Source organism: Streptomyces pratensis (assembly GCF_037137275.1).
Taxonomy (GTDB): domain Bacteria; phylum Actinomycetota; class Actinomycetes; order Streptomycetales; family Streptomycetaceae; genus Streptomyces; species Streptomyces pratensis_B.
In genome coordinates, this window is record NZ_JBBBEN010000098.1 from 63,047 (window position 1) to 119,327 (window position 56,281).

51 protein-coding genes, 1 tRNA gene and 1 pseudogene (1 of these 53 only partly in view) are annotated in these 56,281 nt (G+C 71.9%); 27 read left to right on the forward strand and 26 right to left on the reverse strand.

The features are described 5' to 3' along the window. Positions 1-144 precede the first annotated feature (144 nt). The gene (locus V9U70_RS24115; RefSeq protein ID WP_336678482.1) at positions 145-639 is read left to right on the forward strand and encodes an LURP-one-related/scramblase family protein; all 495 of its coding nucleotides are present in this window, start codon (positions 145-147) and stop codon (positions 637-639) included. A 183-nt stretch (positions 640-822) separates the two neighbouring features. Here V9U70_RS24115 and V9U70_RS24120 read toward each other — a convergent pair whose 3' ends face one another. Continuing rightward, the gene (locus tag V9U70_RS24120) at positions 823-1,614 is read right to left on the reverse strand and encodes a carbon-nitrogen family hydrolase (protein ID WP_336678483.1); all 792 of its coding nucleotides are present in this window, start codon (positions 1,612-1,614) and stop codon (positions 823-825) included. 200 nt (positions 1,615-1,814) lie between these two features. Between V9U70_RS24120 and V9U70_RS24125 the strand changes: the two genes are divergently transcribed. Then, a complete protein-coding gene (locus tag V9U70_RS24125; RefSeq protein ID WP_336678485.1) occupies positions 1,815-2,639 on the forward strand; it encodes a maleylpyruvate isomerase family mycothiol-dependent enzyme in 825 nt (274 codons plus the stop codon). 104 nt (positions 2,640-2,743) lie between these two features. Here the strand turns inward: V9U70_RS24125 and V9U70_RS24130 are convergent, their stop codons facing one another. Both V9U70_RS24130 and V9U70_RS24135 read right to left on the reverse strand, forming a co-directional pair. Beyond that, a complete protein-coding gene (locus V9U70_RS24130; protein ID WP_336678486.1) occupies positions 2,744-4,054 on the reverse strand; it encodes an MFS transporter in 1,311 nt (436 codons plus the stop codon). Then, entirely contained in the window at positions 4,051-4,734 is a 684-nt protein-coding gene (locus V9U70_RS24135) for a GntR family transcriptional regulator (protein ID WP_336678487.1), read from the reverse strand. Before V9U70_RS24135 ends, V9U70_RS24130 begins: the two co-directional genes overlap by 4 nt. Before the next feature lie 243 nt (positions 4,735-4,977). Here V9U70_RS24135 and V9U70_RS24140 point away from each other — a divergent pair, with 243 nt between their 5' ends. From V9U70_RS24140 to V9U70_RS24150, 3 genes are all read left to right on the forward strand, one after another. Continuing rightward, entirely contained in the window at positions 4,978-5,313 is a 336-nt protein-coding gene (locus V9U70_RS24140) for an ArsR/SmtB family transcription factor (RefSeq protein ID WP_336678488.1), read from the forward strand. After that, complete coding sequence (locus V9U70_RS24145) at positions 5,313-6,050, forward strand: cation efflux transmembrane domain-containing protein (RefSeq protein WP_336678489.1); 738 nt, start codon at positions 5,313-5,315, stop codon at positions 6,048-6,050. Before V9U70_RS24140 ends, V9U70_RS24145 begins: the two co-directional genes overlap by 1 nt. 156 nt (positions 6,051-6,206) lie before the next feature. Continuing rightward, positions 6,207-7,106 (forward strand): D-alanyl-D-alanine carboxypeptidase family protein, encoded by a 900-nt coding sequence (locus V9U70_RS24150; RefSeq protein ID WP_336678490.1) that lies wholly within the window; start codon positions 6,207-6,209, stop codon positions 7,104-7,106. A gap of 73 nt (positions 7,107-7,179) precedes the next feature. On the opposite strand, the gene V9U70_RS24155 is transcribed toward V9U70_RS24150, so the two are convergent. Beyond that, positions 7,180-7,371 (reverse strand): DUF397 domain-containing protein, encoded by a 192-nt coding sequence (locus V9U70_RS24155; RefSeq protein WP_336678492.1) that lies wholly within the window; start codon positions 7,369-7,371, stop codon positions 7,180-7,182. 5 nt (positions 7,372-7,376) lie between these two features. Then, the gene (locus tag V9U70_RS24160; RefSeq protein WP_336678494.1) at positions 7,377-8,216 is read right to left on the reverse strand and encodes a helix-turn-helix domain-containing protein; all 840 of its coding nucleotides are present in this window, start codon (positions 8,214-8,216) and stop codon (positions 7,377-7,379) included. A gap of 294 nt (positions 8,217-8,510) precedes the next feature. Between V9U70_RS24160 and V9U70_RS24165 the strand changes: the two genes are divergently transcribed. Next, entirely contained in the window at positions 8,511-8,939 is a 429-nt protein-coding gene (locus V9U70_RS24165) for an ATP-binding protein (RefSeq protein WP_336678495.1), read from the forward strand. Between the two features lie 59 nt (positions 8,940-8,998). Here V9U70_RS24165 and V9U70_RS24170 read toward each other — a convergent pair whose 3' ends face one another. The 3 genes from V9U70_RS24170 to pdhA (V9U70_RS24180) are packed head-to-tail and all read right to left on the reverse strand — an operon-like array spanning position 8,999 to position 12,587. Continuing rightward, positions 8,999-10,432: a dihydrolipoamide acetyltransferase family protein gene (locus V9U70_RS24170; RefSeq protein ID WP_336678496.1), complete on the reverse strand. Its 1,434-nt coding sequence runs from the start codon at positions 10,430-10,432 to the stop codon at positions 8,999-9,001. 11 nt (positions 10,433-10,443) lie between these two features. After that, on the reverse strand, positions 10,444-11,424 hold the full coding sequence (locus tag V9U70_RS24175) for an alpha-ketoacid dehydrogenase subunit beta (RefSeq protein WP_336678498.1): 981 nt from the start codon (positions 11,422-11,424) through the stop codon (positions 10,444-10,446). A gap of 2 nt (positions 11,425-11,426) precedes the next feature. After that, positions 11,427-12,587: a pyruvate dehydrogenase (acetyl-transferring) E1 component subunit alpha gene (gene pdhA / locus V9U70_RS24180; protein WP_336678500.1), complete on the reverse strand. Its 1,161-nt coding sequence runs from the start codon at positions 12,585-12,587 to the stop codon at positions 11,427-11,429. 348 nt (positions 12,588-12,935) lie between these two features. On the opposite strand from pdhA (V9U70_RS24180), the gene V9U70_RS24185 reads away from it, so the two are divergent. From V9U70_RS24185 to V9U70_RS24195, 3 genes are all read left to right on the forward strand, one after another. Then, the gene (locus tag V9U70_RS24185) at positions 12,936-13,595 is read left to right on the forward strand and encodes a response regulator transcription factor (protein ID WP_336678502.1); all 660 of its coding nucleotides are present in this window, start codon (positions 12,936-12,938) and stop codon (positions 13,593-13,595) included. 99 nt (positions 13,596-13,694) lie between these two features. Further along, complete coding sequence (locus tag V9U70_RS24190) at positions 13,695-14,168, forward strand: pyridoxamine 5'-phosphate oxidase family protein (protein ID WP_336678503.1); 474 nt, start codon at positions 13,695-13,697, stop codon at positions 14,166-14,168. Positions 14,169-14,231: 63 nt separating this feature from the next. Beyond that, positions 14,232-15,266 (forward strand): phosphotransferase, encoded by a 1,035-nt coding sequence (locus tag V9U70_RS24195; protein ID WP_336678792.1) that lies wholly within the window; start codon positions 14,232-14,234, stop codon positions 15,264-15,266. Positions 15,267-15,349: 83 nt separating this feature from the next. On the opposite strand, the gene V9U70_RS24200 is transcribed toward V9U70_RS24195, so the two are convergent. Continuing rightward, a complete protein-coding gene (locus V9U70_RS24200; RefSeq protein ID WP_336678504.1) occupies positions 15,350-16,981 on the reverse strand; it encodes a protein kinase domain-containing protein in 1,632 nt (543 codons plus the stop codon). Between the two features lie 304 nt (positions 16,982-17,285). On the opposite strand from V9U70_RS24200, the gene V9U70_RS24205 reads away from it, so the two are divergent. The 4 genes and pseudogenes from V9U70_RS24205 (at position 17,286) to V9U70_RS24220 (ending at position 21,404) form a co-directional block, all read left to right on the forward strand. After that, positions 17,286-18,920 (forward strand): protein kinase domain-containing protein, encoded by a 1,635-nt coding sequence (locus tag V9U70_RS24205; RefSeq protein ID WP_336678506.1) that lies wholly within the window; start codon positions 17,286-17,288, stop codon positions 18,918-18,920. 337 nt (positions 18,921-19,257) lie between these two features. Beyond that, entirely contained in the window at positions 19,258-20,064 is an 807-nt protein-coding gene (locus tag V9U70_RS24210) for a hypothetical protein (protein ID WP_336678508.1), read from the forward strand. A gap of 4 nt (positions 20,065-20,068) precedes the next feature. After that, a pseudogene (locus tag V9U70_RS24215) lies at positions 20,069-20,767 on the forward strand (ABC transporter permease family protein); the annotation flags it as partial. Between the two features lie 88 nt (positions 20,768-20,855). Then, the gene (locus V9U70_RS24220; RefSeq protein WP_336678510.1) at positions 20,856-21,404 is read left to right on the forward strand and encodes a bacterial proteasome activator family protein; all 549 of its coding nucleotides are present in this window, start codon (positions 20,856-20,858) and stop codon (positions 21,402-21,404) included. 319 nt (positions 21,405-21,723) lie between these two features. On the opposite strand, the gene V9U70_RS24225 is transcribed toward V9U70_RS24220, so the two are convergent. From V9U70_RS24225 to pdhA (V9U70_RS24255), 7 genes are all read right to left on the reverse strand, one after another. Continuing rightward, positions 21,724-22,713 carry an NAD(P)H-quinone oxidoreductase gene (locus V9U70_RS24225; RefSeq protein ID WP_336678511.1) on the reverse strand — a complete coding sequence of 330 codons (990 nt, stop codon included), beginning with the start codon at positions 22,711-22,713 and terminating at the stop codon, positions 21,724-21,726. A gap of 77 nt (positions 22,714-22,790) precedes the next feature. After that, entirely contained in the window at positions 22,791-23,930 is a 1,140-nt protein-coding gene (locus tag V9U70_RS24230) for a potassium channel family protein (RefSeq protein WP_336678513.1), read from the reverse strand. Beyond that, positions 23,888-25,570 (reverse strand): molybdopterin molybdotransferase MoeA, encoded by a 1,683-nt coding sequence (locus tag V9U70_RS24235; protein WP_336678514.1) that lies wholly within the window; start codon positions 25,568-25,570, stop codon positions 23,888-23,890. The genes V9U70_RS24230 and V9U70_RS24235 overlap by 43 nt, the downstream gene beginning before the upstream one ends. Continuing rightward, positions 25,567-26,574: an NTP transferase domain-containing protein gene (locus tag V9U70_RS24240; RefSeq protein ID WP_336678516.1), complete on the reverse strand. Its 1,008-nt coding sequence runs from the start codon at positions 26,572-26,574 to the stop codon at positions 25,567-25,569. The genes V9U70_RS24235 and V9U70_RS24240 overlap by 4 nt, the downstream gene beginning before the upstream one ends. Positions 26,575-26,712: 138 nt before the next feature. After that, positions 26,713-28,401 carry a dihydrolipoamide acetyltransferase family protein gene (locus V9U70_RS24245; protein WP_336678518.1) on the reverse strand — a complete coding sequence of 563 codons (1,689 nt, stop codon included), beginning with the start codon at positions 28,399-28,401 and terminating at the stop codon, positions 26,713-26,715. Next, complete coding sequence (locus V9U70_RS24250) at positions 28,401-29,432, reverse strand: alpha-ketoacid dehydrogenase subunit beta (RefSeq protein WP_336678520.1); 1,032 nt, start codon at positions 29,430-29,432, stop codon at positions 28,401-28,403. The genes V9U70_RS24245 and V9U70_RS24250 overlap by 1 nt, the downstream gene beginning before the upstream one ends. After that, complete coding sequence (gene pdhA / locus V9U70_RS24255; RefSeq protein ID WP_336678521.1) at positions 29,429-30,589, reverse strand: pyruvate dehydrogenase (acetyl-transferring) E1 component subunit alpha; 1,161 nt, start codon at positions 30,587-30,589, stop codon at positions 29,429-29,431. Before pdhA (V9U70_RS24255) ends, V9U70_RS24250 begins: the two co-directional genes overlap by 4 nt. Before the next feature lie 225 nt (positions 30,590-30,814). Between pdhA (V9U70_RS24255) and V9U70_RS24260 the strand changes: the two genes are divergently transcribed. After that, positions 30,815-31,441 carry an Lrp/AsnC family transcriptional regulator gene (locus tag V9U70_RS24260; RefSeq protein WP_336678794.1) on the forward strand — a complete coding sequence of 209 codons (627 nt, stop codon included), beginning with the start codon at positions 30,815-30,817 and terminating at the stop codon, positions 31,439-31,441. 96 nt (positions 31,442-31,537) lie between these two features. On the opposite strand, the gene V9U70_RS24265 is transcribed toward V9U70_RS24260, so the two are convergent. Further along, the gene (locus V9U70_RS24265) at positions 31,538-32,134 is read right to left on the reverse strand and encodes a TetR/AcrR family transcriptional regulator (RefSeq protein WP_336678522.1); all 597 of its coding nucleotides are present in this window, start codon (positions 32,132-32,134) and stop codon (positions 31,538-31,540) included. Between the two features lie 123 nt (positions 32,135-32,257). Here V9U70_RS24265 and paaN point away from each other — a divergent pair, with 123 nt between their 5' ends. Further along, positions 32,258-33,958: a phenylacetic acid degradation protein PaaN gene (paaN, locus tag V9U70_RS24270; protein ID WP_336678523.1), complete on the forward strand. Its 1,701-nt coding sequence runs from the start codon at positions 32,258-32,260 to the stop codon at positions 33,956-33,958. Between the two features lie 42 nt (positions 33,959-34,000). Here the strand turns inward: paaN and V9U70_RS24275 are convergent, their stop codons facing one another. The 3 genes from V9U70_RS24275 to V9U70_RS24285 all read right to left on the reverse strand — a co-directional run bounded on the left by V9U70_RS24275 (position 34,001) and on the right by V9U70_RS24285 (position 37,109). Next, a complete protein-coding gene (locus V9U70_RS24275; RefSeq protein WP_336678796.1) occupies positions 34,001-34,711 on the reverse strand; it encodes a TrmH family RNA methyltransferase in 711 nt (236 codons plus the stop codon). A gap of 140 nt (positions 34,712-34,851) precedes the next feature. Next, positions 34,852-36,246: an HTTM domain-containing protein gene (locus V9U70_RS24280; protein ID WP_419724020.1), complete on the reverse strand. Its 1,395-nt coding sequence runs from the start codon at positions 36,244-36,246 to the stop codon at positions 34,852-34,854. Further along, entirely contained in the window at positions 36,243-37,109 is an 867-nt protein-coding gene (locus V9U70_RS24285) for a DUF5819 family protein (protein ID WP_336678524.1), read from the reverse strand. The genes V9U70_RS24280 and V9U70_RS24285 overlap by 4 nt, the downstream gene beginning before the upstream one ends. Positions 37,110-37,224: 115 nt before the next feature. On the opposite strand from V9U70_RS24285, the gene paaA reads away from it, so the two are divergent. The 5 genes from paaA to V9U70_RS24310 are packed head-to-tail and all read left to right on the forward strand — an operon-like array spanning position 37,225 to position 40,929. Further along, positions 37,225-38,310, forward strand: a complete 1,086-nt coding sequence (gene paaA, locus V9U70_RS24290; RefSeq protein WP_336678526.1) for a 1,2-phenylacetyl-CoA epoxidase subunit PaaA — start codon at positions 37,225-37,227, stop codon at positions 38,308-38,310. Beyond that, a complete protein-coding gene (gene paaB, locus V9U70_RS24295) occupies positions 38,307-38,597 on the forward strand; it encodes a 1,2-phenylacetyl-CoA epoxidase subunit PaaB (protein WP_336678527.1) in 291 nt (96 codons plus the stop codon). Before paaA ends, paaB begins: the two co-directional genes overlap by 4 nt. Continuing rightward, entirely contained in the window at positions 38,594-39,364 is a 771-nt protein-coding gene (gene paaC / locus V9U70_RS24300) for a 1,2-phenylacetyl-CoA epoxidase subunit PaaC (RefSeq protein ID WP_336678528.1), read from the forward strand. Before paaB ends, paaC begins: the two co-directional genes overlap by 4 nt. Beyond that, positions 39,358-39,870 carry a 1,2-phenylacetyl-CoA epoxidase subunit PaaD gene (gene paaD, locus V9U70_RS24305; protein ID WP_336678529.1) on the forward strand — a complete coding sequence of 171 codons (513 nt, stop codon included), beginning with the start codon at positions 39,358-39,360 and terminating at the stop codon, positions 39,868-39,870. Before paaC ends, paaD begins: the two co-directional genes overlap by 7 nt. Further along, positions 39,871-40,929, forward strand: a complete 1,059-nt coding sequence (locus V9U70_RS24310; protein WP_336678531.1) for a 2Fe-2S iron-sulfur cluster-binding protein — start codon at positions 39,871-39,873, stop codon at positions 40,927-40,929. A gap of 354 nt (positions 40,930-41,283) precedes the next feature. Here V9U70_RS24310 and V9U70_RS24315 read toward each other — a convergent pair whose 3' ends face one another. The 4 genes from V9U70_RS24315 to V9U70_RS24330 form a co-directional block, all read right to left on the reverse strand. Continuing rightward, a complete protein-coding gene (locus tag V9U70_RS24315) occupies positions 41,284-41,628 on the reverse strand; it encodes a rhodanese-like domain-containing protein (protein ID WP_336678533.1) in 345 nt (114 codons plus the stop codon). Positions 41,629-41,675: 47 nt separating this feature from the next. Then, the gene (locus V9U70_RS24320; protein ID WP_336678535.1) at positions 41,676-42,707 is read right to left on the reverse strand and encodes a J domain-containing protein; all 1,032 of its coding nucleotides are present in this window, start codon (positions 42,705-42,707) and stop codon (positions 41,676-41,678) included. A gap of 79 nt (positions 42,708-42,786) precedes the next feature. After that, positions 42,787-44,223, reverse strand: a complete 1,437-nt coding sequence (locus tag V9U70_RS24325; RefSeq protein ID WP_419724021.1) for a DUF2252 domain-containing protein — start codon at positions 44,221-44,223, stop codon at positions 42,787-42,789. Between the two features lie 249 nt (positions 44,224-44,472). Further along, complete coding sequence (locus tag V9U70_RS24330) at positions 44,473-45,669, reverse strand: hypothetical protein (protein WP_336678536.1); 1,197 nt, start codon at positions 45,667-45,669, stop codon at positions 44,473-44,475. A gap of 79 nt (positions 45,670-45,748) precedes the next feature. On the opposite strand from V9U70_RS24330, the gene V9U70_RS24335 reads away from it, so the two are divergent. Further along, on the forward strand, positions 45,749-46,204 hold the full coding sequence (locus V9U70_RS24335; RefSeq protein WP_336678537.1) for a MarR family winged helix-turn-helix transcriptional regulator: 456 nt from the start codon (positions 45,749-45,751) through the stop codon (positions 46,202-46,204). A 442-nt stretch (positions 46,205-46,646) separates the two neighbouring features. Here V9U70_RS24335 and V9U70_RS24340 read toward each other — a convergent pair whose 3' ends face one another. Beyond that, entirely contained in the window at positions 46,647-47,477 is an 831-nt protein-coding gene (locus V9U70_RS24340; protein ID WP_336678539.1) for a ScbR family autoregulator-binding transcription factor, read from the reverse strand. Between the two features lie 473 nt (positions 47,478-47,950). Further along, a tRNA-Leu gene (locus V9U70_RS24345) sits at positions 47,951-48,033 on the reverse strand. A gap of 316 nt (positions 48,034-48,349) precedes the next feature. Here V9U70_RS24345 and V9U70_RS24350 point away from each other — a divergent pair. From V9U70_RS24350 to pknB, 6 genes are all read left to right on the forward strand, one after another. Then, a complete protein-coding gene (locus V9U70_RS24350) occupies positions 48,350-49,207 on the forward strand; it encodes a DUF3662 and FHA domain-containing protein (RefSeq protein ID WP_336678541.1) in 858 nt (285 codons plus the stop codon). A gap of 10 nt (positions 49,208-49,217) precedes the next feature. Further along, the gene (locus tag V9U70_RS24355; RefSeq protein ID WP_336678543.1) at positions 49,218-49,736 is read left to right on the forward strand and encodes an FHA domain-containing protein FhaB/FipA; all 519 of its coding nucleotides are present in this window, start codon (positions 49,218-49,220) and stop codon (positions 49,734-49,736) included. 129 nt (positions 49,737-49,865) lie between these two features. Beyond that, entirely contained in the window at positions 49,866-51,365 is a 1,500-nt protein-coding gene (locus tag V9U70_RS24360; RefSeq protein WP_336678801.1) for a PP2C family protein-serine/threonine phosphatase, read from the forward strand. A 22-nt stretch (positions 51,366-51,387) separates the two neighbouring features. Then, positions 51,388-52,788 (forward strand): FtsW/RodA/SpoVE family cell cycle protein, encoded by a 1,401-nt coding sequence (locus tag V9U70_RS24365; protein ID WP_336678545.1) that lies wholly within the window; start codon positions 51,388-51,390, stop codon positions 52,786-52,788. Further along, positions 52,785-54,242, forward strand: coding sequence for a peptidoglycan D,D-transpeptidase FtsI family protein (locus tag V9U70_RS24370; RefSeq protein ID WP_336678547.1), 1,458 nt, complete (start codon positions 52,785-52,787; stop codon positions 54,240-54,242). The genes V9U70_RS24365 and V9U70_RS24370 overlap by 4 nt, the downstream gene beginning before the upstream one ends. A 175-nt stretch (positions 54,243-54,417) precedes the next feature. Beyond that, positions 54,418-56,281 carry the 5' portion of a Stk1 family PASTA domain-containing Ser/Thr kinase gene (gene pknB / locus V9U70_RS24375; protein ID WP_336678549.1) on the forward strand. Its footprint extends 143 nt past the window's final position, so 1,864 of the gene's 2,007 nt are visible here — the first part of the coding sequence; the start codon lies at positions 54,418-54,420; its stop codon lies beyond the right edge, outside the window.

Genomic DNA, 56,281 nt, shown 5'->3' on the forward strand with positions numbered 1-56,281 from the left:
GGTGTACTGCTGGTCGCCTGTATTGAGCCAGCCGCCCTTGCCGATGAGTTCGGGGGCGCGGACGCGTGCACGAATTGCCATGTCACCAGTCAACACCGTGGTTGCCTGCGCGCATTCCGCCGGGCCCCGGGAGAGTCTGGGGGCATGAGACTTCTCGTGCGTGAGCGGCTTTTCGCCATCGGTGACGACTACTGGATCGAGGACACCGAGGGCCGCAAGGTCTTCCTCGTCGACGGCAAGGCGATGCGGCTGCGCGACACCTTCGAGCTGAAGGACGCCGACGGCAGGGTGGTGGTCGAGCTGCGCCAGAAGCTGATCAGCCTGCGCGACACGATGCTCGTCGAGCGGGGCGGCGAGGCGCTGGCCACGGTCCGGCGCAAGCGGCTGTCGCTGCTCCGCAACCACTACCGGGTGGCGCTGGCAGAGGGCACGGAGCTGGACGTCAGCGGGAAGATCCTGGATCGCGAGTTCGCCATCGAGTACGACGGCGAACTGCTGGCCCAGGTCTCGCGTCGATGGCTGACGATCCGCGACACGTACGGGATCGACGTCGTCCGGGACGACGCCGACACCGCGCTGCTCGTCGCCGTGGCGATGTGCGTGATCGTGCTGGCGGAGAAGGAGAGCACCGGGAGCTGAACGAGCGCCCCGACCGGTGCGCTCCCTTCACCCCGCTGATCAAGGGCATCGAGCCGGGAGACCGTTTCACGTGAAACGGGGGGGGCCGTTCCCTCGGGGCGTCGGGGCGTCGGGGCGTCGGGCGTTTCACGTGGAACCTGGGCCGGTGCGTGAGGGCGTGGGGCCGCCCCGGCACGGGCGTCCTCAGAGCGGCGGGGCGAGCCCCAGGCGTCGGTCCTTCAGCGCGGGGAACTGCTCCCGCGTCACCCGAACCTTCTGCGGGTCCAGTTCGACCGTCAGGACCTCCTCGTCCGCGCCCGCCTGGGCCAGAACCTCGCCCCAGGGGTCCACGACGATGCTGTGCCCGGCCTGCTGGATGTCCGCATGGGTGCCCGCCGTCCCGACCGCGAGGACGTACGCCTGGTTCTCCACGGCGCGGGCCTGCGCCAGGAGCGTCCAGTGGGAGCGCCTGCGCTCCGGCCAGCCCGCGGCGACGACGAGCATCTCGGCCCCCGCGTCGACGAGCCCCCGGAACTGCTCCGGGAAGCGCAGGTCGTAGCAGGTGGCGAGGCCCAGGGTCGTCTCCGGCAGGGCGACGGTCACCAACGCGTCCCCCGCGCCCATCATGACCGCCTCGCCCTGGTCGAAGCCGAAGCGGTGGATCTTGCGGTAGACGGCCGTGCGCTCGCCCTGGGGGGAGAAGACGAGCGTGGTGTTGTAGAGGACGCCGTCCTCGGCGCGCTCGACGAAGGAGCCGGCGTGCAGCCAGACGCCGGCCTCTGCGGCCGCCTTGGCCATCACGTCGTGAGTGGGACCCTCAAGCGGTTCGGCCTCGTCGGCGAAGGCCGTGTAGGCGAACGCTCCGACCGGCCATAGTTCGGGAAGGATCACCAGGTCGGCGTCCCGCTGGGCGGTGACCAGCGAAGCCGCTCGCTGCCGTCGGGACTCGACGGATTCGTCCGGGTCTACTGCGATCTGGATGAGGGAGGCGCGCACACTACCACCGTCCTGGCATTCGAGCCGTCAACACGGGCCTACGATCGTCACACGAAAGCACTGCCGGGGTGCCTGCTCGCAGCGTAACTTAGCCATCGAACCTCCCACGCAGCTCGCCGACAGCGCCGTCAGTGCCAGCCCGCCCGCCAGCACGTCCCGCTCTCCCAGCCCATGCTCCGCAGAACCGCACGAGGGGTCCCGTGACCGTCCATCCCAGCCTCCAGAACTACACCGACGCCGCGACCCACTCCATCGAGGCGATAGCCGAGCTGGTGAAGCCCCTCGCCGAGAGCGAGTGGAACCGCCGTACGCCCTGCCCGGGGTGGTCGGTGCGCGACATCGTGTCGCACGTCATCGGCATGGAGTGCGAGATGCTCGGCGATCCTCGGCCGATCCACAGCCTCCCGCGCGACCTCTACCACCTGCGGAGCGACTTCGCCCGGTACATGGAGATGCAGGTCGACGTCCGGCGCCACCACACCGCTCCGGAGATGACCTCCGAGCTGGAGTACGTCCTCATCCGGCGGGCCCGCCAGATCCGCAACGAGTCGCGCGCCCCGGAGACCACGGTCCGCGCCCCCCTGGGAGCGGAACAGACCCTCGAAACAGCGCTGCACCTGCGCGCCTTCGACGTCTGGGTGCACGAGCAGGACCTGCGGGCCGCGCTCGGGCAGCCCGGCAACCTGGACTCCGCCGGCGCGCTGGTCACCCGGGACACCCTCCTCGCGGCGCTGCCGAAGGTCGTCGCCAAGGACGCGGGCGCGCCCGCCTCCTCGGCGGTCGTGCTCGACGTGCACGGCCCGGTGGAGTTCCTGCGGACGGTGCGGGTCGACGCCGAGGGCCGGGGGTCGATAGACGGTGCGCCGTCGCTGGGCCCCGCCGTAACGCTGTCGCTGGACTGGGAGACGTACGTGCGTCTCGCCTGCGGCCGGGTCCGTCACGCGGCGGTCGCCGACCGGATCAAGATCGAAGGGGACCAGGAGTTCGCGGCCGCGATCCTGGACAACTTCGCCGTCACGCCGTAACCGCGCCCCGGCGGCGCCCGTCAAGGCCCACGGGCGACGGGCGCGCCGCCGCGTGCGGATACGCGCGGAGCCGCTGACAGACGCCCCCCCCTGCCAGGCGCGGGTCACGCGGGCACGTGCACGGCCTCGACGCGGCTGATCACCTGCTGATCGCGTTCCCTGAGGGCCGCCCGGCGGCGGAGCCGCAGTATCTGGGAAACGCCTAGTGCCTCCAGGACGAAGACCGAGGCGAACGCGACGCGGTAGTTGTCACCCGTCGCGTCCAGCAGCACTCCGACGGCCAGCAGCGTGGACATCGAGGCGATGAAGCCGCCCATGTTGACGATCCCCGACGCGGTGCCCTGGCGTTCGGGCGGGTTGGCCGGGCGGGCGAAGTCGAAACCGATCATCGAGGCGGGCCCGCAGGCTCCGAGGACCACGCACAGGACGACCAGCAACCACATCGGCGTGCGGTCGGCCGGGTAGAAGATCGCGGAAGCCCAGAGCAGAGCCGTGGTCGCCACCGTGGCCAGCGCGATGGGGGCCCGCGCCGCGTGGTGCCGGGCGATGACCTGCCCGTAGACGAGCCCCACCACCATGTTGGAGAGCACCACCAGGGTGAGCAGCGTGCCCGCCGTCCCCCGGCTCAGCCCCTGCGCCTCGACCAGGAACGGCATCCCCCACAGCAGCAGGAACACCATCGCCGGGAACTGCGTGGTGAAGTGCACCCACATGCCCAGCCGGGTCCCGGGCTCCCGCCAGGCGGCGGCGATCTGCCGGCGGACGTACGCGGCTCCGGCGTGCTCTGCGGGCGGGGGCGCGTGGCCCTCCGGGTGGTCCTTGAGGAACATCAGGAGCGGCACCAGCACCACCAGGCCCGCGGCGGCGCTGCCGACGAAGGTCGTGGTCCAGCCGTGACTGTGCAGCGCCCGGGCGATGAAGAGCGTCGACACGAGGTTGCCCGCCATCCCGAACAGCGCGGCGACCTGGCCGATCAGCGGGCCGCGCCGGGCCGGGAACCAGCGGCTGCCGAGCCTCAGCACGCTGATGAACGTCATCGCGTCACCGCAGCCGAGCAGCGCACGCGCCGCCAGCGCCATGCCGTACGAGGGGGAGAGAGCGAAGCCGAGCTGCCCGACGGTGAACAGGACGGCCCCGAGGGTGAGGACCTTCTTCGTGCCCAGCCGGTCGACCATCAGCCCGACGGGTATCTGCATGCCCGCATAGACGAGGAGTTGCAGGATGGAGAAGGTGGAGAGGGCGGAGGCGTTGACGTCGAACCGGTCGGCGGCGTCGAGTCCGGCCACGCCCAGGCTCGTACGGAAGATGATCGCGACGAAGTAGACGGAGACGCCGATGCCCCAGATCCACGCGGCACGCCGGCCTCCGGGCGGGTCGCCGGGCAGCGGCAGAGTGGGAGCGGCGGACGAGCTCACCGGTCCTCGCCCCTGACCAGCACCCGCACCCGGCCCACGTGGTGGCGCACGACCCGGGCGGCGCCCTCGGCGTCGCCGGCCCGGATGGCGTCCAACAGCTCGCCGTGCTCGGTGATGTTGGCCTCGATCCTGCCCGGGTGGGCCTCCATCACGGCGACGCCCATCCGCAGTTGGCGGTCGCGCAGCTGGTCGTAGAGGCGCGAGAGGATCTCGTTGCCCGCGTTCTTCACGATCTCGGCGTGGAAGCACCGGTCCTTGACGGCCACGGCCGCCAGGTCTCCGGCCTCAGCCAACTGCCGCTGCTCCTGGAGGAGCTGTTCGAGCCGCGCGATCAACTGCGCGGACGCGGGCACGGCCTTGCGCGCCGCGAACTCCTCCACCAGCAGACGGGTCTCCACCACGTCCTTGATCTCCTGCGCGGAGACGGCGAGAACCAGGGCGCCCTTCTTCGGATACAGCTTGATCAGCCCCTCGACCTCCAGCCGCAGCAGCGCCTCGCGCACCGGAGTCCGGGACACCCCGACCGCTTCGGCGAGGTCTCCCTCGGTGAGCAGCGTCCCGCCCTCGTAACGCCGGTCCAGGACCGCGTCCTTGATGTGCGTGTAGACGCGCTCCGCCGCGGGCGGCCGTTTGAGGGAGTGGTGGGGCGACCGGGCGGGGGCGGAGGGCGAAGCAGACATGCGCACAGCATAGATACAACATGTGCACATGTGGATCTCCGTCCGGATTCTGGACCACCGCACGGAAGCCCCGCGCGCCACCCCGGCGCCGCCGGGCGCACTCCAGGCGGGCGCACTCCAGGCGGGCGCACTTCGGCACCGGCGCACTCCGAGCGGGCGCGCCCGCCTCCCGGGCGCCCGACAGGAGCACCGCCCCCTTAGTTCACACTTTGCTGAATTCAGGATCGGCTGTACTGTCAGCCCATGCTGACTGTCGCCTCCGACATCGAGGTGCTCGCGCGGTTCGGCCGCGCGCTCGCCGACCCGATCCGCTGCCGCCTGCTGCTCGCGCTCCGCGAGGCCCCGGCCTACCCCTCCGACCTCGCCGACGCTCTGGGAATCTCCCGCACCCGGCTCTCCAACCACCTGGCCTGCCTGCGCGACTGCGGCCTGGTCGTCACCGTGCCGGACGGCCGCCGCACCCGCTACGAGCTGGCCGACGTACGCCTCGGCAGCGCGCTGGACGACCTGCGCGCGGCGGTGGTGGCCGTCGAGACGGACCGCACCTGCGCGGACGCCGAGACGAAGGGCTGCTGCTGATGGCCGCGTTCTCCTTCGGCCCCTCCCCGACCCGCCGCGACGCCCTGACCCGGCGCATACGGCTGCTGGTCGCGGCGACCATCGCCTACAACGCCGCCGAGGCGGTCGTCGCCCTCACGGCGGGGGCCCTGGCCTCCTCCACCGCGCTGATCGGCTTCGGTCTGGACTCCGTCATCGAGGTCTCCTCCGCCGCCGCGGTCGCCTGGCAGTTCTCCGCCCGTGAGCACGCCGTGCGGGAGGCCCGGGAGCGGACCGCGCTGCGGATCATCGCGGTGTCGTTCTTCGCGCTCGCCGCCTACGTCTCCCTCGACGCCGTCCGGTCCCTGGCGGGCACAGGCGAGGCCGAGAGCTCGTACCTCGGCATCGCGATAGCGGCCCTGTCGCTGGCGGTCATGCCCTTCCTGTCGGCCGCCCAGCGCCGGGCGGGCCGGGAGCTCGGCTCCGCCTCCGCCGTCGCGGACTCCCGGCAGACGCTGCTGTGCACGTACCTGTCCGCCGTCCTGCTCGTCGGCCTCGTCCTCAACGCCGCACTGGGCTGGTCATGGGCCGACCCGGCCGCCGCCCTCGTCATCGCCGTCATCGCCGTCAAGGAAGGCCGCGACGCCTGGCGGGGCAAGGGCTGCTGCGCCCCGGCGGCCCCGCCCTCCGGCGCCACCGCCCCCGCCGGCACGCCGGACACGTGCGGCTGCCACTCCGGGCGCACCTGCCACGCCCCGGCCGGACCCGCCGAACGCTGACCGCGGGCGCCCAGACGTCACCGTACGGCCGGCCCCCTGGTCAGGCGTGCGCGCATTCACCCGTTCGAGAACACATCCATTGCCCCGCCCCGGACGTCTCACTCTTCGAGCGGCACCCTTATGCGGCCGCGTTTCCGGGGCCTTTGGAGCGTTCAGTTGAAACTCGGCATCTTGCGCGACCACCGCGTCACCGTCACGGCCACCGTGACCCTCACGGCCGGGGCGGTGCTCGCGGGCAGCGCCTTCGCCTCCGCGGCGCACGCCGCCACACCGCCGACCCCGAAGATCGTCGCCAAGGGCGGCTTCGTGATGAACAGCGCCACCGGGAAGACCCTCTTCACCAAGTCCGCGGACACCCGCCGCCCGACCGGCTCCACCACCAAGATCATGACGGCCCTGGTGGTGCTGTCCCAGAAGAACGTCGACCTGAAGTCCAAGGTCACGATCCAGAAGGCCTACAGCGACTACATCGTCTCCAAGAACGCCTCGTCGGCCCGGCTCATCGTGGGTGACAAGGTCACCGTGGGCCAGCTCCTCTACGGCCTGATGCTCCCCTCCGGCTGCGACGCCGCCTATGCCCTGGCCGACAAGTTCGGCTCCGGCACGACCCGCGCGGCCCGCGTGAAGTCGTTCATCGGCAAGATGAACTCCACGGCGAAGAGCCTCAAGCTGACGAACACCCGGTTCGACTCGTTCGACGGCATAGGGAACGGGAACAACTACTCCACCCCCCGCGACCTGACGAAGATCGCCGGCAAGGCCATGAAGAACGCCACGTTCCGCTCGATCGTCAAGACCAAGTCGACGAAGCAGAAGGTCACCACGAAGAACGGCGGCTACCGCTACATGGCGTGGACCAACACCAACAAGATGCTCAGCAGCTACAGCGGCGCGCTCGGCGTCAAGACGGGCTCCGGCCCGACCGCCAAGTACTGCCTGGTCTTCGCCGCGACCCGTAAGGGCAAGACGGTCATCGGCACGGTGCTCACGTCGTCCTCGGAGGCGAACCGCACGGCCGACGCGAAGAAGCTGATGGACTACGGGTTCCAGAGGTAACCGGCCCGCGTTGTACGGAGGGGGGCCCGGCCCGCACGNGGTGCGGGCCGGGCCCCTCCTCCGTCGCTGCGCCCTACGGCCGCCGGCGGCGCAGGTCGGCCGCGAAGGCGCCCCAGGCGGCGGGGGTGACGGTGAGGACGGGGCCGTCGAGACGCTTGGAGTCGCGGACGGCGACGGCGCGGGGGATGTTGCGGGCCACTTCGACGCACTCCTGGCCAGCGTTGCCGCCGCTGTAGCTGGACCTGACGAATTTGTACGCGGGCACGAGGCCTACAACTCCTTGAGAATGCCGTCGATCAGTCTGACCGAGTTGCGCTGCGCGAGACTCAGTCGCGTGATGCGGTCGAAGAGCCTGACGTGGCGGTCGGCATCAGTATCGCTCTCCAGCCAGAGCGTGCTCGATGTCGTATCCATGTGAACGACGTCGAGCGCTCCGGGATCGGCGAACGACACGATCGTGAAAGCACTTGTCATCCCTGGGTGAGCACCCGCCAGGTAAGGCATTACCTGGAGCTTCACGTTCGGCTGCCGAGTCATGTCCAACAGATGACCGAGCTGCTCCCTCATCACCTGTCGACCTCCCACCAGTTGACGCAAAGCGCTCTCGTGCATCACCGCCCACAACTCAAGCGGGCGGTCTCCGGCCAACCGCACCTGCCGCGCCATCCGGGCTTCGACAAAAGGTTCGATCTCGTCAGGATCTTCCCAGGACCCGTTTCCCACCGCCAGCGCCCTGGCGTAATCAGGCGTCTGCAACAGGCCGGGCACAATGGCGAGCTGCCAGGTCCGCAAGCTGCTGGCGATGTCCTCCAAGGCCACGTACTCGACCATGGATTCGAGTCCGGGGTACTGGTTCCACCAACCGCTCGCCTTGCGACGCTCACGGTCAGCCCTCGCGAGAGCCAACAGTCTGTCGATGACAGCGGCGTCGATCTCGCCGTACAGGTGACACAGGGCCCGGATGTCCGGGTCCCGTATCGGTACGAGGCCCCGCTCGATCTTGGCGACCTTCGCGACCGACGCCGTGAGCGCGTCCGCCGCATGGGACTGACGCAGGTCGCGTGCCTCACGCATCCGTAGCAACTCACCGCCGAGACGGCGTCCCAGCACGGTAGAGACCGTCCGGCCTCGATCAGGACTGTTCCCTGCCACGTCGCATCCCCTCCGCCGCGTGGCCCAAGTCTGGGGCCCCTCCCCTTCGAACACCAACTAGGGCAGAGAATTTTCTGCCCGAACTTATTGCTGCGCAAGCAATCACACCACTACTGTCAGTGCTCCACCGCTCGCACAGCGGAACCGACTCGGCGGAAGTGCACCGCCCTGCCCCGCGCCGGAACCCAGCACCGCCCCGGCCCCCGCAGAAGCGGCACAGCCACCGCCTACCCCCACCGGAGGCACGCGTCCATGACCGCAGCCCAGGAGACCCCCGTCCCGGCCCCCTGCCCCGTTCTCCGCGAGGACCGGGTCAGCTTTGCGCCGACCGCGCACAACGTGGTCCTCAGCCGGCACCGCACCGCCCGGCTCGTCCTCCAGTGGGGGCACCCCGGCCTGGCCGGTGACGCGGCGTTGCTGGTCAGCGAGTTGGTGACCAACGCCCTGCTGCACGGGGCCGTCCGGGGGCGGCTGCTCCAAGTGCACCTCACCCTCACCGCCACCGTCCTCCGCATCACCGTCAGCGACCCCCGGGGCGAGCGGCTGCCCCGGCGCCGCGAGCCCGACTCCGACGACTGCTACGGGCGCGGGCTCCTCATCGTCGACCGGATCGCCGACGACTGGGGCGTCGAGGCGCGCACGGTCGGCAAGACGGTGTACGCCGAACTCGCCGTACGGTGAGCGGCGGACGTGCCGGTGGGCCCGTACGACGTTCCGTACGGGCCCACCGGGAGGACGCGCTACGCCCAGGTGATGAGCCTCTTCGGCTGCTCCAGGATCGCCGCCACGTCGGCCAGCACCTTGGAGCCCAGCTCGCCGTCGACCAGGCGGTGGTCGAACGACAGGGCCAGCGTCGTGACCTGACGCGGCTTCACCTTGCCCTTGTGGACCCACGGCTGGAGCTTGATCGCCCCGACCGCCAGGATCGCGGACTCGCCCGGGTTGAGGATCGGCGTACCGGTGTCGACGCCGAAGACGCCGACGTTGGTGATGGTCACCGTGCCGCCCGCCATCGCCGCGGGCGACGTCTTGCCCTCGCGGGCCGTGGACACCAGCTCGCCCAGGGCGGCGGCGAGTTCCGGCAGGGTCTTGTCGTGCGCGTCCTTGATGTTCGGCACGATGAGGCCCCGCGGGGTGGCCGCCGCGATGCCCAGGTTCACGTAGTGCTTCCGCACGATCTCCTGGTTGGCCTCGTCCCAGGCGGCGTTGACGTCCGGGTTCCGCTTGATCGCGACGAGGAGGGCCTTGGCGATGATCAGGAGCGGGTTGACCCGCACCCCCGCCATGTCCTTGTCCTCCTTCAGCTCGGCCACGAGCTTCATCGTGCGCGTCACGTCGACGGTGACGAACTCGGTGACGTGCGGCGCGGTGAACGCGCTGCCGACCATCGCCTGGGCGACGGCCTTGCGGACGCCCTTGACCGGGATGCGGGTCTCGCGGGCGGAGCCGACGGGCTCCTGGGGCTCGGCGGACACAGGGGCGGCCGGCGAAGGAGCAGAGGGCGCCGCGGGGGCGTCGGTGGCCGGAGCCGCCGCCGCGTGGACGTCCTCGCGGGTGATGATCCCGTCCTTGCCGGTCGGGGTGACCGTCGTCAGGTCGACCCCGAGGTCCTTGGCGAGCTTGCGGACCGGCGGCTTGGCCAGCGGGCGGGCGTCCGGGACATCGGCCGGGGCCGGGGCCGCGGGCGTCCCGTGCCCGTTCAGCTCGGCCTGCACCGCGGCGACCGCGGCGGCGGCCTCCGGGGCCGCGGCGGCGCGCTTGCGCGGGCGGCGCTTGGTGGAGGACTCGGCGACCCCGTAACCCACCAGGACCGGCGTGCGGCTCTTGGGCGCGTCGTCACCCGGGTCGGCGGACTCCACCGGCTCCTGGGCGGGAGCCTCTGCGGCCGGTGCGGCGTCGCCGCTGTCCGGAGCCACGTCCACCACGATGATCACCTGGCCGACGTCGACGGTCGTGCCCTCGGGGAAGCGCAGCTCGTGCACCACCCCGTCGAACGGGATCGGCAGCTCCACGGCCGCCTTCGCGGTCTCGACCTCGCACACGACCTGGCCGTCGGTGACGGTGTCGCCGGGCTGGACGAACCACTTGAGGATTTCCGCCTCTGTCAGCCCTTCGCCGACGTCGGGCATCTTGAACTCACGGAAGCGAGCAGACGTTTCTGTCATCGTCGTCACGACCCCTCTCCTCAGAACGCCAGCGAGCGGTCGACGGCGTCGAGCACCCGGTCCAGGCCGGGCAGGTACTCGTCCTCCAGCCGGGCCGGCGGATAGGGCACGTGGTAGCCGCCGACCCTGAGCACGGGCGCTTCGAGGTGGTAGAAGCAGCGCTCGGTGATCCGGGCGGCGATCTCCGCGCCGGAGCCGTAGAAGACGGGGGCCTCGTGGACCACGACGGCGCGGCCGGTCTTCTCGACCGACGTCTGGATGGCGTCGAAGTCGATCGGGGACATCGAGCGCAGGTCCAGGACCTCGACGGACTTGCCCTCCTCCTGGGCGGCCGCGGCCGCCTCCAGGCAGACCTTCACCATCGGCCCGTACGCGACGAGCGTGAGGTCGCCGCCCTCCCGGACGGTCACCGCCTTGTGGAGCGGGCCGGGGATGGACTCGGTGTCCACCTCGCCCTTGTCCCAGTAACGCCGCTTGGGCTCGAAGAAGATGATCGGGTCGTCGCTCTGGACGGCCTGCTGCATCATCCAGTAGGCGTCGCTCGCGTTCGACGGCGAGACCACCTTCAGGCCCGCGACGTGCGCGAAGAGCGCCTCTGGGGACTCGCTGTGGTGCTCGACCGCGCCGATGCCGCCGCCGTACGGAATGCGCACCACGACCGGCAGCTTGACCTTGCCGAGGGCACGGGCGTGCATCTTGGCGAGCTGCGTGACGATCTGGTCGTACGCGGGGAAGACGAACCCGTCGAACTGGATCTCCACGATCGGACGGTAGCCGCGCAGGGCCAGGCCGATCGCGGTGCCGACGATGCCGGACTCGGCGAGCGGGGTGTCGATCACCCGCTCCTCGCCGAAGTCCTTCTGGAGTCCGTCGGTGATGCGGAAGACGCCGCCGAGCTTCCCGACGTCCTCGCCCATGATGAGGACCTTGGGGTCGGTGTCGAGAGCGTGGCGCAGCGACTCGTTGAGCGCTTTCGCGATGGACATCTTTTCCACGGCCATGGCTACTTGCCCTCCTCGGCAGAGTCGGCGAACGATGCCTGGTAGGCGGCGAACTGGGCGCGCTCCTCGTCGACGAGGGAGCTGCCGTCGGCGTAGCCGTGCTCGAACAGGGCCATCGGGTCCGGGTCGGGCATCGCGCGCACCGCTTCCCGTACCCGCTTGCCGAGGGTCTCGCTCTCCTCGTCCAGCCCGGTGAAGAAGGCCTCGTCCGCGAGCTCCGCCTTCTCCAGGTACGTGCGGAGCCGCTGGATCGGGTCCTTGGCCTCCCAGGCGGCCCGCTCCTCGTCGGCCCGGTACTTCGTCGGGTCGTCGGAGGTGGTGTGCGCGCCCATCCGGTAGGTGAAGGCCTCGACGAGGGTGGGGCCCTCACCGCGGCGGGCCCGCTCCAGCGCGGAGCGGGTGACGGCCAGGCAGGCGAGGACGTCGTTGCCGTCGACCCGGACGCCGGGGAAGCCGTACCCCTGGGCGCGCTGGTACAGCGGGACGCGGGTCTGGCGCTCGGTGGGCTCGGAGATGGCCCACTGGTTGTTCTGGCAGAAGAACACGACCGGGGCGTTGTAGACCGCGGAGAACGTGAAGGACTCGGCGACGTCGCCCTGGCTGGAGGCCCCGTCACCGAAGTAGGCGATCACAGCGGATTCCGCGCCGTCCTTGGCGACGCCCATGGCGTAGCCGGTGGCGTGCAGCGTCTGCGAGCCGATGACGATGGTGTACAGGTGGAAGTTGTTGCTGTTCGGGTCCCAGCCGCCGTGGTTGACCCCGCGGAACATGCCGAGCAGGTTCGTCGGGTCGACGCCGCGGCACCAGGCCACGCCGTGCTCGCGGTAGGTCGGGAAGACGTAGTCGTCGTCGCGCAGGGCCCGGCCGCTGCCGATCTGGGCGGCCTCCTGACCCAGCAGCGAGGCCCACAGGCCCAGCTCGCCCTGGCGCTGGAGGGCGGTCGCCTCGGCGTCGAAACGACGGGTGAGGACCATGTCCCGGTACAGGCCGCGCAGCTCGTCGGCGCTCAGGTCGATGCTGTAGTCCGGGTGCTCGACGCGCTCACCCTCGGGTGTCAGCAGCTGTACGAGCTGGGGCTCGGAACTCTGCGGCTTCTTCGCGGCGCTGGTCCGCTTGCTGCTGCGTCGCGGTTTACGCGCGGCGGCAGTGCTCTCCACGGTCACGTGCGTGCTCCTCCGTCGGTCCAGCCCCCGGGGTCTGCCGGGAACCAGTGCGGCTCGCCTGAATCCCGACCCGTGCACGGGGTGGGTGCCGCTCGGCCGGGGATCAGGCGTGACAGGTGCCCCGGCGAGCGCCCTGTCATAGGCACGTTACCCAGTGCGTCGCATAACTGCGAAACCCTCTCTGACCTGCGATTTTGCTTGGATTTCCAAGTAAATCGAAAAAATCGCGAAGCTCTGCTGGTCACAGCACTGGAAACAGCCTTGCAGGCCGCCGGAACAACGGCACGTTATCCCGCGGATCAGCGCCAGGGAAGAGCGGAGGGGAGGCGAGTGTGTGAGACTGCGTTTGTGCGCGAAGAAGGAAAAATCACGGTATTCCTACTCGATGATCATGAGGTCGTCCGGCGAGGCGTCCATGACCTCCTATCCGGCGAGAAGGACATCGAGGTGGTCGGCGAGGCCGGCACGGCGGCGGACGCGCTGGCGCGCATCCCGGCGACCCGTCCCGACGTGGCGGTGCTCGACGTGCGGCTGCCGGACGGCAGCGGGGTGGAGGTGTGCCGGGAGATCCGTTCCCAGGACGAGAGCATCGCCTGCCTGATGCTCACCTCGTACGCCGACGACGAGGCCCTCTTCGACGCGATCATGGCGGGCGCCTCGGGATACGTGCTGAAGGCGATCCGGGGCGCCGAACTGCTGAGCGCCGTACGGGCCGTCGCGGCCGGAAAGTCCCTGCTGGACCCCGCGGCCACGGCCCGGGTGCTGGAGCGGCTGCGCGACGGCGACCGCCGCAGGGGGGACGACAGGCTCGCGGGCCTCACCGAGCAGGAGCGCAAGATCCTGGACCTGATCGGCGAGGGGCTGACCAACCGGGTCATCGGGGAGCGCCTGCACCTCGCGGAGAAGACCATCAAGAACTACGTCTCCAGCCTGCTGTCCAAGCTGGGCATGGAGCGCCGCTCGCAGGCGGCCGCCTACGTGGCACGGCTCCAGGCCGAACGCCGCTGACCCGCCGGCGGGCCGGCGGCGCGACCAGGGACTTTGGTCCCGGGCCCCCGGGGCAGCCGACTCTTACCCGGTGCCTGCCGGCGGGGGACAGTGGGGATCATGTCCTTCGACCAACTCCCCGCGGCCGAGACCGCCGAGCAGGCGGGGCGGACCCTTCCGGCCGCCCCTCTCGACCTGCTCCGCCAGGCCCGGTACGGCAGGCTCGCCACGAGCATGCGCGCCCTGCCGTTCCTCGCGGTGGCCCGGCACATCGTGAGCGACGGCCGCATCCTGCTGCGGATGCACAGCGGTTTCGGCCATCACGCAGCGTGTGACGGGAGCGTCGTCGCGTACGGTGCCGACAACTACAACGACGCCGCCTTGGGCGAGGGCGGCACGCTGTGGTCGGTGCAGTTCACCGGCCCCGCCGAGCTCGTGCATCCCTGTCCCGAGCAGGAGGAACTGTTCGGCGCGGCCCCTGTCACCATGAACGGGGAGCCCTATGCGCCGGCCTACCTCGGGGTCGACCCGCGCTTCGTCACGGAGCACACTCTGAGCTTCACCGCAAGTCCGCCGATCCACCACGCAGCGTGATCTAACATCTGGTAAGTGCCGCGCTCATATGTCACTCGCCCGCCTGTTCCCCCGGTCGGCGAGGTGCTGCGCCGTTACCCCGGCGTGGGCGAGCCCCTCGCCTGCGAGCCGATCACCAAGGGCCTGCTGAACCACGGGTACCGGGTCTCCACCACCCGCGGCTCGTATTTCCTCAAGCACCATCTCGACAAGAAGCACCTGGACGACGCCACCGGGGAACGCGCCGCGATCGTCCGCCAGCACCGGGCCACCCAACGCCTGAAGTCACTCGGTGTGCCCGTCGTGCCGCCCCTGGCGGACGCCGGCGGCGAGACCGTCACCGTGATCGGGGAGGACTGTTACGCCCTGCACCCCTGGGTCGACGGGCTGCACCGGGTCGGCGCCCAGCTGACCCCGGCCCAGTCGCGTCGGCTCGGCGCCCTCCTCGGGACCGTCCACACCGGCCTGGAACAGGTCATGGCCGCGGGGGGCGGCCCCGGGTCCCCGGGCGGTCCGCCCCGGCCCGGCTACGGCAGTCCCCATGCCGCCGACACCTTCGCGCTGATCGACGACCTGCTGAGCGCGGCGCGCGGCCATGTCGACGGCCGGGGCGCCCCCCGCGACGCCTTCGACGAGCTCGCCGTGCACCGGCTCGTGGAGCGCCGCGCCCTGCTCGAACAGCACGGCCACCGCCGCCCGCCCACTCCCGAGGGCCCCGCCACGGGCTGGGTGCACGGGGACTTCCACCCGCTGAACCTGCTCTACCGGGGCGCCGACCCGGTCGCGATCGTGGACTGGGACCGGCTGGCCGTGCAGCCGCGCGCAGAGGAGGCCGTACGGGCTGCGGCGATCTTCTTCGTCCGGCCGACCGGTGAGCTGGACCTCCCGAAAGTCCGGGCGTACGCCCGCGCGTACCGAAGCGCGGCAGGGGCGGGCGCCGCCGAGCTGGCCGCCGCGGTGCACCGGGTGTGGTGGGAGCGGCTCAACGACTTCTGGATACTGCGCTGGCGCTACCGCCTGGACGACCGCAGGGCCGACCCGCAGTTCCCCGCGGTGTCGGCCCTGGCGGTCTGGTGGACGCGCGAGTACGAGGCGGTCGGCGCGGCCTTCACGGAGTGAGCGCCGCGTGCGGGAGCCGGGCGNGCCACGGGGGGCGCACGCCCGGCTCACTCGCGTACGGCGGGGTGGTGGGGGTGCGGGCGTTAGGAGGTGGTGTTGCCGAGCGCGTCACCGGGCGGGGTCCCCGCGCCGCCGTCGTCGTCCCCGGTTCCGCCGTCATCGCCGCCGCCACCGCCACCGGCGTCGCTGCCACCGCCGCCGCCAGCGCCCCCACCGCCGCCGCCCGGGGTGCCGGGGTCGGGGGCCGGGCCGCTGGGCTGGCCCGTGGGCTCTCCGTCGCCGCCCTCGCTGGCGTTGCCGTCCGAGCTGCCGGTGGCGGAGGCGGACGGGTCCGGCGACGGCGAGAACGACGGCTGGGTCGGAGTCGGGTCCGCGGTCCACTGCGGCGGGTTCGGCTGGGTCCGCCCGCCCGTCGAGGTGTCCGGCTCGTCCGGCTCCTCGGTCTCCTCCTCCTCCGACGGCTCCTCGGAGGGCTTCTCCGTGGACGAGCTGACGGAGGTGGACGGGGCGACCGGCTCCTTCTTGCCACCGCCGCCCTGTGCCGCGTTGACGGCGAAAGCGACCCCGGCGCCGATCGCGACCAGCGCGAGCAGGACGAACAGCCACATCCTGCCGCGCCCGCCGCCCCGCTGCCCGCCGTCGTAGCCCCCGTCGTCCGGGTTGTACGGCGGCAGGATCGGGCCCTGGGAGGTGTCCCCGTGCGTCGGGTACCCCATCGGGCGGGTGGAGCCGGACATCCCGTGCGCCGGGGTGTGGCCTCCCTCGTTCAGCGCGACCGGACCGGTGTTCCAGGTGCCGGTGTGGCCGCCCTGCACCTGGAGCATCTGCAGGCTGTACTGGATGAGGCCGCGCATCTCCTCCGCGCTCTGGAACCGGTCGTCCGGGTCCTTCGCCAGCGAACGCATCACCATCCCGTCCAGCTCCGGCGGCACCACGTCCGAGACCTCGGACGGCGGCACGGCGATGTCCTGGACGTGCTGGTAGACCACGGAGAGCGGGGTCTCGCCGGTGAACGGGGGCCGCAGCGCCAGCAGCTCGTAGAGCAGGCAGCCGGTGGCGTAAAGGTCGGAGCGGTGGTCGACGGCCTTGCCGAGCGCCTGCTCCGGGGAGAGGTACTGCGGCGTGCCCATGACCATGCCGGTCTGGGTCATCGTCGACTGCGCGCCGTGCAGGGCGCGCGCGATGCCGAAGTCCATCACCTTGACCGCGCCGGAGTCCGTGATGATCACGTTCGCGGGCTTGATGTCGCGGTGCACGATGCCGTGCTGGTGCGAGTACGCGAGGGCTTCCAGCACCCCCGAGACGATGATCAGCGCCTGCTCGGGCGGCGGGGCCTCCGCCGTCAGCAGCAGATCGCGGATGGTGCGGCCCTCGACCAGCTCCATCACGATGTACGGGACGGTCTGGCCGCCCACGGTGTCCTCGCCCGAGTCGTACACGGCGACGATGGCGTGGTGGTTGAGCCCCGCGACGGACTGCGCCTCGCGGGTGAAGCGGGCCTTGGAGACCGGGTCCTCCGCCAGATCCGAGCGGAGCAGCTTCACCGCGACCGTACGCCCGAGCCGGACGTCCTCCGCCGCGTAGACCTCCGCCATACCGCCCCGGCCCAGCCGGTGGGTCATCCGGTAACGTCCGTCACCTACGACGCCGCCGACGCCCCAGGAGTCGGTGCCATCCGAAACTCCGCCGCCGTTTGCTTCGGAATCGGGTGCCATCAGTCCTCGCCGTCGTTTCTGTCCGCGCGTCCGCGGGTGCTCACGGTGCCTTGATGCATTGCTGCATTGACACGTCACGCTACAGGCTCCGCCGGACACTCCCGCTCCGTCCCGGACTGATCATCCGACTGCTCGGCGTGCCTGACACCTGGTTTCGGTACGTTTCCTGTAACGCTTCCAGGACGCTTCTTGTGCGTAGGGTCACGGAACGGGCACCCGGCTTGACGTGTCACACCCCTCGGGCAGACTTGGCGCGTCATACGGAAATGGCGTGCAGCGCGCGCCGCCGAGGGGGATGCAAGTCATGAGCCAGGACGGCGCACAGGGCCGCTATGCGGGCGGGGCGGTCGCAGGCGGTCGCTACCAACTGCGCGACCTGCTCGGCGAAGGCGGGATGGCGTCCGTCTACCTGGCCTACGACTCGGCCCTGGACCGCCAGGTCGCGATCAAGACCCTGCACACGGAGCTGGGCCGCGAGCAGTCCTTCCGTGAGCGCTTCCGCCGCGAGGCGCAGGCCGTCGCCAAGCTCCAGCACACCAACATCGTCTCCGTCTTCGACACCGGCGAGGACGAGCTCGGCGGTGCGCTGATGCCCTACATCGTCATGGAGTACGTGGAGGGGCAGCCGCTCGGCTCCGTGCTGGCCGCCGACATCCGCAGCCACGGCGCGATGCCGGCCGACAAGGCCCTCAAGGTGACGGCCGACGTGCTCGCCGCGCTGGAGACCAGCCACGAGATGGGCCTGGTCCACCGGGACATCAAGCCGGGCAACGTGATGATGACCAAGCGCGGCATCGTGAAGGTCATGGACTTCGGCATCGCCCGCGCCATGCAGTCCGGCGTCACCTCGATGACGCAGACCGGCATGGTCGTCGGCACCCCGCAGTACCTCTCGCCCGAGCAGGCGCTCGGCCGCGGCGTCGACGCCCGGTCCGACCTGTACTCCGTCGGCATCATGCTCTTCCAGCTGCTCACCGGCCGTATCCCGTTCGACGCGGACTCGCCGCTCGCCATCGCGTACGCGCATGTGCAGGAGGAGCCGGTCGCGCCGTCCAGCATCAACCGTTCGGTCACCCCGGCGATGGACGCCCTCGTCGCCCGCGCGCTCAAGAAGAACCCGAACGAGCGCTTCCCCAGCGCCGCCGCGATGCAGGACGAGGTCATCCGGGTGCTGAACGCCTCCGGCGGCTCGACCGGCGCCCCGGTGATCGTCGCGGGAGGCACGCCCGCCGCCAGCGGGTCCGGCGTCGGCTCGGCGGTGTTCCCGCCGGTCGACCAGGCCGCCCCCGCACCCCAGGGCGTCCAGACGCCGTACCAGCCGCAGCCCCACCAGCCGCACCACCCGGGCCCGTACGGCCAGCCGGCCCCGGCCCCCGCCCCGAGCTACGGCTACCCGGCGCCCCAGGGCTACCCGGCCCCCGGCCCCCTCGCCCACCCCACACCGCCGCCGTACACGATCACCCCGCAGCACACGCCTGTAGGCGGCTCCACGGGCGGCGGCTCCCAGCGCAACATGCCGGTCGTCGTCGGCGCGATCGTCGTCGCGCTGCTCGCCGTCGGCGGTCTGACCACCGCGCTCGTCCTCCGGGACGGCAAGGACGACGAGGCGAGCAAGGGCGGCGACCCGGGCACCAGCGAGGCGGCGGGCGACTACCGCCCGCCGGAGCGCAACCGGACGATGAAGAGCACGCTGTGCTCGAACGCGTCCGAGGACACCAACGACCCGAAGAAGGTCCGCGCGCCCAGCTTCATCTACAAGGACATCCAGTCGGCGAAGGAGTGCGCCGCCGCCGCGGGCTGGACGATCAAGGAGATCGCCGAGCCGGGCAACACCTACGCCGACGGCCAGGTCGTCGGGCAGTTCCCGTCCTCCGGCGCGGCCGTCGCCGAACGGGGCGCCCACTTCGAGCTGAAGGTCTCCACGGGCAAGCCGGCCTGAGGCGGCCCGGGACGGCGCCCTCCCGCAGAGCCTCGCGCACGGGCCCGGGCGCGCTGGACGCGGCTGAGCCGGGTCAGGCACGGCGGGGTGTGCTCGGGCACGGGGCTTGCTCGGGCACGCCGGGGTCTGCTCGGGCGCGACCGGCCAGCGGTCGGGGCCGCCGCTGTCGGCCCCCGTGGGCGGCGCGGCCCACCGACGGGGCCGGGGCCTGGGCGAAACTGTTCGTTGACGACCGTTGCGGGCGGTGCTCTGTCCTCCCGCGACCACCGGCGGACCCCGAAGTTCCGGATACCGCGTCCGGGATGCCGGACGCGGAGGCCCGTGTGACGCTGATCCCATGGCTCCAGGACTCCCGGCCGTGTGGACGTCGAGGTGCGTGGTCGGTCTGATGGCGGTGGCCGGAGCGGCGCTCGGCCCGCCGGGCGGCACCGCGTACGCGGCATGGGCGGCCGGCCCGCACGCCGCCGCGAGTGCGCCCGGATCGATCGGGTCCGCGGCGACCGGGGCCGCCATGGGCGCGCCCTCCGCCCCGCCCGTGCCGGCCTCCCCCACGACGTCTCACCCGACGGGCCGCACGCCTCCTTCCGCGTCTCCCGCCATCGCTCCCCCGCCGCCCGGCGGGGGAGCCTCCCGAGCCCCGGAGACAGCCGCAGGCCCTCCCCCCGGGGGCGCCCTCCAGGGCGGCGCGGGGGCGCCCGCCGGTCCGGCGCTTGCGACGGTGCCCGCATCGGCCGCCGCCGTCGCGTCCACCGCCGGCGCCGGCCCCGTCGGCGGCCCGGGCGCCGCCTCCGCGTCGCCGTCGCCCTCCGCTTCCCCTGAGGTCACCGGCTCGACCGCCCCCCTGGCCGGGCGGGAGGCCGCAGTCGGCAAGGCGCGCCCCGGACGCTCGCTCACCCCGCTGGAGCTGGCACGCGCCGAGGCCCGCGCCGAGTCGCGGGAGCCCGAAGAGGCCACCGACGACCGTGCCGACCTGCTGTGGCCCACCCCTCCGCCCGGCGCGTTCACCGATCCGCGGCCGCCGGCCGGCCGGGCGCTGGACGGCCCGGCCGTACGGCAGGTGCAGCAGCTCTCGTTGGGCGCGGGCATCACGCTGGTGGGGCTGGGGCTCGGCTTCCTCGCCCTCCGCATGCGCCGCGCGAACTGAGCGTCGGGACGAGGAGAACCGCGCGCTGCACCCCGGCGAGCCCCGCACCGCCACCGAGCGGCTGAAGGTCCACGTCGCGCCGGACAGCTTCGCGTCGACCCCCGGCATCCGGCTGATCATGCCGCAGAGGACCGCGGACCGGCTGGGCCTGCGCTCCGAGGACTACGGCAGCCTCTACGCGCTCGACCGCGCCCCGACGGACGCCGAGCGGCAGGCGACCAACGCGGCGATCGCCCGCACGGGCAACCGCGCGTACGTGATGACCGCGAACGGGTCGTCCCGGTCGGAGGACGACGCCGTCCTGCTGATCCTCGCGCTCTTCGCCGGCGTGGTCACGCTGGGCGCGGCGGCCATCACGACCGGGCTGTCCAAGGCCGACGCCGAGGCGGACCTCACCACGCTCAGCGCGGTGGGCGCGCCCCCGGGCGTCCGGCGGTCCCTGTCGGGCTTCCAGTGCCTGGTCGTCGCCCTGACCGGGGTGCTGCTGGGGACGGCGGCAGGCATCGTGCCCGCAGTCGCGTCGCGGCTGACCGACCTGCGGACCGCACTGGCGGACATGCGGGCGGACCCGATGCAGTCGGCGTACACCCCGATCGTCATGCCGTGGGAGACCATCGGGCCGCTGGCGCTGGTCGTCCCGGTGCTGGCGGGACTGCTGGCCGCCGCCCTCACCAGCTCCCGGCTGACACTGGCCCGGCCGTGACGCGTTCCCGGCGCCCCCGGAAAGGGTGGATCACCTGTTTCCGGGGGCACCAACGTGGGGTACGGCACGCGTACGAGACAATGGCGGCATGGAAATGCCGAGGAATGACCGGTCGCAGGAGCACCCGCAGGTCCTTGTCGTGGGCCAGGACGGGATGGCTATCGGCGGCGGTGCCAGTGACGACGAGTCGCGCGAGGTCCCGGTGACGGAAATGGTGGAACAGCCCGCGAAGGTCATGCGCATCGGCAGCATGATCAAGCAGCTTCTGGAGGAGGTCAGGGCGGCCCCTCTCGACGAGGCGAGCCGGGTCAGGCTCAAGGAGATCCACGCCGGTTCCGTGAAGGAGCTGGAGGACGGACTGGCGCCGGAGCTGGTCGAGGAGCTGGAGCGGCTCTCCCTGCCGTTCACGGAGGAGTCGGTGCCCTCCGACGCCGAGCTGCGGATCGCGCAGGCTCAGCTCGTGGGCTGGCTGGAGGGCCTGTTCCACGGCATCCAGACGGCCCTGTTCGCCCAGCAGATGGCCGCCCGCGCCCAGCTGGAGCAGATGCGCCGCGCGCTGCCTCCCGGGGCGGCCGCCGAGGACGAGGAGGGCGGCGGGGACCCGCACGGCCCGATCCGTTCGGGGCCGTACCTGTAGCCCGTGAGCGAGCGCACTCCTGGTCCGGCAGCCGGTGCCCGTGCAGCCCGGTGCCGGCTCACGCACGGCTCAGGACCGACGGACGACCGAGCGGGGCCCGGCACACCGCGGTGTGCCGGGCCCCGCCGCGTACGCCAGGGCCCTTCGGCCGCGTGCGGTGCCGTACGCGGCCGAAGCACCGCCGCCCCCGCCGTGCCCGCGCCACCGGGGGCTGAGCGCACCGGGCCTGGAGTGGGCGGCTCGGGCGGACCGGGCGGCCTGGGACCCGGGCGGCGGACGGGGCTGGCGGCGGGCGGGGCGGTGTGGTGGGACGGGGTGCTCAGGCGGCCGACGGGGCGACCAGCAGGACCTTGCCGATGTGCGTGCTGGACTCCAGTACCCGGTGCGCCTCGGCGGCGTCCCTCATCGGAACCGTACGGTCCACGATGGGCCGGACCACTCCGCCGCCGATCAACGGCCACACGTGCTCGCGGACGGCGGCGACGATGGCGGCCTTCTCACTGAGCGGACGGCCCCGCAGGGAGGTGGCGGTGACGGCGGCCCGCTTCTGCAACAGCGCCCCGAGGTTCAGCTCGCCCTTGGCCCCGCCCTGGAGGCCGATGATCGCGAGGCGTCCGTTCACGGCGAGCGCGCGGACGTTGCGGTCCAGGTACTTCGCGCCGACGATGTCGAGGATGACGTCGGCCCCGGCGCCCTCCGTCGCCTTCTCCAGTTCCTCGACGAAATCCTGCTGCCGGTAGTCGATGAGGATGTCGGCGCCGAGCTCGGCGCACCGGGCGAGCTTCTCCGGGCCGCCCGCGGTGACCGCCACCCGGGCGCCGACCGCCTTCGCGAGCTGGATCGCCATCGTGCCGATGCCGCTCGAACCGCCGTGGACCAGCAGTGTCTCGCCGGGACGCAGATGCGAAACCATGAACACGTTCGACCACACCGTCGCGGTGACCTCGGGCAGCGCCGCCGCCACCGTCAGGTCCACGCCGTCGGGCACGGGGAGCAGCTGCCCGGCCGGAACGACGACCTTCTCCGCGTAACCGCCCCCCGCCAGCAGCGCGCACACGGCGTCGCCGACCGCCCACCCGTTCACCCCGGGCCCGAGCTCGGCGACACGGCCCGCGCACTCCAGGCCGGGGTAGGGGGACGTGCCCGGCGGCGGATCGTAGAAACCCTGCCGCTGCAGCACGTCCGCGCGGTTCACAGCGCTGGAGACGACCTCGACGAGGACCTCGCCCTCGCCGGGTACGGGATCGGGCACCTCGGCCCACACGAGCGCCTCGGGGCCACCGGGTTCGGGAATCGTGATCGCATGCATGGCCGCGAGGCTACTCCTGACCGGCCCGCTCGCGCGGTACGCCCTGGCCGGAGCGTCCCCCGGCGGCCCCGGCTCTCTCAGGGACGCTGCGGCGGCATCGGGTTGGGCGGCACCGAACCGGAACCGGGGCTCACCCGCACGATGGTGATGACGCGGTCCGTCAACTGCAAGGGACTGGCCGCCGGATCGTCGTAGCCGAGCAGCCGGTGCCCGCGCAGCACGCTGACGACCAGGTCGTCGGTCTCCCGTACGTTCCTGCCCACCTCGGCCTTTATCACCGGCCGTTCGACGAGGTCGAGTCCGCTCCCCTGCTGGATCAGGTCCTCCATCACCGTGCCCGCGCTCGGGCTGAGGACGGAGAGGCCGAGCAGCCGCCCTGCGGCACTCGCACTGGTGATGACGGCGTCGGCCCCGGACTGCCGCAGGAGAGGGGCGTTCTCCTCCTCGCGGACCGCCGCCACGATCTTCGCCCCCCGGTTGAGCTGGCGTGCGGTCAGGGCCACCAGGACGGCAGTGTCGTCGCGCTGGGTGGCGATGATGATCTGACGCGCCTTCTGCAACTCGGCGCGCAGCAGTACATCACTGCGCGTGGCGTCGCCGAGCACCCCGGTGTACCCCTCGGCGTTGGCGGCTTCGACCACCTTGGAGGCCGGATCGACGATGACGATCTGGTCCTTGCCCAGACCGGTGGCGAGGAGCGTCATGATCGCCGAACGGCCCTTCGTACCGAAGCCGACGACGACGGTGTGGTCACGCAAGTTGGATCTCCAACGCTTCAGCCGGAAGTCCTCCCGGGTGCGTTCCGTGAGGACTTCGAGGGTGGTACCGACCAGGATGATCAGGAAGAGCACGCGCAACGGTGTGATGAGCACCACGTTGATCAGCCGCGCCCCGTCACTGGCCGGGGTGATGTCGCCGTATCCGGTGGTGGAGAGGGTGACCGTCGCGTAGTAGACCGCGTCCAACAGGTCGACCTCGCCGTCGGCGTTGTCGTTGTACCCGTTGCGGTCGATCCAGACGATCAGCACCGTCGCGGCCAGCACGAGCAACGCCATCAGCAGTCGCTTGCCGACCTGCCGTGCCGGACCGACCACGACCCGGCGGGGGAGCATGACCCGGGTCGGGGCCACATGCTCCTCGGCCCGCCTGGCCATCGCATCATGGCCGGGAAGTTTCACGTGAAACACCCTTCCGTCCACGGCGTCGCCGGGGCCCACGGGAGATCCAGAATCTCCACCTCGGTGCCGGACCGTACCCCGCCCGGCGGCACGACGGCCAGCCCGTCCGCCGCAGCGATCCCCCGCAGCATCGCGGGACCGTTGTAGCGCAGGGGGGCGACGTGGTCCCGGCCGCCCACACGGCCCGCGCGATGCACCACCGGGACGAGTCGGGTGTCGTGCGGGTGCCCGGGGACCTCAGCGTGGACGAGGGCCAGGTACGGGTCCTGGGCCGGCCGGCCCGCGATCCCCGCGAGCAGGGGCTCGGCCAGTGTCAGCAGGCCCGATACGGCCGCGAGCGGATTGCCGGGCAGCCCGACGAGATACGGGCCGTCCGGGGGCAGCCGCGCCAGCAGCATGGGGTGGCCGGGGCGGACGGCCACCCCGTCCACCAGCAGTTCGGCCCCGAGGTCGCCGAGGACCCGGTGCACATGGTCGACCGGGCCGGAGGCGGTGCCGCCGGTAGTGACGATCAGGTCGGCGTCGGATTCCACCAGCGCCGCGCGCAACGCCCCGGCGTCATCACCGAGACGGCGCGGGTCCTGAACCTGCGCGCCCACGGCGCGCAGCCAGGGACCGAGCATGGGCCCGAGGGCATCGCGGATCAGCCCCTCGTGCGGCAGGCCGGCGGCGAGGAGTTCGTCCCCGAGGACGAGGACGTCGACGCGGGGCCTGGGCGCCACGGGAAGCGCGTCGTATCCGGCGGCGGCTGCCAGCCCGAGCACGGCGGGGGTCACGATGGCCCCGGCCGGGACGAGTTGCTCGCCGGAGCGGCACTCCTGTCCCCGGGGCCTGACGTCCTGTCCGGTGACGACGGGCCGCTGAGCGTGCAGCACCCCTTTGGCCGCGTCGGCATGGGCGTGCTCGGCGCGGATGACCGCTGTGGTGTCGCCCGGCACGCGGGCGCCGGTGGCGATCCGCACGGCGGTCCCGTCGGGCAGCGGGGCGGAGGCGACGCGCCCGGCGAGGAGTCCCGCCCCGGCGTCGAACGTCCAGGGCCCCGGGCCGGCGACCGCCCAGCCGTCCATCGCGGAGGTGTCGAAGGGCGGCAGGTCGGTGAGCGCGCCGAGCGCCTCCGCCAGCACGTGTCCCAGTGCACGGTCGAGCGGCAGCCGGATCACGGCGGGCGGCCCGGACCGCCCACTTCTCGCGGCCACCTCACGGGCCCGGTCCCAGGACAGGGTCGGAGCGAGGGGCCGAGCGCGGCCGGGCGTGGTGTCGTGGGCGCGGCCGGGCGCGGCAGCGTGGGCTCGGCCGGCCCCGACCGTGGTGGCGGGGGCGGCCCCGGCAGCATTGGCGGGGGCGGTTCCGGTGGCGTTGGCGGGTGCGGTTCCGGCGTCGCGTTCGTGGCCGGATGCGGCAGCACCGGCGTGGCAGGGCGCGGGACCGCAGGCGTGGCCGGGTGCGGCGCTCACCCCGCTGACCAGGGCGAGGGCCTGCTCGACGGCTTCCTCCGACGCCGCGCGTGCGCGGGCGTCATCGGCGGCGGTGCGGCCGGACGCGCTGCCCGGGGCGGGGGCCGACTCGTCGGAGGAGGGACGGACGAGGCCGGGTTCAGGAGCGCCGGCGGAGGGGGCGGAGCTGGGTCGGCCGCCGTCGGCCGGGCCGGGGCCGGGGCCGGCCGAGTGGGCGCTCGTCATGGTGATCCCGGTTCCGATCCCGAAGCGGCCTCCGGCCCTGCCGCCGACCTCGGCCCCGACCCCGGAGCTGACGCCACGTCCGGAGCAGGTGCAGCGTCCGGAGTCGGTGCAGCGCCCCGAACCGGTGCAGCACCCCCGGCCGATCCAGCATCCGCGTTCGCTTCCGCTTCCCAGCGAAGGGCGAGTGCGGCGGCCTTGCGCGCGGCCTCCGCGACCGCCGTGGCGGCAGCCTCCGGCCCGTCGTCCGCGCTCGCCCTGGCGGCCGCGTACCCGACCAGGAAGGTCGTCAGCGGAGCGGCCGGCCGGGCGACTCCGTGCGCGGCGTCACGGGCGAGGTCGAGCAGTAGACCGGCGTCCACGTCGAGTTCGATCCCGAGTTCGTTCTTGACCGAGGTGATCCATTCGTCCAGCACGGCCCCATGCTCCCTGATCCTGGCTCGGGCGGCGGCGATGTCGTCCCAAGTGTCGCAGTCGAAAGCGGCGTGGGGGCCGGCGTCGATCCGGGCCAGGTCCAGCTCCGAGGTCAACAGGCGGAGCGGCAGCCCGGCGAGGCTTCCGTGCTCGGTGGCGACGAGTGCCAGCTCCCGGCGCAACGGCTCGGCGCGGTAGGCGGCCACGAGGGGCTGGTCGCGCCCGTCGGGGTCGATGCACAGAGCGCCCTCCCGGCCGGGCTGTCCGGCGGCGTCGAGCAGCGCCTCGACCGTCCCCTGGCTCAGGAACGGCAGGTCGGCCGAGAGGACCAGTACGCGGTCAGCCGTCGTGAAGCGCATGCCCGCACCGAGCGCCGCCAACGGGCCGCCGCCCTGGGGCGTCTCCCGGGCCCAGGTGACCGGGCGGGCGGTGGGACGCCGCCCGCCCACCACGACGGTGGCGCCCGCGTCGGCACAGGCCGCGAGGACCCGGTCGAGCAGCGCCCGGCCGCCCACGCGGACCCCGGGCTTGTCGGCGCCGCCGAGCCGCTTCGCGGCCCCGCCGGCGAGGACGATCACGTCATAGGCGCTCATGCGTCGAGTATGGGCGGCGGCCGCCGCGTAGCCGCCCTCCGGGGTGGCCCGCAGCACTGGGGGCGCCCCGGCCACCGTCCGGCGCGGAGCGGCCCCCACTGAGGAGCCGTGCGGCGGAGGCAGGGGCGCTCAGCGCGGCTACAGCGTGCGCAGCAGCACGGCCGGCTGCTCCACACAGTCCGCCACGTACCGGAGGAAGCCTCCCGCCGTGCCCCCGTCGCACACCCGGTGGTCGAACGTGAGGGACAGCTGGACGACCTGACGCACGGCCAGCTCACCCTCGTGCACCCAGGGCTTGGGCATGATCCGGCCCACGCCGAGCATCGCCGCTTCCGGGTGGTTGATGATCGGCGTGGAACCGTCGACCCCGAACACCCCGTAGTTGTTCAGGGTGAACGTGCCCCCGGTCAACTGGGCCGGGGACAGCTTGCCGGTTCGTGCGGCCTCGGTCAGGCGGGTGATCTCCGCCGCGATCGACTCGGTGTTGCGGGTGTGCGCGTCGCGGACGACCGGCACGACGAGGCCGCGCTCGGTCTGCGCCGCGAACCCGAGGTGCACCCCGGGCAGCCGGACGATCTCCCGGGCCTCCGTGTCCACGGTGGAGTTCAGCTCCGGGAAGCGGGCCAGCGCCGCCGTGCAGATCCGCGCCAGCAGAGCCAGCACCGACACCTTCGGCCCGGCGGACGGGCCGGTAGCGGCGTTCATCGCGGCCCTGGCGCTCATCAGCTCCGTGGCGTCCGCGTCCACCCAGCACGTGGCGTCCGGGATCTCGTGCCGACTGCGTGTCAGCTTGTCCGCGACCGCTCCGCGCACCCCGCGCAGCGCAATGCGCTCGGCGACCGGGGCGGCAGACGATCCGTCGCCACCGCGAAGCGGCGCACCGCAGGTGGCCGCGACTGCGGCGGGGGCAGGCGACGGAGCCGTACGGGGTTCGGCCCGCGCGGCCTCCTCCGTCCGCCGGATCACCGCGTCGACGTCGGCCCGCAGGACCAGCCCGTCGGGGCCGGAGCCCGTCAGCTGTCGCAGATCGATGCCGTGCTGCCGGGCCAGCCGACGCACCAGCGGTGAGACCACCGCCACCGGCCCCTGCGGACTCGCACCTCCCGGCCGCTGCTCCTCGGCGTCATGACCGACCGGGGCGGGCGCGGGTGCGGGTGCTGCTGTGGCGGCGGTCGCCGGAGCCCTGGCCGGCACGCTCGCCGACACCGCATCCGGCGCGGAGGTCGGCGTCCGGACCGAAGGCGTCGCCGGAGGGGCCGCGGCGGCGGGACCGCCGACGACGGATGACGGCCGGTCCGGCCGAATACGCCGGCGGCGCGCGGCCGGCGCCCCCGTGCCGTACCCCACGAGCACGTTCCCGGAACCGGAGCCCGCCCCGGAGCCTGACTCGTCCGAGGCCTCCGGTGCGGCGGTGACGGGCGCAGCGGACTCCCCCACGCCTCGCCCCCCGCCCCCGGCGTCCCCCGGCCCCGACGGGGCGGAGCCGAAGGGAACGGGGTCGACGGAGGCAGCGTCCGACAGGGCCGGGCCGGACGCCGGGGGACGCCCGGCAGCGGAGCCCGACGGCTTCCTCTCCTCCGGCACTCCGACCGCGACCGTCAGCAAAGGAGCGCCGACCGGGAGTTCCGTGCCCTCCTCACCGAAGCGTGCGGTCACCACCCCCCCGTAGGGGCACGGCACCTCCACCATGGCCTTGGCCGTCTCGACCTCCACGACGGGCTGGTCGATGGCGACGACCTCGCCGACCTCCACCAGCCAGCGCACGATCTCCGCCTCGGTCAGTCCCTCGCCGAGGTCCGGCAGCTTGAATTCGAGCACCTGGGCCATCAGCTGTCCGCCTCCCACTGCAACCGCGCCACCGCGTCGAGCACCCGGTCCACTCCGGGCAGATGATGCCGCTCCACCATGGGCGGCGGGTAGGGGATGTCGAACCCCGCAACCCGCAGCACCGGAGCTTCCAGGTGGTGGAAGCACCGCTCGGTGACACGGGCCGCGATCTCGCCGCCGGGGCCCCCGAACCCGGGCGACTCGTGGACGACGACCGCGCGACCGGTGCGTCGGACCGATGCGGCCACCGTCTCGTCGTCGAACGGCACCAGCGAACGCAGATCCACCACTTCCAGGTCCCAGCCCTCGGCGACCGCCGCTTCGGCGGCCTCCATGCAGACCGGCAGGGACGGCCCGTAGGTGATGAGCGTCGCGCTGCGGCCGGAGCGGCGCACCGCGGCCCGGCCGATCGGCTCGACGGCCGCCGGGGCCTCTGGCGACCAGTCGGCCTTCGACCAGTAGAGCCGTTTCGGTTCGAGGAAGACCACCGGGTCGTCCGAGGCGATCGAGGCCCGCAGCAACCCGTACGCGTCGTCCACCGTGGCCGGCGTGACGACGTGCAGACCGGGTGTGGCCATGTAGTACGCCTCGGAGGAGTCACTGTGGTGCTCGACCCCCCCGATGCCGCCGCCATAGGGAACGCGCACGGTGATCGGGAGCGGCATGGCCCCCCCGGTGCGGTTGCGCATCTTGGCGACATGGCTGATCAGCTGTTCGAATGCCGGATAGGCGAACGCGTCGAACTGCATCTCCACCACGGGCCTCAGCCCGTACATCGCCATGCCGACGGCCGCGCCGAGGATGCCCGCCTCCGCCAGCGGCGTGTCGGTGCAGCGGTCGTCGCCGAACTCCTTCGCCAGCCCGTCGGTGACCCGGAAGACCCCGCCCAACGTGCCCACGTCCTCACCGAGGACGTGGACGGCGGGGTCCTCGGCCATCGAGTCGCGCAGCGCGCGGCCGAGAGCCTGCGCCATGGTGGCCGGCTTCGCCTTCGTCGTCCGTCCGCCGGCCTTCGTCGCCGCGGTGGTCATCGGCCTGCCTCCGCGCTCTGCTCGTGATGCTCCTGCTCGGCGTCCAGCTCGGCCCGCAGCAGGGCCTCCTGCTCCCGGAGCTGGACGGTCTGTTCGGCGTAGACGTGGGCGAAGAGGTCCATCGGCTCCAGCACCGGGTCGGCGTTCATCCGGTCGCGGAGTGCGGCTGCCATGCGCTCGGCGGCCTCCCGCGCCTGCTCGATGCCCTCGTCGTCGAGCAGACCACGGCCGGTCAGCTCCCGCTCCATCAGCCGCACCGGGTCGTGCGCCCGCCAGACCTCGACCTCGCTGTCGCCCCGGTAACGCGTGGCGTCGTCGGCGTTGGTGTGGGCGTCCATGCGGTAGGTGACCGCCTCGACCAGGGTCGGGCCCTCGCCGCGCCGGGCGCGTGCCACCGCCTCGCCGAGCACCTGGTGCACGGCGGCCGCGTCGTTGCCGTCGACCAGCCGGCCCGGCATCCCGTACCCCACGGCCTTGTGGGCGAGGGAGGGGGCGGCGGTCTGCTTCGCCAGCGGCACCGAGATCGCGAAGCCGTTGTTCTGCACGAAGAAGACCACTGGAGCCTTCCAGACGGCGGCGAAGTTCAACGCCTCGTGGAAGTCTCCCTCGCTGGTGCCGCCGTCTCCGACCATGGCGAGCGCCACGACGTCGTCGCCCTTGAGCCGGGCCGCGTGAGCCAGCCCCACGGCGTGCGGCAGCTGGGTGGCCAGGGGAGTGCACAGCGGCGCGACGCGGTGCTCTCGTGGGTCGTATCCGGTGTGCCGGTCGCCGCGCAGCAGGGTGAGCGCCTCGACCGGATCGAGGCCGCGCGCGACGGCCGCCAGCGTGTCGCGGTAGCTGGGGAAGAGCCAGTCCCGCTTCTCCAGGACCAGGGCGGCGGCGATCTCGCACGCCTCCTGGCCGGTGCTCGACGGGTAGACGGCCAGGCGGCCCTGCTTCGTGAGTGCGGTGGCCTGGGCGTTGTAGCGGCGCCCGCGGACCAGCTCGGCGTGGAGCCGCAGCAGCAGCTCCGGATCGAGGTCGGCGACCGCTTCCGTACCGAGCACCCGATACGGCTCCGGGTCCGGGAGCAGCGGGGCGGGGTCGGTGATCGGCTTCCAGGCCGGGGGCGGCGTGGGCCGGTAGGCGGCCGCGCCGGGCAGCTCTTGGACCGTCATGAGAAGCACCTCCTGGCATCGGGGAGATCGAGGGTGTCGATAGGGAGCGAGATGTCGAGGGGCGAGGGGGAGGCACTGGTGTGGCGCACCTCACCTACCGATTGTTCGGTCGCGAGCGCATTTTGGCTACAGGCGCCGTCAGCCTGTGGACAAACGGTTCTCCACAGCCTGGGATAGAGGCAAGTCGTCCACGACGGGAGGCACGGGCCGATGGCAGCTGAACAAATGGCCGACAGGGGCGAGGGCCCCGGCCCGGTCACGCCCGCAGTTCCGTCGGCAGCGGCGCCCACGCCGCCGTCGGCTTCCGCCACTCCCACGCCCCCGGCGCCGACTCCGCTCGCGCCCTCGGCGCCGCCCCCGGCGCCGCCCGCACGGCCGCTGGACGCCATCGACCGCGACATCCTGCGCATCCTGCAGACGGACGGCCGGGCCTCGGTACGGTCGGTGGCAGAACGGGTCCACGTCTCGCGCGCCAACGCCTACGCCCGCATCAACCGCCTCATCGACGACGGGGTCATCCGCGGCTTCGGCGCCAGGGTCGACCATGAGCGGGCGGGCCAGGGCGCGTCCGCGTACATCACGCTCAAGATCGTGCAGAACTCCTGGCGCACCGTCCGCGAACAGCTTCAGGCGCTTCCCGGGGCCACGCACATCGCTCTGGTCAGCGGCGACTTCGACGTGCTGCTGCTGGTGCACACCCTGGACAACCGGGCCCTGCGCGAGCTGGTCCTCACCCGTATCCAGGCGATGCCCGAAGTGCTGTCGACCCGCACCCTGCTCGTGTTCGAGGAGACGGATCTCGACCCGCGCCCCGCCCCGCCGACGGAGCCGAACGGCACAGAGCCGAGTTGAGCCGAGGCGGCGCGAACCGTGCGGGGCCCGCCCGGAGCGGTCCCGACCGGGCCGGGACGGACGAACGACGGACCGAGCGGGACCCGGGAAGCCCGCTCAGCGACCGTTGGCCCGCATCCCCTCGAAGGCCAGCTGGACGACCGTGTCAGCGAGCTGGTCCTCGTCCGGGAAGCCGTCCGGCTGCGGCCGGTACCACTCGACCAGCGAGTTCACCATGCCGAACAGCAGCCGGGTCGCCAGGCGTATGTCCACATCCGCCCGGAGATCGCCGTCGGCCACCGCGGCCTGCAACAGCTCCGACACCCGCTGGTCGAACTCACGACGGCGCTCCAGCGCCCAGCGCTCGGTCTTCGTGTTGCCGCGCACCCGCAGCAGCAGCGTGACGTAGGGGACTTCGGCCATCAGCACCTGGACCGTGCGGCGCGTGACGTACTCGACCCGCTCGATCGCGCGCCCGCGCGCGGCCCCCGGCTCGTCGAGGATCTCGAAGAGCCCGTCGAGCGCCCGGCTGACGGCCCGCCGCAGCAGCTCCTCCTTGCCGGTCACATGGTGGTAGATCGAGGATTTCGAGATGCCCGCGGCACGGGAGAGATGCTCCATGGACGTGCCGTCGTAGCCGCGCTCGTTGAAGACACGAACGGCAACGCTCAGCAGAGTCTCCGGGGTGTACGTGTCCCGCTTGGCCGTGGTCATGTCCGCGATCCTCCCCCATGGGTTGTCCACAGGTTCCCTGGGGCCCCTTGTCCCGACCGATCGTTCGGTTACTCTAACTCCGTCCGTACCTCCCCGCCCGGCTCGATGAGGAGTTGGTCCGCCATGGCCGCCGCGCTCACCCCCCAGCAGCTGTCCGAGACCCACCGACCCACGCTCGACCAGGCCCTCGACACGATCAGTACCCGCGCCTACTGGTCGCCGCACCCCGAGCACCCGAAGGCCTACGGCGAGGGCGGCGCTCCGGGCAGTCTCGGGGCGGCCGAGGGCAAGGCCGCGTTCGACGCCCTGCTCAACACCCGGCTCGATCTCGGGCAGCCCGGCACCGACGGCTGGGTCGGCGGCGAGACCTCGCCGTACGGGCCACAGCTCGGCGTCGAGTATCCGCACGCCGACCCGGACGTGCTGCTTGCGGCGATGAAGGCCGGTACGGGCGCCTGGCGGGCGGCCGGCCCCGAGATCCGGGCCCTGGTCTGCCTGGAGATCCTCGCGCGGATCAGCGCCCGCACCCACGAGCTGGCCCACGCCGTGATGCACACCAGCGGCCAGGCCTTCATGATGGCTTTCCAGGCAGGCGGGCCGCACGCTCAGGACCGCGGCCTGGAGGCCGTGGCGTACGCCTACCAGGAACAGACCCGCACACCGGAGACCGCTGACTGGTCCAAGCCGCAGGGCAAGCGCGATCCGCTGAAGCTGCACAAGTCGTTCGTCCCGTCCGGGCGGGGCGTCTCGCTGCTGATCGGGTGCAACACGTTCCCCACGTGGAACGGCTATCCCGGCCTCTTCGCCTCGCTCGCCACCGGGAACCCGGTGCTGGTCAAGCCGCACCCGCGCGCCGTGCTGCCGCTGGCGCTGACGGTCGGCATCGCCCGCGACGTGCTGGGCGAGGCGGGCTTCGACCCGAATCTGGTCGCGCTGGCCGCCGAGCGGCCCGGCGAGGGCATCGCCAAGACCCTGGCGGTCCGCCCCGAGATCCGGATCATCGACTACACCGGCTCCACCGCCTTCGGCGACTGGCTGGAGAGCAACGCCCGCCAGGCCCAGGTCTACACGGAGAAGGCCGGCGTCAACACGATCGTCGTCGACTCCACCGACGACTACCGGGGCATGCTCGCCAACCTGGCGTTCTCCCTCTCGTTGTACAGCGGCCAGATGTGCACCACTCCGCAGAACCTCCTGATCCCCCGGGACGGCATCGCCACGGACGACGGCGCCAAGTCCTACGACGACGTGGTCTCCGACCTCGCGGCCGCTGTCAACGGTCTGCTCGGAGACGACGCCCGCGCGGCCGCGCTGCTCGGCGCCCTGGTCAACCCGGATGTCCGGGCACGCGTCGAAGCGGCGGGAGAGCTGGGCGAGGTGGCACTCGCCTCACGCGCGGTGGCGAACGCCGAGTTCCCCGACGCGGTCGTCCGTACGCCGGTCGTCGTCAAGCTCGACGGCACCAGGACCGACGACGGCGCGGCCTGTCTCTCGGAGTGCTTCGGACCGGTGTCCTTCGCGGTCGCCGTCGAGTCGACGTCCGCCGCCCTGGAGCTGCTCCGGCGCACGATCCGCGACAAGGGGGCGATGACGGTCGGCGCGTACACCACGTCCCCCGAGGTGGAGCGCGCGGTCGAAGACGTCTGCCTGGACGAGTCGGCCCAGCTCTCGCTGAACCTGACCGGAGGCGTCTACGTCAACCAGACGGCGGCCTTCTCCGACTTCCACGGCTCGGGCGGCAATCCCGCCGCGAACGCGGCGCTGTGCGACGCGGCCTTCGTCGCCAATCGCTTCCGCGTGGTGGAGGTGCGTCGCCAGGCCTGAGGGGCTCCCGCCCGGGGGCCCCGCCGGTCCTGCGGACACCTCCTAGGAGGCGTCCCCGGCCCCTCGCCCCGGAGCGTCGCGGGGGTCCGGGACGTCCGCGTAGCGCTGCACCCACGCGTGCATCGCGATCGCCGCGGCGGCGCCGGCGTTGATGGACCGCGTCGAGCCGAACTGAGCGATCGAGCACACCATCGTGGCGTGCTCGCGTGCTTCCTCGGTCAGGCCGGGCCCCTCCTGGCCGAAGAGCAGCACGCACCGGCGGGGCAGCACGGTGCGCTCCAGCGGCACGGCTCCCGGAAGGTTGTCGATCCCGATGATCGGCAGCGCCTCGGCCGCCGCCCACGCGGTCAGGTCCGCCGTGTCGGGGTGGTGGCGCACGTGCTGATAGCGGTCCGTGACCATGGCACCGCGCCGGTTCCAGCGCCGTCGGCCCACGATGTGGATCTCCTTCGCCAGGAAGGCGTTGGCGGTCCGCACCACCGAGCCGATGTTGAAGTCGTGGCCCCAGTTCTCCACCGCCACGTGGAAGTCGTGCCGCCGCAGGTCGAGATCGGCCACGATCGCCTCGCGCGTCCAGTAACGGTAGGCGTCGGAGACGTTGCGCCGGTCGCCCTGGGCCAACAGCTCCGGGTCGTAGCGCTCGCCCTCGGGCCAGGGCAGCGGGTGCGGCCCGACGCCGATCTGCTGCCCGTATCCGTCGTCGTACTGAAGCGGCTCCGCAGGAGAGCCCTCCGGCAGGACAGTGTCGGGCAAGAGGCCGTCCGTCGAAGGGGCGCCCTCCGGGCGGGCCTCGGGCGGGAGGCGCCTCGGCCGGGCGGGCCCCACGGGCGAGGTCGCCTCGGCGGGGTCCGCGGGCACGGCCGGGGGCTCTGGGGTGGTGCCGGTCTCGCTGCTCACCCGACGAGCGTATGGCCCCCGCCGTCACCGCGAGTCCTGGGCTCCCCCGTACCGTCGTGGCCGTCCTCCGCCGGCCGGGTCTCCGGCGTGCCCGGCGGCCCGTCCCCGGTGCCGGCCGCGGTGCCGGCCGCGAGGGGCGCCCGGGCTCGTCCGGGCAGTCGGGAGACCAGCCGCCGCCGTCCGAGCGCCGCCCGGCCGCCCAGCCACACGAGAAAGGCGGTCGGCAGGAAAACGGCGTCGGCCGCGATCATCGCCATGGAGAAGAAGGGCAGTCCGAGGAGCAGGGCGATCCCCGCGTGCTCGCAGATCATCGCGCACAGCAGGACGTTCTTGACCCGCCGGTTGAACAGCGTGAACGGGAAGGCGACCTGGATGATGACCGTGCCGTACGTCAGCACCATCACCATCAGCCCGCTGGCGGCCAGGATGTCCGACAGGGCGGGCCAGGGGGTGAAGTAGTCGAGCTTCAGCGGGTAGTAGAGCGCGGTGCCGTCCTGCCAGCGCGATCCCTGGATCTTGTACCAGCCCGCGGTCGCGTAGATCAGGCAGACCTCGGCCATGATCACGGCCAACGTGGCGTTGTGCCCGAGGTTGGCCAGCACGTCGAGCAGGATGCGGGACTGGCCGAGCGGCGCGTAACGGTTCACCGCCCACCAGGCGGCGGCGGAGAGCCACACCGTCCACAGCAGCGCGGGGAGCCACCAGGTGCCACCGAGCCCGTCCATCAGCGTGGCGATCAGCAGAACGGGCCCGAGCACCGCCCAGAACACCGCGCCCACGACGTCCCGCGCGGGCCCCAGCCCCTCCGTCGCGCGCTTCGCGTTCCGCGCCGCGCGCCTGGCGTCCAGCGACCAGACCTGGGCACAGCGCGTCAGCACCAGGTAGATCGCCATGAGGTGGACGACGTTGTCGCCCCCGTCCCCCATGAAGATGCTGCGGTTCTGCACGGAGAGCACGCCGACCATGAAGAGGACGGACACGGTCCGGGTGCGCCACCCGACTAGCAGCGCCGCGGCGGACAGCAGGGTGAGGACGTACACGGCCTCGAACCAGAGCACGCTGTCGGTCCACATGAGCACGGAGAAGGCGTCGTTGCTGTCCGTGAGCCGACGGGCGAGGTCCCAGTGCCACGGGCTGTCCGGCCCGTACAGCTCATGCCGGTGCGGCAGCTCGCGCAGCAGGAAGAACAGATAGGCAGCGGCGAAACCGATCCGGACGACGGCGCTCTGGTACGGGCCGAGGGCCGTGGCGGTGACGCGCTGAAGGGCTCGTGCCAGGCCGTCGGCGGGGCCGCCGGGGCGTGAACCGGAAGGGCGGGAAGCGACGGGGCCCAGGCCGGCCGGCCGGGAGGGGCCGGGGGGCGGCGGGGCGGCGGGCGGGGGGACGGTCACCTTTGCGCCTCCCCACCCTGCGCCGCGGCCGGGCTCCGTTCCGTGCCCCGGCCTCGCGCCTCCTCCACGTTCGCTCCCGCTGCCTCTGCTGCCTCCGCCGGCAAGTCCTCCCGGGTCACGATCCACCAGGGGAGCACGCGGTAGACAGGCTCGGTGCTGATCTTCTCGTCGCTCCAGGGGGGCGGGGCGACGGAGCTGGTGGCGGAGCGGAGCTGGATGCGCTCGATCGTGCCGCCGTAGTCGCGTTCACTCAGCCGCAGCATGGCGATGCGCCGGACATAGCGCTCGGAGAGTTCGCCCCGCAGGCCGTTGGAACGGTTCCGGTCGTCGTGTGAGTTGACGTAGAAGTCCCAGCCGCGGCGGAGCTCGTTCTGATGGATGTGACTGGGCAGGAGGTTGCCGCGTATGCCCTCGCGGTCCTCGTGGGTGAGACTCATCCAGCCCGTGGTGCGGCGCCCCTCTGCCCCCACCACGTCGGCCCGCACATGGACGGCGATGTTCTGCTGGAGCGGGTTGGGAGCGAAGAGCTTCCAGTTCTGCTCGAACTCCGGGTAGATCCAGTCGTCGATCGTCTTCCCGTGCTGCTCGGTCACCGTGTTGGACGGGGCCACGTGCAGAAACACCATGGCCACCTGAGCACAGGCGAGGAGCCCGATGAGGGACAGAGCCAGCGCCGCGACCACCTGATACGGGAAGGAGAGCCCGGCTATGCCGGTGGTCGGGACCGGGGGCTCCGTCGCGTCTGCGGGCGCTGTCGGCGGTACGGGTGCGGGCGCCGGGCGCCCGGCCGCCCCTCGCGGCGCCGCCGACGGCCAGGCGCCCCTCTTCCTCTCCGCAGAGCCCCCGTCGTGATCCGATTCCATCCCGCCCCGCTCACCGTCGATCACCGCTCAGTTATCCACAGGGTTGACACCCTACGGGCCTCCGACTCACCATTGAAGCCAAGGAACCGAACGATCGGTCGGTAGGGAGCCCGGGATGGCGGCAGTGACTGCGGACCAGAAGACGCAGAGCACATCTGGCACAGCGGACGGGGGGGAGACGGCCGTGGCGGAGCGCGTCGCGGCCTTCGACGCGGCCGTGGCGGCCGACGAGCGGATCGAGCCGCGCGACTGGATGCCGGACGCCTATCGGGCCTCGCTGGTCCGCCAGATGGCCCAGCACGCCCACTCGGAGATCATCGGCATGCAGCCGGAGGCCAACTGGATCACCCGGGCGCCCTCGCTCCGGCGCAAGGCGATCCTGATGGCCAAGGTGCAGGACGAGGCCGGCCACGGGCTGTACCTCTACAGCGCCGCCGAGACGCTGGGCACCAGCCGGGAGGAGCTGCTGGACAAGCTCCACGCCGGCCGCCAGCGCTATTCCTCGATCTTCAATTACCCCACGCTGACCTGGGCCGACGTCGGAGCGATCGGCTGGCTGGTGGACGGCGCCGCGATCACCAACCAGGTGCCGCTCTGCCGCTGCTCCTACGGCCCCTACGCCCGCGCGATGGTGCGCATCTGCAAGGAGGAGTCCTTCCACCAGCGCCAGGGGTACGAGCTGCTGCTCGCCCTCAGCCGCGGCACCGAGGCCCAGCACGCCATGGCCCAGGACGCGGTGAACCGCTGGTGGTGGCCGTCCCTGATGATGTTCGGCCCCCCGGACGACGCGTCGGCCCACTCCGAGCAGTCCATGGCCTGGAAGATCAAGCGGCACTCCAACGACGAACTGCGCCAGCGCTTCGTGGACATATGCGTACCGCAGGCCGAGGCCTTGGGCCTCGCCCTCCCCGACCCCGACATCCGGTGGAACGAGGAGCGCGGCCAGCACGACTTCGGGGCGATCGACTGGGCGGAGTTCCACGAGGTCCTCAAGGGCAACGGCCCCTGCAACGAACAGCGGATCACCCAGCGGCGCACCGCCCACGAGGAGGGCGCCTGGGTCCGTGAGGCGGCCGCGGCATACGCGGCCAAGCACGCCCCGGCCGCGACTCCCGCAACACCCGCACCCGCCCAGACGCCGACACCGGCACCGGCGAACGCGTCCGCACAGCCCGCATCACAGGTGGAGGAGACGGCATGAGCAGCTCGACCGACTGGCCTCTGTGGGAGGTGTTCGTGCGCTCGCGGCGCGGGCTGTCCCACACCCATGCGGGCAGTCTGCACGCGCCCGACGCCCAGATGGCCCTGCGCAACGCCCGTGACCTCTACACCCGCCGCTCGGAAGGCGTGTCGATCTGGGTGGCGCCCTCCACCGAGATCACCGCGTCCTCCCCCGACGAGAAGGACTCCTTCTTCGAGCCGGCCGGGGACAAGCCCTACCGGCACCCGACGTTCTACGACATCCCCGAAGGGGTGAAGCACCTGTGAGCGCCGCGATCGCTCTCGGCGACGACGCGCTGATCCTCTCGCACCGGTTGGGGGAATGGGCCGGACACGCCCCCGTCCTGGAGGAGGAGGTGGCGCTCGCCAACATCGCGCTGGACCTGCTGGGCCAGGCCAGGGTGCTGCTCTCGCTCGCGGGGGACGAGGACGAGCTCGCCTACCTCCGCGAGGAACGGGCCTTCCGCAACCTCCAGCTCGTCGAGCAGCCGAACGGGGACTTCGCCCACACCATCGCCCGGCAGCTCTACTTCTCGGTGTATCAGCATCTGTTGTACGAGCGCCTGGCGGCCGGGGACGGGGAGTTCGCCGGCCTCGCGGCCAAGGCCGTGAAGGAAGTGGCCTACCACCGCGACCACGCCGAGCAGTGGGTCCTGAGGCTCGGCGACGGAACGGAAGAGAGCCACGGCCGGACGCAACGCGCCCTGGACGCGCTGTGGCGGTTCACCGGAGAGATGTTCCAGCCCCTCGAAGGCCTCGGCGCCGCCGCCTCCGGGCCCGCCTCCGTCCCCGGGGCCCCGCCCGCCCACGGGCACACGCCCAGCCCCGACATCGACTACGACGAACTGCGGAGCAGCTGGCTCAGCGCCGTCACCGATGTCGTCGAGCGGGCGACGCTGGCACTGCCGACAGGACCGCAGTCCGGGGGCTGGGCGGCCGGTGCGGGGCGCCAGGGTCTGCACACCGAGCCGTTCGGCCGCATGCTCGCCGAAATGCAGCATCTGCACCGGAGCCACCCGGGGGCGTCATGGTGACCGACACCCGGCTGGAGGAGGAGCTGCGCGATCTCGCCGGCTCCGTGCCGGACCCCGAGCTTCCGGTGCTGACCCTGGCGGAGCTCGGCGTCCTGCGGGACGTGCGGGTGGACGGGCCCGGCCGGGTGACCGTGCGGCTCACCCCGACCTACACCGGCTGCCCGGCGATCGAGACCATGGCGGCCGACATCGAGCAACTGCTGCACGACCACGGCGTGCCGGAGGTCTCCGTGGTCACCGTCCTCGCGCCGGCCTGGTCGACGGATGACATCAGCGCCGAAGGGCGTCGCAAGCTCGCCGCGTTCGGCATCGCGCCGCCGCGCGCCCAGGGGCCCGCCGGCGGGGCCCCCGGCGGCGGCCCCGTGCCGCTGGCCCTCTCGGTGCGCTGCCCGCACTGCGGCTCGACGGACACGGAGTTGCTCAGCCGGTTCTCCTCCACGGCCTGCAAGGCCCTGCGCCGCTGCGTCACCTGCCGTGAACCGTTCGACCACTTCAAGGAGTTGTGAATGTTCCATCCGCTCCGGGTCAGCGCGATCGAACGGATCACCGACGACGCGGTGGCCGTGACCCTCGACGTGCCGACCGAGCTGCGCGAGACCTTCCGCCATACGCCCGGCCAGCACCTGAACGTGCGCTACCGCGTGGACGGCGAGGAGGTCCGCCGCTCCTACTCGATCTGTGCGCCGGCCACCGAGCCGCCGGGCGATCCGGTGCTGCGGGTGGGCATCCGCATGGTCGAGGGCGGAGCGTTCTCCACCTACGCCCTGAAGGAGCTGGCCGTCGGAGACCATGTGGAGGCTATGCCCCCAAGGGGCCGCTTCGTGCTGAAGCCGCGCCCCGGCCTGTTCGCGGCGGTGGTCGGAGGGAGCGGCATCACACCGGTGCTGTCGATGGCGGCGACGCTGCTCGGCCGGGAGCCGGCGGCCCGGTTCTGTCTGGTCCGCAGCGACCGCACAGCGGCGTCGACGATGTTCCTCGATGAGGTGGCCGACCTCAAGGACCGTTACCCGGAGCGCTTTCAGCTGGTCACCGCACTGTCCCGGGAGGAGCAGTCGGCCGGTCTGCCCTCCGGCCGGCTGGACACCGAACGGCTCACCGCCCTGCTGCCCGCCATGCTCCCGGTGCCCGAGGTGGACGGCTGGTTCCTCTGCGGTCCGCTCGGCCTCGTACGGGGGGCGGAGAAGGCGCTGCGGGCGCTCGGCGTCGACCGCACCCGGGTCCATCAGGAAATCTTCCACGTCGACGACGGCCCCGTCGACGCCACGGTGGTGCCGGTCGCCGCTCCGGCAGACGCCACACTGACGGCGACCCTCCACGGCCGCTCGGGCAATTGGCCCGTGAAGGACTCCGAATCCCTGTTGGAGACGGTGCTGCGGGGTCGCGCGGACGCCCCGTACGCCTGCAAGGGCGGAGTGTGCGGAACCTGCCGGGCGTTCCTGGTCTCGGGCGAGGTGCGGATGGACCGCAACTTCGCGCTGGAACCGGAGGAGACCGAAGCCGGTTTCGTCCTGGCCTGCCAGTCGCATCCGCTCACCCCGGAGGTGGAGTTGGACTTCGACCGCTGACGCCCGCCCGCCCCAGCGCCTCCGCACTGTCTCGTTCCCTCAGGGTCTGTCCTCTCCCGAGGAGGCCGGTCCCGCAAGGGCTGGTCCGCAAAGGCCGGCCCCGGAGAGGCTGGACTCGAAGAAGCCGGCCTCTCCCCACGGGCGGCCAGGACGGGGGCCGCACCCTGGCCCGCGGGCCCGCCGCCCACCAAAGCTCGGGTGACTGGCAACGCTCCTGAAGCGGAGGCTCCTGGGTCCCGGTGCGCGTGGGCCGCGGACGCGCCCGGCCCACGCGCAGGCATCACGCCCTGGCGCGGCCCCGCAGCCCGCGACGACAGGTCACCGCCGGCCGGAGGCCGGGGGAGGCTGCGGGGTTCAGAGCACGAAGGCCGGCGCCCCGTTGTCCGCGACCATCGGACGCCCGGCGCCGTCCCACGCCTGCATGCCGCCGTCGACGTTCACCGCGTCGATGCCCTGCTGGACGAGATACTGCGTGACCTGGGCGGACCGGCCGCCGACCCGGCACATCACATGGACGCGACGGCCGTCCCCTGCGGCCTCGGTCAGCTCGCCGAACCGGCCCACGAAGTCGCTCATCGGAATGTGCAGCGCACCCTCGACGTGACCGGCCGCCCACTCGTCGTTCTCGCGGACGTCCAGGACGAAACCGTCCGACGGCACCTCCGCGGCGTCCACCGAGGGCAACGGGGCGAAGTTCATGGGTCAGGCCTTCTCTCGTGACGTACGCGGCTGAGTCACCGGGAACGCTACTGCACCAGCTCCGCCAGCTCGGCCTCACGCCGCGAGACCTCGCCCAGCAGCTGCTCCCCGACATCCTCCAGCAGCTGGTCCGGGTCGTCCGGGGCCATCCGGAGCATCGAGCCGATCGCGCTGTCCTCCAGCTCCTTGGCGAGCACGGTCAGCAGCTCCTTGCGGCGGCTGAGCCACTCCAGCCGGGCGTAGAGCTCCTCGCTCTCGCTCAGCGGGGACAGCGGCAGCACCGGGCCTGCCGCCCACTCCGCCACGAGCTCCTTGAGCAGCTCGACGTCACCGCGACCGTAGGCCGCGTTCACCCGGGTGATGAACTCGTCCCGGCGCGCCCGTTCCTGCTCGTCCTGGGCGAGATCCGGGTGGGCCTTGCGTGCCAGGTCCCGGTAGAGCTTGCGGGCCTCCTCGCTCGGCCTGACCCGCTTGGGCGGCCGGACCGGCTGCTCCGTGAGCATGGCCGCGGCCTCGGGGGACAGACCGTCGGTGTCCATCCAGTCGTGGAACAGCTCGTCGACGCCGGGCATCGGCATGACGATCGCCCGCGCCTCCTGGGCCTTGCGCTGGTCCTCCGGATCACCGGTGCGGGCGGCCCGCGCCTCGGCGATCAGAGCGTCCAGCTCGTCGAGGCGGGCGTACATCGGGCCGAGCTTCTGGTGGTGCAGCCGGGAGAAGTTCTCCACCTCGACCCGGAACGTCTCCACCGCGATCTCGAACTCGATCAACGCCTGCTCAGCCACCTGCACCGCCCGGGCCAACCGGGCCTCGGGCCGCGGCTCGGCGCCCCGCCCATCGAAACCGTGCCCCTCGTCGACCGGCCCCTCGTCGACCGGTCCCTCGTCGGCCTGCGGCGGGACGGGCGCTCCGGCGGCGCCGTAGGCGGCCGCACCGGTGCCGTCCGCAGGGTCCGGAGCGCTCGAAGCGCCCGGCGCCCTCTGTGCCTCCGGCGTGGGCCGGGGCTCTTCCGGCCGGTCGTTGTCCTGCCGGTCATCATCGTTCCGGGTGGTCGGCACCCCGGCGGCTTCGTCGGTCACCCGTCCAGCGTATGGCCATGCCCGCGCTGTACGGCACACGCGGTGGGCCGTCGAGGCGGCCCACCGCGTCCGGGAGTCGTCACACACCGAACTCTGCGGCTGTGCGGCCCGTCTTGATGGCTCGCACCAGATCGGCGTGGTCCGCCTCCGTCCGGTCGGCGTACGTCACCGCGAAGGCGGCCACGGCCTCGTCCAGCTCGTCGTTCTTGCCGCAGTAACCGGCCAGCAGACGCGGGTCGGCGCTGTGCGCGTGCGCCCGCGCGAGCAGCGCGCCGGTCATGCGCCCGTAGTCGTCCACCTGGTCGGCGGCGAGCGCGGCGGGGTCCACGCTGCCCTTGCGGTTCCTGAACTGCCGGACCTGGAAAGGCCGGCCCTCGACGTCCGCCCAACCGAGCAGGATGTCGCTGACCACCTGCATCCGCTTCTGTCCGAGCACCACCCGGCGGCCTTCGTGGGCTGCCTGCGGCGCACCGAAGCCGACCGCCGGCAGGTGGGGCGCGAGTACCGAAGGACGCGCCTCCTTCACCTGGAGTATCAGCGGCTCACCGCGGTGGTCGAGCAGCAGCACCACGTAGGAGCGGGTCCCCACGCTGCCGGTGCCGACCACGCGGAAGGCCACGTCGTGGATCGCGTACCGGGCCAGCAGCGGCACCCGGTCCTCGGAGACCGTCGAGAGATAGCCGCCGAGCCCTGCTGCCACGGCCGCCGCCTCCGCGTCCGGCACCCGGCTCAGCACGGGCGGGGAGTCGACGAAACGCCGGCCGCCGTCGGGGCAGTCCTCCGTGCACTTGGCCGCGAACCGGGCACTGGTGTTGTTACGGGCCTTCTCCGAGACCCGCTCCAGGGTCCCGGCCAGATCGCGCGCGTCGGCGTGCGAGACCAGTTCCTCGTCCGCGATGGCGTTCCAGGCGTCGAGCGCGGGCAGCCTGGCGAGGAGCCTCAGCGTGCGGCGGTACGCGCCGACCGCGTCGTAGGCCCCCCGGCGGCAGGTGTCCTCGTCGGCCCCAGCGGCCCGGCCCGCGAGCACCAGGGAGGTGGCGAGCCGCTTGAGGTCCCACTCCCAGGGGCCGAAGGCAGTCTCGTCGAAGTCGTTCAGGTCGATGACCAGGCTCCCTCGGGCGTCCCCGTAGAGGCCGAAGTTGGCGGCATGGGCGTCGCCGCAGAGCTGGGCGCCAACGCCGGTGACCGGGCTGCCCGTCAGGTCGTGGGCCATCAGACCCGCAGCGCCCCGCAGGAAAGCGAACGGGGTGTCCGCCATCCGCCCCACCCGTATCGGCGTCAGGGCGGGCACCCGGCCCCGGTTCGACTCCTCGACCGCCCGCACCGCGTCCGGCCGCCCCTGCGGCAGGACCAGCGAGGCGTGCGAGGCACGCGGCACCCGCTCACGCAGCGCCTTTCCCGCCGCCTTCTGCGCACTCGACGCCCCGCGCCGGGCGAACCCGGGCACGACCGGAATGCGCGGACCACCGGCCCCCGCAGTGCGCTGCTCCGGCGTCGTCCCCTCGGTTCCGCTCATGGAGCGTCGCCTCCCCCATCTTCGTACCGCTCGTCGGCTGCCCGGCTTTCCCGCCCGGTCAGCGGCCCTGTGTCCACCAGCGACCGAGCACGACGGTACCGCCGCGGCCGTTTCCTCCCTGCCCACCCGGTCCTGTGGACATCTGCGGGCCCGCCCAGGCCGTGCCGCCCAGGCACAGGCCCGCTCAGGTCCGGTACGCCCAGGCCCGGCACAACCAAGCCCGGTAAGCCCAGGCCAAGCCCGCCCGGGTCAGACGCCCACCGCCTCCTCCAACTCCTCCTCCAGCTCCTTCCTGTCGTGGGCGTCCTTCGCGTGGGCGGCCTTCCCCCTCGCCGCCCACGCCTTCGCCGCCCCCGCCTTCTCCGCCCCCGTCTTCTCCGCCCCCGTCTTCGCCGGCTCTGCCTTCGCGGGCTGTCCCCCGGCCGCCGCTCCCCGCGTCGCCCCGGCGGCCGACGCCGCCGCCCGTCCGCGGGCCTCGGTCAGGCCGGCGAGTCCCAGCACCGCCAGCCCGGCGACGAACCAGAGCGCCAGGACGAGCACATGACCGCCGAGCGCGTGCCCGCCGAAGTAGACGTGACTGCGCACTCCCTCGATGAAGCCCGCACCGTTCCAGAAGGCGTGCAGCGAGCCGAAGAACCCGGGCTGCAGCTCCGGCCGGAAGATGCCGCCGGAGCTGGTGAAGTTGAGCATGACGAACAGGACCATCACCCCGAGCGTCGTCCACCGCTTGAGAAAGGTGTGCAACCCGACCCCGATCAGCAGGATGCCCGCGGAGTAGAGCCAGGCCATCGCCCACAGGCCGGCCAGCCCCCGGTCGACCAGTCCGAACACCGGCCCGGCGAACGCCGCACCGATCAGGCTCACCACGAGCGATGCTCCGGCCACCAGCGCGGCCCTGACCCGCAACGGCAGCACACCGCCCGCACCGCCGATCACGGCCACCGAGGCGTACGAGCCGATGCTGATGGCGACCAGGAGGAAGAAGATGCCCTGCCCGGTCGGGTCACCGTCCGCGGTCGGTGCCACGTCCGTCACCTTCAGTGGAGCGCCTTTCTCGGCAGCCACCTCGGTGAAGACCTTCTCGACGACGGTGGCGCTGGTGTCCGACGACGCGGTGGCGACCACCAGTTCGGGGCTCTCGCCCGGCAGGTAGGCGCCGTAGCTCTCCTGCGTCCGCAGGTGGTCGACGGCCGTGTCGCGGTCCCCCACCGTGCGGACGTTCAGCGCCCCGTCCCCCCGGTCCTGGAGCGTCTGGGCCAGCACCTGGGCACTCGGTCCTGAGCCGACCACGTCCACCCGCAGGTCGTGCGGCTGCGGGGCGTGGAAGGCCCCCAGGTAGGCGAGCCCCATGCCGAGGCACATCAGCAAGGGGGTGAGGAGGTGACCCAGCACGTGGCGCAACGCCCCGGCCGGGGCGGCGGAGGCGGTACGGGAGCCTGCGGACATCCGAACGATCTCCTATCGTTGGCTTTTACAACTAATGACTCGTTGTACTATACAACTTGAACGCGAGAAGGGTGGAACCGTGACAGAAACCCCAGGCGGAGGCGAGCGCGAGGAAGCGCTTGAGGTCATCCAGCGCGAGCTGACCGCGTTCGCGCGCCGGGCGCGGGCGGCCGCCGCGCGGATGCACCCGGAGCTGCCGCTGGTCTCGTACACGCTGTTGGCGCACATCGACGACCGGCACGGCTGCCGGGCCACCGACCTGGCGTCGCACTACATGCTGGACAAGTCAACGGTCAGCCGTCAGGTAGCGACCCTGGAGAAGCTCGGACTGATCGAGCGCCACCCGGACCCGGCCGACCACCGCATTCAGGTGCTGCACCCCACCGAGGCAGGCACGCGCGCACTGGCCTCCACCCAGGAGAGCCGCAGGGCGGCGTACCGGGAGCGGTTGGCCGACTGGACCGGGCAGGACCTCGCCCGCTTCGCCGACTACCTGCTGCGCTACAACGGCTCCGGCGCCTCGGACAGCCGCTGAGCCTCGTCCCGGGCTCCCCGACGGGCACACACCCAGGCCACCCGCCGAGAGCAGAGCACTTCCTCGACCGGCGACGTCAGGCTCGACAGGCGGCGTCCGGCTCGACAGACGGCGTCCGGTGACGGCCGGGCCTCGGCGCAGGCGTGCGCCGAGGCCGGACAGGACGACAGGGCCCGAGAGACCCCGGCGTGACACCGCGGCCCGTACGCGACGTCAGACCGAGGCCCGGTCCGCAGCAGGAGGCCGGTCGGCCGAGGCGGCTCCCGCAAGGTCCGGGCACCCTCTCGCGGAGGCTCGGAATTTGTCCAGAATTACTGTGCACGGAGTCGCCAGAAGAGCGAGAGAAGCACCTTCTGGCGACGTTCTCCCAGGAGAACGGGCAAGCAGGCCATCTCGATGAATCGGGTGTTTCACGTGAAACACCGCACGCTCATGGCGCGGGTCAGCCGGCCCTGCCGACCACGACCGACGAACCCGCAGGCTCATCCTCGGCCTCGTCGGCGGCACTCCCCGCCCGCCCACCACGGCCGGCGTCGCCGCCCCGATGCCCCGTACCGCCCGGACGGAGGCCCGTCGCCGTCCCGGAAGCGGAAGCGGCGTCCTCCTTCGCGGCGGCGGCGTTCCTGGCCTCCTGCTCCTCGCGCTCGGCCTTCTCGCGTGCCTGGGCGGCCAGGTCGACCCGGCCCTCCGGCTTGATGTGCGCGATGACACCGGGATGAGCGATCGACGGAAGGATGTGACGCCACATCTCCGCCACCTGCTCGCGCAGGTCGGCCCGCCCGGAATCGGCCTCCGAGACCAGCTGGATACCGGTGAACGAAGCGACGATGATTTTGGCCGACACCATGGGGTCGATCTGGGGGAACACCTCGCCGCGCTCCTGGCCCAGCTCCAGCATCCGTGCCGTCGCGTCGATCCAGTCGCCCCACGGGTGCGGGCCGCCGAGGAAGACTCCCTCGATGGACAGCCTCGTGCCCGCGCGGGCCATCGCGTTGTGACGCAGCGCGAAGGCGAACTGCTGGCCGCCGTCCACCAGGGACTGGAGCGGCGACCCCTCCTGCTCGAACTCGACCGTGGCGGTCTGCTCGTCCATGATCGCCTGCGCGATGGCTTCCTTGGAGGCGAAGTGGAAGTACAGCGCCCCCTTGGTGACCTTGGCACGGCGCAGGATCTCCGAGATGGCGGCACGCTCGTAGCCGTAGTCGTCGAAAACGGTCGCCGCGGCATCCACGATCGACCGCCACGTCTGGACCGCGCGCGCCTGCTTCGCCATTTCCTGCCTCCGGGACGTTCTGTGCGCGCTCAGCCCTTCACCGCCGAGCCGCCGTCGATCCAACCTCTGCCGTCAGCGTATGCAAGCGCGCCGCTGCGCCGACCATCGGTCTGTCCGGAAACCGCGCCCACATCCGGTGGATCTTGGTCGGCCGATGACCGTCCCGGGCCCCGGAGTCCGTCCGACGACAGACCACCGAAGGGCCCGCAAAGGTCCTTGTGAGCTCGCCCCCTGACCTACCCCCCGTCCGTACCCCGCCCGTCCGTGAAACACACAGGGCGCCCACGGGCCGCAGGAGTCAGACGGCGTACAGGAGTCCGGCCGCACAGAGCACGGGAGCACCCCGACAGCACCCGAGCACCGACCGCAGCCAGAGCACCAGAGCACCGTACGACGAAGAACCCCCGCTCCGGATCTCTCCGAAGCGGGGGTTCTGTCGAACCAACCTGACAGTTGCGAGCAACTGTCCGCTGTGCGCGAGGGGGGATTTGAACCCCCACGTCCCGAAGGACACTGGCACCTGAAGCCAGCGCGTCTGCCGTTCCGCCACTCGCGCAAGAGTGGTGCTTTCAGACTCTCTCACCGTGTGGTGGGAGCGCCTGGCGACAAACGGAAGATTAGCACGCTGCGGAGGGCGGATTCACATCCGTTGTTTTCGTCGGCCCCGGGAGGGGAAGCGGGAACCCCGAGCCGCCGCCCCCACTCCTCCAGAGTGCGGCTCGAGTGCGGGACACTGTGAGGAGGCCACCTCTACGATCCGTGTGAGGGGTGACACTCATCCACAGGCCAGACAAGGGGAACCAGCCGATTTCCCGACGCGTGGATACGATCAGCAAGCAGTGCAGGGACGATGACACCGGAGGAGGTGCCCCATGGGGGTCATGAAGCGTTTCGAGCAGCGCCTCGAGGGGCTGGTCAACGGCACCTTCGCCAAGGTCTTCAAGTCCGAGGTACAGCCGGTCGAGATCGCGGGCGCCCTCCAGCGGGAGTGCGACAACAACGCGACGATCTGGAACCGCGAACGCACCGTCGTCCCCAATGACTTCATCGTCGAGCTCAGCATCCCGGACTTCGAGCGGCTCAGCCCGTACTCCGGCCAGCTGGGCGACGAGCTGTCCGGCCTGGTCCGCGACTACGCCAAGCAGCAGCGCTACACCTTCATGGGGCCGATCAAGGTCCACCTGGAGAAGGCCGACGACCTCGACACCGGTCTCTACCGGGTCCGCAGCCGCACCCTGGCATCGAGTTCGTCACAGCCCGACCAGCAGGGCCCGCCCCCACAGCCCGCGGCCGGGCGGCCCGCCGCCCCGCAGGCCCCCGGGGGCTACGGCTACCCCCCGAGCGCCCTCCCGCCGATGCCCGCGGCCCCGCCGCCGGGCGCCGGAGGACCCCCGGCCCCCACGAGCGACCGGCGACCGCCGGCCACGCCCGGTCCTCGGCCGGACGCCCGGACGCGCCGCTGGATCGAGATCAACGGCACCCGCCATCAGATTTCCCGCGCGACGCTGGTGCTGGGACGCAGCACCGACGCCGACGTGCGGATCGACGACCCCGGCGTATCGCGCCGGCACTGTGAGATCCGGACCGGAACGCCCTCGACGATCCAGGATCTCGGGTCCACCAACGGCATCGTGGTGGACGGGCAGCACACCACCCGCGCTACGCTCCGCGACGGCTCGCGGATCGTCGTGGGCAGCACCACCATCGTTTACCGGCAAGCCGAAGGGTGAAGCGGGGGCAATGTCAGAGCTGACCCTGACGGTCATGCGGCTAGGTTTCCTGGCCGTTCTGTGGCTGTTCGTCATCGTGGCCGTCCAGGTCATCCGCAGCGACCTGTTCGGAACGCGCGTCACGCAGCGCGGCTCACGCCGCACCGCGTCCGACGCGCGCCCGCAGCAGGGCCGCCAACAACAACCAGCGGCGCCGCCCCAGCAGCGCCAGCAGTCCGGCCGGCAGCGCCGGGGGGCGCCCACGAAGCTGGTCGTCTCCGAGGGCATCCTCGCGGGCACCACGGTCGCCCTCCAGGGGCAGACCATCACGCTGGGCCGGGCCCACGAGTCAACGATCGTGCTGGACGACGACTACGCGTCCAGCAGGCATGCCAGGATCTACCCGGACCGTGACGGCCAGTGGATCGTCGAGGATCTCGGGTCCACCAACGGCACCTATCTGGACCGGACCCGGCTCACCACCCCGACACCAGTTCCGCTGGGCGCGCCGATCCGTATCGGCAAGACCGTCATCGAGCTGCGGAAGTAGTACGACAATGAGCGAGCGGAGCGAGCGAGCCGCGGCGGACCCGTCGGCGGACGCTGCCCGGTTCCCGACCGGAGGGTGGGCAGTGTGGCTCGAGACAGGCTGTACCCCGAGCCGACGGGCGAGGTGCGCATGAGTCTGTCGCTGCGCTTCGCCGCCGGATCGCACAGGGGCATGATCCGGGAGGGCAACGAGGACTCCGGCTATGCCGGGCCCCGCCTCCTCGCCATCGCCGACGGCATGGGCGGCCAGGCCGCCGGCGAGGTCGCGAGCTCCGAGGTGATCTCCACGCTCGTCCAGCTCGACGACGACGTACCGGGCTCCGACCTCCTGACCTCGCTCGGCACCTCGGTCCAGCAGGCCAACGACCAGCTGCGCGTCATGGTCGAGGAGGACCCCCAGCTGGAGGGCATGGGCACCACGCTCACCGCCCTGCTCTGGACCGGTCAGCGCCTGGGCCTCGTGCACGTCGGCGACTCACGCGCGTATCTGCTGCGGGACGGCGTCCTGACCCAGATCACCCAGGACCACACCTGGGTGCAGCGGCTGGTCGACGAGGGCCGGATCACCGAGGAAGAGGCCACCACCCACCCCCAGCGTTCCCTGCTGATGCGGGCGCTCGGCAGCGGGGACCACGTCGAGCCGGACCTCTCCATCCGCGAGGTCCGCGCCGGCGACCGCTATCTGATCTGCTCGGACGGCCTCTCCGGCGTCGTCTCCCACCAGACGATGGAAGAGACCCTTGCCAGCTACCAGGGCCCGCAGGAGACCATCCAGGAGCTGATCCAGCTCGCTCTGCGCGGCGGCGGCCCCGACAACATCACCTGCATCGTGGCCGACGTCCTGGACGTCGACAGCAACGACACCCTGGCGGCCCAGCTCAACGACACCCCGGTCGTCGTCGGCGCGGTCGCGGAGAACCAGGCCCAGCTGGGCGACGGCGGGGCCATGCAGACGCCCGCCGGCCGCGCGGCCGGTCTCGGCCGCCCCGTCCCCCCGCCCGCCGGCGGCTTCGGGCCTCCCGGCAGCGGCGACACCGGTTACGGCGCCATGCCCGACGGCTCCTACGACACGTACACCGACGACGACTTCGTCAAGCGGGGCGGCGGCCGCACCTGGCTGAAGCGCTCCCTGTACGCGGTGCTCGCGCTGGCCGTGATCGGCGGGGGCCTGTACGGCGGCTACCGCTGGACGCAGACCCAGTACTACGTCGGCACGCAGGGCGAGAACGTCGCACTCTTCCGGGGCATCAGCCAGGACCTCGCCTGGGTCTCGCTCTCGGAGGTCGAGAAGAACCACCCCGAGATCGAGCTCAAGTACCTTCCGCCGTACCAGCGCAAGCAGGTCGAGGCGACCATCGCGGAGGGCAGCATCGCCGACGCCCGGGAGAAGGTCGCAGAGCTGGCCCTCCAGGCGTCCGCCTGCAAGAAGGACGCGCAGCGCCGCGCGGCCGACGCCGAGAACCGGGCCCGCACGGGCGAGGGCGAGGCCGGCGGCACCGCCGGAGCCCCCGCCGCCAGGACTTCCGCCACGTCCTCCGCCACGGAGACCAAGCCGACCACCGCTCCCACACCCGGCCCCAGCCTCTCGGAGGAAGAGAAGAAGCTGGTCCCGCAGTGCGGTAAGCAGTAAGCCGTAGGGGGCCTTCAGCACCATGAGCGTTGTCACCAACACCACCACCATCGGCGCGATCGACGCACCGAGCCGCCGCAACACCGAGCTGGCGCTCGTCGTCTTCGCCGTCGCCATCTCGGTGTTCGCCTACGCCAACGTGGGGCTCGCCCTCAACGGCGAACTGCCGTCGGGCATGCTCGGTTACGGGGCGGGACTCGCCCTGCTCGGCGGGGTCGCGCACCTCGTCGTCCGGCGCTACGCCCGTTACGCCGACCCGCTGATGCTGCCCCTGGCGACCCTGCTGAACGGGCTGGGCCTGGCCCTCATCTGGCGCCTCGACCAGTCGGAACGGCTGGCCCGGCTCCCCAGCTTCGCGCCCGCCGCCTCCAAGCAGCTCCTGTTCTCGGCGCTGGGCGTGGCCCTGTTCATCGGGGTCCTGCTCCTGCTCAAGGACCACCGCATCCTCCAGCGCTACACCTACATCTCCATGGTGGTGGCGCTCGTCCTGCTGATCCTGCCGATGTTCTTCCCGGCCCAGTTCGGCGCGAAGATCTGGATCACCATCCCCGGCATCGGGTCCATCCAGCCCGGAGAGTTCGCGAAGATCATCATCGCGATCTTCTTCTCCGGCTATCTGATGGTGAAGCGCGACGCCCTGGCCCTGGCCAGCCGCCGCTTCATGGGCATGTACCTGCCCCGCGGGCGCGACCTCGGCCCGATCCTCGCCATCTGGGCGGTGTCGATCCTGATCCTCGTCTTCGAGACCGACCTCGGCACCTCCCTCCTGTTCTTCGGGATGTTCGTCGTCATGCTCTACGTGGCGACCGAGCGCACCAGCTGGATCGTCTTCGGTCTGACGATGTCGGCCGTGGGCGCGGTCGGCGTGGCCTCCTTCGAGCCGCACGTGCAGGACCGCGTCACCGCCTGGCTCGACCCCTTCGGCGGCTGGGGCACCCACCAGGCCAGTGAGCAGATGGCCCAGGTGCTGATGTCCTTCGGCTCCGGCGGCACGCTCGGGACCGGACTCGGCCAGGGCCACTCCGACCTCATCCTGTTCGCCGCGAACACCGACTTCATCCTGGCCACCGTGGGCGAGGAGCTCGGGCTCGCCGGGGTCATGGCCTTCCTCCTCCTGTACGGGCTGATCGTCGAGCGCGGGGTGCGCACCGCTCTGGCCGCCCGCGACCCGTTCGGCAAGCTGCTCGCCGTCGGCCTCTCCGGCGCGTTCGCGATCCAGGTCTTCGTGGTCGCCGGCGGCGTCATGGGCCTCATCCCGCTCACCGGCATGACGATGCCGTTCCTCGCCGCCGGCGGTTCCTCCGTCATCGCCAACTGGGCCCTGATCGGCATCCTGATCCGCATCAGCGACACCGCGCGCCGCCCCGCCCCCGCCCCCGCCCCGTCCACGGACGCCGAGATGACGCAGGTGGTCCGGCCGTGAACAAGCCCCTGCGCCGCGTCGCGATCTTCTGCGGCATCTTGATGCTCTCCCTGCTGATCAGGGACAACTGGATTCAGTACGTCCGCGCCGACGAGCTCACCTCCCGCGACGAGAACCGCCGCCTGCGCATCGAGCGGTACGCCCACGAGCGGGGCGACATCATCGTGGACGGCAAGGCGGTCACCGGGTCCGTCGAGACCGACGGCAGCGACTTCAGGTACAAGCGGGTCTGGAAGAACGGGCCCCTGTGGGCCCCCGTGACCGGCTACTCCTCGCAGGCCTTCGACTCCTCGCAGCTGGAGAAGCTGGAGGACGGCATCCTCACCGGCAACGACGACCAGCTGTTCTTCGACCGCACCCTGTCGATGTTCACCGGGGACGAGAAGCGCGGCGGCAACGTCGTCACCACCCTCAACGGGGCCGCCCAGAAGGCCGCCTTCAAGGGGCTCGGCGAGAAGAAGGGCGCCGTCGTCGCCCTCGACCCGCAGAGCGGGGCCATCCTGGCGCTGGCGAGCACCCCCTCGTACGACCCCTCGGTCTTCGCGGGCAACTCCGACGAGGACTCCGAGGCGCGCCAGCGGCTCCTCAAGGACGAGGACAAGCCGATGCTCAACCGGGCACTGCGCGAGACCTATCCGCCCGGCTCCACCTTCAAGGTCGTCACCGCCGCGGCCGCCCTGGAGAACGGGCTCTACGACGACATCGACGCCAAGACGGACTCGCCGCTCCCCTGGACGCTGCCGAACACCGACGTCCAGCTGAAGAACGAGGGCGACCTCCCCTGCGAGAACGCGTCGCTGCGCGTGGCCCTGCGGGTGTCGTGCAACACCGTCTTCGGGAAGGTGAGCGACGACCTCGGCAACGAGAAGATGATCGAGCAGGCGGAGAAGTTCGGCTACAACGAGGAAGTCTTCACGCCCGTCCGCGCCGACGCGAGCGTCTACCCGGAGGACAACCGGCCGCAGAACGCGATGGCCGGCATCGGGCAGGCGTCGAACCGGGCGACCCCGCTCCAGATGGCCATGGTCGCCTCCGCCGTCGCCAACGACGGCAAGCTGATGCAGCCGTACATGGTCGCCGAGCGCCAGGCGCCCAACCTGGACCCCGTCTACACCCATGAGCCCGAGGAGATCGGCCGCGCGCTCTCCGGGGAGAACGCCCAGAAGGTCCAGCAGATGATGGAGACCGTCGTCAACGACGGCACGGGAACCAACGCCCGCATCCCCGGCGTCACAGTGGGCGGCAAGACCGGTACCGCCCAGCACGGCCTGAACAACAGCGAGAAGCCGTACGCCTGGTTCATCTCGTACGCGAAGACCGACAGCGGCTCCCCGGTCGCCGTCGCCGTCGTGGTCGAGGACGGCGACGCCAACCGGGACGACATCTCCGGTGGCGGGCTGGCCGCCCCGATCGCGCGCGACGTGATGAAGGCGGTCATCGACAGCAAGAAGTGAGACGCGCCACCGTCAGAGCGGCCATCCGCCGTCCGGCATCGGATACCGGTCGGATATCGGCTGACGGGTACGGGCTGATCACGTCACGCGTGCCCGGTAGCGTATGCGCGAACAGCGCACCGCCGCGGACCACACACGGGTGCGGTCGGGACTGACGGAGAGGGCTGGAACAGTTATGGAAGAGCCGCGTCGCCTCGGCGGCCGGTACGAGCTGGGCTCGGTGCTCGGCCGTGGTGGCATGGCCGAGGTATACCTCGCGCACGACACCCGGCTCGGCCGCACCGTAGCGGTGAAGACGCTCCGGGCCGACCTGGCCCGGGACCCGTCCTTCCAGGCCCGGTTCCGCCGTGAGGCCCAGTCGGCCGCCTCGCTCAACCACCCAGCGATCGTCGCCGTGTACGACACCGGCGAGGACTACGTCGACAGCGTGTCCATCCCGTACATCGTGATGGAGTACGTCGACGGGTCGACGCTGCGAGAGCTGCTGCACTCCGGCCGCAGGCTGCTTCCCGAGCGCACGCTGGAGATGACGGTCGGCATCCTCCAGGCCCTGGAGTACTCGCACCGCGCCCAGATCGTCCACCGCGACATCAAGCCCGCCAACGTCATGCTGACGCGCACCGGCCAGGTCAAGGTCATGGACTTCGGCATCGCCCGCGCCATGGGCGACTCCGGGATGACGATGACGCAGACCGCCGCGGTCATCGGCACCGCCCAGTACCTCTCACCGGAACAGGCCAAGGGCGAGCAGGTCGACGCCCGCTCCGACCTGTACTCCACCGGCTGCCTCCTGTACGAGCTGCTCGCGGTGCGGCCGCCGTTCGTCGGGGACTCACCGGTCGCGGTTGCCTACCAGCACGTGCGGGAGGAGCCGCAGCCGCCGAGCAACTTCGACCCCGAGATCACGCCGGAGATGGACGCGATCGTCCTCAAGGCGCTGACCAAGGACCCGGACTACCGCTACCAGTCCGCCGACGAGATGCGGGCCGACATCGAGGCCTGCCTCGACGGCCGTCCGGTCGCGGCCACCGCGGCGATGGGCGCGGCGGGGTACGGGGGTTACGACGGCTACCCCGGCGACCAGCCCACCTCCCCCCTGCGCGCGGCCGACCAGAACAACGCCCCGACCTCCATGCTGCCCCCGGTCAACCCGGACGACGGCGGCTACGGCTACGATGACCGCTCGGGCCGGCGGCGCCAGCAGAAGAAGAGCAACACCTCGACGATCCTGCTGGTCGTCGCGGGCGTCCTGGTGCTCGTGGGCGCGATCCTGATCGGCCGTACCTTCCTCTCCTCCACCGGCGACGACGGTCAGATCACGGCGCCCCAGCTGGTGGGCTCCACGGTCGACCAGGCACAGAGACTCGCGGACAACGCCGGCGTCACCCTGGCCGTCGACGGCGAGGAGCCCTGCGAGGAGCAGCAGAAGGGCGAGATCTGCACCCAGGACCCGGCGGCCGACGCGATGATGGACAAGGACGGCACCGTCCGGGTCGTCGTCTCCGCGGGCGCGCCGAAGATCGAGGTCCCCAACGTCCTGGAGAAGTCCGAGGAGGGCGCGCGTCAGGTCCTGGAGGAGAAGGGCTTCACGGTCAACGTCACCACGGCCGAGTCCGAGAAGGACGTGGGCTCAGTGATCAAGCAGGACCCCAAGGGGGGCGAGAAGGCCGAGGACGGGGCCAAGATCACCATCACGGTCGCCGAGCAGGAGACGGAGCCGATGCCCAACGTGCGCACCCGTTCGTACGAGGCGGCTCTGGACCAGCTCAGCCAGCTGGGTTTCACCAACGTCTCACGGACCGACGTCGACTCGGACAAGCCTGCCGGTGAGGTCGTCGGCCAGTCCCCGGAGGGCCCGAGTGAGCAGGCCCTGGACGTGCAGATCGTCCTGGAGGTCTCCAAGGGCCCGGCCCAGCCCGAGCAGGTCCAGGTCCCGACCGTCCAGGGGATGACGCTCGGCGAGGCCAAGGCGAAGATCCAGGAGGCAGGCCTGACGGTCGGCGCGATCCAGGGGCCGAAGGACGACGACGCGAAGGTGG

Bases quoted from the DNA above. Each gene is read 5' to 3' on its own strand.
- V9U70_RS24115 (WP_336678482.1), top strand. From the start codon at position 145: ATGAGACTTCTCGTGCGTGAGCGGCTTTTCGCCATCGGTGACGACTAC.
- V9U70_RS24135 (WP_336678487.1), bottom strand. From the start codon at position 4,734: ATGTCTGCTTCGCCCTCCGCCCCCGCCCGGTCGCCCCACCACTCCCTC.
- V9U70_RS24140 (WP_336678488.1), top strand. From the start codon at position 4,978: ATGCTGACTGTCGCCTCCGACATCGAGGTGCTCGCGCGGTTCGGCCGC.
- V9U70_RS24145 (WP_336678489.1), top strand. From the start codon at position 5,313: ATGGCCGCGTTCTCCTTCGGCCCCTCCCCGACCCGCCGCGACGCCCTG.
- V9U70_RS24165 (WP_336678495.1), top strand. From the start codon at position 8,511: ATGACCGCAGCCCAGGAGACCCCCGTCCCGGCCCCCTGCCCCGTTCTC.
- V9U70_RS24175 (WP_336678498.1), bottom strand. From the start codon at position 11,424: ATGGCCGTGGAAAAGATGTCCATCGCGAAAGCGCTCAACGAGTCGCTG.
- V9U70_RS24190 (WP_336678503.1), top strand. From the start codon at position 13,695: ATGTCCTTCGACCAACTCCCCGCGGCCGAGACCGCCGAGCAGGCGGGG.
- V9U70_RS24200 (WP_336678504.1), bottom strand. From the start codon at position 16,981: ATGGCACCCGATTCCGAAGCAAACGGCGGCGGAGTTTCGGATGGCACC.
- V9U70_RS24205 (WP_336678506.1), top strand. From the start codon at position 17,286: ATGAGCCAGGACGGCGCACAGGGCCGCTATGCGGGCGGGGCGGTCGCA.
- V9U70_RS24210 (WP_336678508.1), top strand. From the start codon at position 19,258: ATGGCTCCAGGACTCCCGGCCGTGTGGACGTCGAGGTGCGTGGTCGGT.
- V9U70_RS24220 (WP_336678510.1), top strand. From the start codon at position 20,856: ATGGAAATGCCGAGGAATGACCGGTCGCAGGAGCACCCGCAGGTCCTT.
- V9U70_RS24225 (WP_336678511.1), bottom strand. From the start codon at position 22,713: ATGCATGCGATCACGATTCCCGAACCCGGTGGCCCCGAGGCGCTCGTG.
- V9U70_RS24235 (WP_336678514.1), bottom strand. From the start codon at position 25,570: ATGACGAGCGCCCACTCGGCCGGCCCCGGCCCCGGCCCGGCCGACGGC.
- V9U70_RS24240 (WP_336678516.1), bottom strand. From the start codon at position 26,574: ATGAGCGCCTATGACGTGATCGTCCTCGCCGGCGGGGCCGCGAAGCGG.
- V9U70_RS24245 (WP_336678518.1), bottom strand. From the start codon at position 28,401: ATGGCCCAGGTGCTCGAATTCAAGCTGCCGGACCTCGGCGAGGGACTG.
- V9U70_RS24250 (WP_336678520.1), bottom strand. From the start codon at position 29,432: ATGACCACCGCGGCGACGAAGGCCGGCGGACGGACGACGAAGGCGAAG.
- pdhA (WP_336678521.1), bottom strand. From the start codon at position 30,589: ATGACGGTCCAAGAGCTGCCCGGCGCGGCCGCCTACCGGCCCACGCCG.
- V9U70_RS24260 (WP_336678794.1), top strand. From the start codon at position 30,815: ATGGCCGACAGGGGCGAGGGCCCCGGCCCGGTCACGCCCGCAGTTCCG.
- V9U70_RS24265 (WP_336678522.1), bottom strand. From the start codon at position 32,134: ATGACCACGGCCAAGCGGGACACGTACACCCCGGAGACTCTGCTGAGC.
- paaN (WP_336678523.1), top strand. From the start codon at position 32,258: ATGGCCGCCGCGCTCACCCCCCAGCAGCTGTCCGAGACCCACCGACCC.
- V9U70_RS24285 (WP_336678524.1), bottom strand. From the start codon at position 37,109: ATGGAATCGGATCACGACGGGGGCTCTGCGGAGAGGAAGAGGGGCGCC.
- paaA (WP_336678526.1), top strand. From the start codon at position 37,225: ATGGCGGCAGTGACTGCGGACCAGAAGACGCAGAGCACATCTGGCACA.
- paaB (WP_336678527.1), top strand. From the start codon at position 38,307: ATGAGCAGCTCGACCGACTGGCCTCTGTGGGAGGTGTTCGTGCGCTCG.
- paaD (WP_336678529.1), top strand. From the start codon at position 39,358: ATGGTGACCGACACCCGGCTGGAGGAGGAGCTGCGCGATCTCGCCGGC.
- V9U70_RS24310 (WP_336678531.1), top strand. From the start codon at position 39,871: ATGTTCCATCCGCTCCGGGTCAGCGCGATCGAACGGATCACCGACGAC.
- V9U70_RS24315 (WP_336678533.1), bottom strand. From the start codon at position 41,628: ATGAACTTCGCCCCGTTGCCCTCGGTGGACGCCGCGGAGGTGCCGTCG.
- V9U70_RS24325 (WP_419724021.1), bottom strand. From the start codon at position 44,223: ATGAGCGGAACCGAGGGGACGACGCCGGAGCAGCGCACTGCGGGGGCC.
- V9U70_RS24330 (WP_336678536.1), bottom strand. From the start codon at position 45,669: ATGTCCGCAGGCTCCCGTACCGCCTCCGCCGCCCCGGCCGGGGCGTTG.
- V9U70_RS24340 (WP_336678539.1), bottom strand. From the start codon at position 47,477: ATGGCGAAGCAGGCGCGCGCGGTCCAGACGTGGCGGTCGATCGTGGAT.
- V9U70_RS24350 (WP_336678541.1), top strand. From the start codon at position 48,350: ATGGGGGTCATGAAGCGTTTCGAGCAGCGCCTCGAGGGGCTGGTCAAC.
- V9U70_RS24355 (WP_336678543.1), top strand. From the start codon at position 49,218: ATGTCAGAGCTGACCCTGACGGTCATGCGGCTAGGTTTCCTGGCCGTT.
- V9U70_RS24360 (WP_336678801.1), top strand. From the start codon at position 49,866: ATGAGTCTGTCGCTGCGCTTCGCCGCCGGATCGCACAGGGGCATGATC.
- V9U70_RS24365 (WP_336678545.1), top strand. From the start codon at position 51,388: ATGAGCGTTGTCACCAACACCACCACCATCGGCGCGATCGACGCACCG.